We start from the raw sequence: 57,671 nt of genomic DNA, 5'->3' as shown, positions 1-57,671 counted from the left end.
GGCCAATTATCCCGGCGGCACCTTTGCTGTGTCCGTCGAGTTTTTCCAACAGCTGTTCGCGCGTCAGGCCCGCAGGCAGGGCGTCCGGCGTCAGGTCGGTGGCGATCAGCGTGAAGGTGTAGTGATGAACCCCGGCGCTCACCGGCGGGCAAGGTCCGTTGTAATGTCCGTTACCCTGGGTGCTTTTGCCGCCGATAAAACCTTTGCCTTTCGCCAAATCGTTTTCGGCAAAGCCTTTGGCATCCGGCGCAATCCCGTAAGCCACCAGATGATTCACCCCCAGCCCGCCGCGCCCCTCTGGGTCAACCATCGTCAACGCCAAACTCTTGGTGCCTTCGGGCACATTTTCCCAACTTAGCGCCGGGGAAGCATTTTCACCGGTACAGAACTGATTGCCTTTGATATTTCCTGCGAACTTCTGCGCCATCATCTCACCATCTTTGAAGTCGCCAGAGGTAAGGATGAAGATACCCGCCGCATTGGCGAGCGGTAACCACGCAGCGAGCGTGACGGCGAGAGTCGTTTTTAACACTGTTTTACATGCGGGCATGGTGAATCCTTCGGATGGGAATGTGTTTGAAAGCATAGCAGGAGGGGGGAGTTATGCGCATAACAGGCGGGGAGAGGAAAAGTGATGAATTGTTATTGAGGGGGTTTTAATTGCGAATTTTGGGGGGGGAATTCAAGACCGTGGGCTCGCCGCCCACACGGGCCCAAAGTTCAAGGTCGTGCGCTGCCGCCACACCGGCCTTAAGAGGCGCCTATCGCCGCGCCTCTTAAGAATCTCCGGCTCTTTACTGCGCGCTGTCGCTGGCTGAATGGACGTGTTTCAGGTACATCTGTTCTCCACCGCAAAATGTCGCCGCTTAGGCGGTACCTTCGCTGCGGGATTCAAGCCTTAGGTCTTGAACCTCTTGCTCAGCGCCATTTTTGACTGCGGTTTTGTGGCATTTCAACCGTGCCGTTTCAGGGGGCCTTGTCTTGGATTTGGGTTTTGCTCCTTCTCCTCTCAGAGGAGAAGGCAGGGATGAGGAGTGGTTTGACTCAACGCTAAATGTGGCAAACCTCACCCCAGCCCTCTTTTTGAAAAGGAGAGGGAGCAACTGAAAAGGCACGGTGGAGAAGCCAGTAAGTCGCGTTCAGAAGTGACGCCGAGGGAGTGGTTCGAGACCTATGGCTCGAAGCCCGAACTGAGGGAACCGCCTAAGCGGCGGCACTTCGCGACGATCACTAAAGTGCCTGAAACATGTCCATTCCAACGCTGCGCAGCCTCGAACTCACAAAAGAAAAAACGCAGGGTTCCAAGGGAGGCGCGTTTACGCCTCCCTTGGTCGGTGTGGGCCGACGCCCACGACCTTGACCGCTTACAAGCGAAAAAAAAAGGGCGCTTTTCAGCGCCCCCACTTGAGGATTATTAAGGTCAAACCTTAATAACTATTTCTTCAGTTCAGCTCTCAAGTCCTTAACATCCGAACTCGATACGGCTGATGCTGAATTACCCCAGCTGTTGCGGATATAGGTCAGCACGTTGGCGATATCCTGATCGCTCATCACACCATCGAAGGATGGCATTGACGGGGCGGTCGGTGCGGCTTGGGTGGCGACCGGGCGGCTGCCGGCTAGCACGACGCGGATCAGCGACGTGGCGTGATCCTGATTGATCAACGCAGAGTCGGCCAGACGCGGGAACAGACCTTCCTGACCTTGGCCGTTTGGCGTATGGCAGGCTGAACAACGGTCGGCGTAAATCTGCTTCCCGGCGATCATCGCTTTATCATCGGCTTTGATTGGCTCTGGTGCTTTAGAACCGCTGTCGTGGCCGCTGTCTTTCAGATAAACCGCTACCGCTTTCAGGTCGGCGTCGGTCCAGTGCTGGGACGAGTGATCCACTTCTTCAGCCATTGGGCCAGAGGCGATATCGAAACGATTTGCGCCGGTTTTCAGATATTGCATCAGGTCTTCTTCGGTCCACTTACCAATCCCGGTGTGCTGGTTCACGGTGATGTCTGGAGCAACCCAGTTTTCAATCACCGCGCCTTGCAGGAACTGGCTCTCCTTGTCGCCGCCAATCAGGTTCTTCGGCGTGTGGCAGGTGCCGCAGTGGCCTAAACCTTCAACCAGATAAGCCCCACGGTTCCATTCAGCAGACTTATCCATTTTCGGCTTGTATTCACCCTTGGTGAAGTTCAGCCAGTTCCAACCCATCAGGCTGGTACGGACGTTGAAGGGGAAGGGCAGCTGGTTGCTTTCGATTTCGTTATGCACCGGCTGAACCGTCTGCAAATAGGCCCAGATCGCGGCGTTGTCTTCGCGAGTAACCTTGGTGTAAGCCGTGAACGGCATGGCGCCGTACAGGCGTTTGCCGCCGTGGCCGATACCTTCGGACATCGCGCGCTGAAAGTCGTCGAAGCTCCATTTACCAATGCCGGTTTCTGGGTCAGGCGTGATGTTCGCGCCCACCAAGCGGCCGAAAGGCGTTTCAATTGGCACGCCGCCAGCAAAAGGTTTGGCATCTGGGGTGGAAGCCGTGTGACACGCGGCGCAGTCGCCGACGGTGGCCAGATAACGGCCGCGCTCAACCTGCTCGAAAGCGCCATCGCCCGCGGCGTGAGCCAGACCTGACAGGGTTAAGGCTACCAGTCCGAGTGAGAAGCAAGCTAAAGTTTTCATGCAATCATCTCTCCCGGTTTCTTCAGATAGTACTTGCGAATCGCTTCTGCGGCCTTGAACGCCAGTGCGCCAACGGTGCCCGTTGGATTATAGCCTGGGTTCTGCGGGAAGGCGGAAGCGCCGACCACGAACAGGTTCGGCACATCCCACACCTGCAGGTGTTTGTTCACCGAGCTGGTTGCCGGGTCTGCGCCCATTACGAAGCCGCCCACCACGTGAGAGGACTGATACGGCGCGCCGTTCCAGTGGCCTTTCATCGGGTTTTCGACATATTGGCGCGGGTTCATGGCCTTAGCGATTTCGCCGACTTTCCCGGTACAGTACGCGGCCATTTTCAGGTCGTTTTCTGGGAAGTCGAAGGTGACGCGCAGCAGCGGACGGCCTAAACGATCTTCGTAGTTCGGGTCAAGAGACAGATAGTTGGTGCGCGTGGTGTAGCTGCTGGCTTCACAACCAATCGACATGCTGCTCAGGTAGTTGTTTACCGTAGCTTTCTTCCACTCTTTACCCCATTTCGGCGTTCCCGGTGGGACAGGGCGATAGCCGATAGGTGCGCCACCGATTGGCGTGACGCGAATACTGCCACCGCCGAAGAAGCCTAAGCCGCTGTGGTCGAAGTTGTCATTGTTGAAGTCGTCGATACCCATGCCCACGGCACCTGCGCCGATGAACGGGTTGAAGTTCTTGTCATCGAAGAACAGCTGCACGCCGTTGGCGGTTTGGTAGGCATAGTTACGCCCGGTGGTACCGGTCCCGCTGATCGGATCGTATGGCTTACCGATCCCCGACAGCAGCATCAGACGCACGTTTTCAAAGGTAAACGCGGTGACGATCACTAAGTCAGCCGGTTGCTCCCACTCGTCGCCGGAGGAGTCGATATACACCACGCCGGTGACCTGTTTGCCGTCTGGAGATTTCACCACGCGCATCACTTCACAGCTGGTACGGGCTTCGAAATTCTCTTTGCGGATAAGCGCGGGCAGCACGGTGGTGATGGCGCTAGCTTTCGAATAGTTGGCACAGCCGTAGTTGGTACAGAAACCACAGTAGGTGCACGGGCCCATCTTAACGCCCAGCGGGTTGGTGTAGGCTTCGGACACCAGTGAGGATGGCACCGGGAAGGCTTTGTAACCCATGTTGCGCGCGGCTTCGGCGAACAGGGTTGGGCCATACGGCATGTCCATTGGCTTGGTTGGATATTCGATGGAGCGCATACCCTCGTAAGGGTTGCCGCCCTCGTGGTGCTCGCCGTTCACATTGCTGGCTTTGCCGGAAACGCCCGCCAAACGCTCGAAAGAGGAGTAGTGCGGTTCCATCTCTTCCCAGTCGGTGCCCCAGTCTTGTAGCACTAACTCTTCTGGAATGGCCTTCGCGCCGTACTTCTCGGTCAGGTGGCTTTTCAGGCGGAACTCGTCAGGCTGGAAGCGGAAGGTGATGCCCGCCCAGTGGTTGCCCGCGCCGCCGGTGCCGTTACCCGGGTGGAACGAACCCCATTCGCGCATCGGCAGTGCGGTTTGCGATGGGTTGTTACGGATGGTGATGGCGTTTTGCGCTGTCTGCACCATCAGCTCCTGACGGCTGTTGTAGCGCAGCTCATCGGTGACGGTAGCAACGTTAAAATCACGCGCGGTATCACGCCACGGGCCGCGTTCAATAGCGACCACGTTCAGACCTTCGTCGGTCAATTCGCTGGCGATAATCGATCCGGCCCAGCCGAGACCAATCACCACCACGTCAGTTTTGGGTAGTTTCTTTGCCATAATCTGTTCTTTCGCCCCTAGCTTTTCATCTTCCATGCATCTCCACCGGAGATACTCAGCGGTTCCAGATCTAACTTCTGGTTATGTTTGCCGATGTATTCGCGATAGTCGTAACGCGCGCCCGGGAACCCGAGCATTTTCCATGACACCATGTTGCGGTTTCCGCCATAAATCGGGTCGGCGAAGAAACCTTCCATGGTGTTCTTCAGCGCGATATCGAAGAACAGTTTGGAATCGATGCCATTCAAAGCTATTTTTCCGGTTTGCAAGCCACCCAAGATTTCATCCTGTTGGTCGCCGGTCAGATCTTTGAAGGATTTTTTGTGTTCCGTCTGGGTGTATTGCTCTAAAGCGGCCAGACCTAAACGGTAGCGCTGCTGAGGAACCAGAGGTGACTGGTCGCCCTGTTCCGGCGTGCCTTGCTTGAACGGGCCTTGCATATACAGACGGGAGTAGGTGCCGTAGAAACCGGCTAGCTGGCGGTCAATAAACACGGCACAACCGGCATCTTTGCCCCCTACGCTCAACTCATCAGCGGGGATCAGACGGTCAACAATGGCTTCCAGCGCGGCGGCTTCGGCGTCGGTAAAGAACACCCAACCTTCGGTTTCAATCTGCGGGGGAGGACTGGCGTCAAAGGGGCTCCACACGGGCGTTCCTTTGAGCGTAATGGCGTTTGCTGCCTTGGCGACGCCGAGAGCGGCGGACGCGGCGGAAAACGTCAGGATCTGCCGACGCGTAACGCCGGGCAAGGTTTTTTTGCTCATCTATGTTCCCTTGTTTTATAGAATGCGCACTTCTCATCAGACAATCTGTGCTGTCTAACGAGGGGATACGGCGTGCAAATTTGTCATTATGTGTAGATCGTTAATTGTGATCATAGTCACGCGATGCAAAGAAAAATCTGCATTCGGGTGGCGTAACTAAAATCAAATTTACCTAGACAGGATAGATGATTAATCCTTGTAACGAGAACGGTCTTAGATGTTAAAAATGTTATGAAATGTGTAAATTTGGGTAAAGCTGTTATAGGAACCGTGTTTAATTTACACAACTTAAGGGCTACAAAGTGCGGCGAAATTCCTCTGCAGCCCCTGTCATTACTGACGTTGTGGTTTTGCTGACGCAGGGAAGAGTCGTAGCAGAAAATTGCGCATCCGCACGACAAACCTTTCTTGGAAGATCACACAAATTGCCACAGTAAGTAGCAGATAAATCACATAACCGGGCACGCTGAGCTGCACTTTGCCCGCCGCATCAATACAACCTTGCCAATCATTAAAGCAACTCATCGGTGCGCCGCGCAGTAACTGTTCCACTGTGCGGAACAGGCTGAACAGCGGAACGTGCAGGGCGAAAATCGACAAAGAGGCTGCGCCGAGCCGTGGCGACCAGTGTCGCAGCCAGGCGCTTTTCGGATCGTGTGCCAAGGCACTCAGGTAGACCAAACAGACCTGCGAGGGAAGTAATAATCCATTGTGCAGCAGGAAGTACCAGTGCCGACCGTTGCCGTGAGTAAACAGCGCGGTGCCAATCAGGAAGCAGAGCAAAATCCCCAGCGCCAGCAGGGTGCGCGTCGAACGGCCAATCACCAGATTGGCCCTCTGGTGCTGGCGGAAAATGCCATAACCGAGTATCCCCGCCAGAAACTCCGGCAGGCGGAACAGCGGCCCACGCTGCAACAGGCCGGTGAAAGGCATACCGTACTGCTGCTGCCAAATCACCCAAATGGGCGGCAGCAGGTAGAGGGCGCAGATGATCGCCATCCATAGCCATTTATGGCGCAGTGCCAGCAGTTTCGGGCCGAGCCACGGGAAGAACAGGTAGAAAAAAAACAGGGTGGAGAGTGACCAGAGCGGCGCATTGAAAGTCAGGAAGTAGGGGTTCCAGGCTTGCAGCATCAGCAGCTGTAATACGCCGTTAAATGCCAACTGGGCGTTAGTCATATAGTGGCGGAAAAGTTCGGGATTAGTGCCGGCCAGCTCGGAGTTGGTGTCATACACCACAAATCTCAGGCTTGAGCCGGGGCCTTCGGGCGGAATGGCGAGCCACTGCATCAGGCTGACAACCAAAATCGACGACGCCAGCGCCACGATGTGGATCGGATACAGGTTGCAGAAGCGTTTTTTCAGAAAGCTTTTACCCGACTCGCGCATCTGATTGCCGTTAAAATAGACGTGGGTAAGCAGAAAGCCGGAAAGCACAAAGAAGGTGCTGGTGGCGAAGAAACCCATGCTGGTGAGTTCAGCCAAGAAGGGCACTGAACCGCGCTGCGGGTACTGATGAACCGTGTGGTAAATCATCACATAACAGCCGAGCAGGAAGCGCAGCCATTCCAAACCAATAAAACGTTGTTTTGATGCTTTCTGCATCCGTTGTCTCCGCAACAATAAAGCGACAATCCGTCGTTCCCAGACGTCATCAGGGAATGACAGCGTGCTCACGGATCAGGTCAACGAGGTATAACTGACGGGAGGTGAACGAAACTTAAACCAAATGTAAAAAATGTTTCAGAATTTACCTAAAGCGTTACCGAAAGTGGCCTAAAGTGCTCTTGTGCCTTGATAAATGTCCTCTGTGGGTTAAGATCGTTGTTCACTCTTTATTTGTGCAGGACATGACAGACGTCACAGAAGTTTTTCCCAATTTATTGAAGCGAATTGCGCCGCCACTGCGCGCCTCACTGCTTATTCTGTGGGGATCGGCTTTCTATACTGCAAGCGCCAATGCGCTGACGGTAGACGCTTACCAGCGATTTTCTCCCGATGCTGACCTCTCAGCTCCCGCTGGCGATGCCAATTCGATGTTCAATGCCGGTACTCCTGCCCAAGATCCCAACACCTTGCCCAGTCTGGGTAGCGCTTATTACAAGCCCGCCAGCGGCGCGACGGCGGCTGAAACCAAAATCGCCAATACGCTGAAACAGTTTGGCGAGCAGAGCACCTCCAGCGACAGTCAGGACCCATTGCGCGAGCAGGCGGAAAGTTTGGCGCTAACGCAGGCCGCCAAGCTGGTGCAGAAAGAGACCAGCAGCTTGCTCTCGCCGCTTGGCACCGCCAGCATGTCGCTCGACGTCAGCGGGCGAAATCTCGACGGCAGCCGGGGGCAGCTCTTCAGCCCGCTTTACCAAAACGACCATTTGTTGACTTACAGTCAGGTGGGGCTGGTCAGCGCCACGGACTCTACCGTGGGGAACTTCGGGCTGGGGCAGCGCTGGAATGAGGGCAGTTGGATGCTGGGCTATAACGCCTTTGTGGATAACGACTTCGACCATCAGCTAAGCCGTGGCAGCTTGGGCGCCGAGGCGTGGACCGATTACCTGCATTTCTCCACCAACTATTATCATCCGTTTTCCTCTTATAAGGCGGACAGCGGCAGTTCGCCGCAGCTTCGCCGTCAGGCACGCGGCTATGACATCACCACCAAAGGCTATCTGCCGTTTTATCGCCAGATTGGCGCCTCGCTGAGCTTCGAGCAGTATTATGGCAATCAGGTGGACCTGTTCGGCAACGGCACGCGGCAGACCAATCCTTCGGCCATGACCTTTGGAGTGAATTACACGCCGGTGCCTTTGGTGACGGTGAAGGCCGCCCACCAGGCCGGGCAGGATGGCGACAATCAGGACAGCGTCGAGTTGACGCTCAATTACCGTCTTGGGGTGCCGCTCTCCCAGCAGCTTTCTGCCAACAATGTGGCCGAGGCGCACTCGCTGCGCGGCAGCCGGATGGACGTGGTCGAGCGCAATAACATGCCAGTAATGGATTTCAAACAGCGCAAAACGCTGTCGGTTTATCTGGCGACGCCGCCGTGGAATTTACAGCCGGGTGAAACCGTCGAGCTGAAATTGCAGGTCAGGGCACTCAACAGTGTCAGCGCGCTGAGCTGGCAGGGCGACACTCAGGCGCTAAGCCTGACGCCGCCGCACAATAACCGCGACACCGATGGCTGGAGCCTGATTGTGCCGCCGTGGGATAGCTCGCCGGATGCCAGCAACAGCTACCGTCTGTCCGTCACCGTGGTGGACAGCAAAGACCAGCATGTCACATCTAACTGGATCACCCTTAACGTCACGCCGCCGCCGCTGAGTGAAGATATGCAGCAGCAGAAGTTTAATTTTTAATGGGTGATTCACCGGCGTTTAATTAAGCTATTTATAATGGCTTTTTAATCTTGAGAACTTACCCATGCTAAAGCGCGTAGCGATCGGCATCTGCCTACTCAGTTCCTGCTGGACACTGGCCGCATTGGCCAGTGATAGCTTCTATATTAATCCCAACTCTTCTGCCGCCCAGTGGGTGAAAGCTCACCCTGACGACCCTCGCGCCAAAACCATTAACACCGCCATTGCCCAAGTGCCTTCGGCGATGTGGTTTACCGGCACCAGCCAAAGCAACGACCAACTGGCGCAGGCGGTGAGCCGCTATGTGAATGCCGCCAGCCAGGCTCAGCGCATTCCGCTGTTGGTAGCCTATAACCTGCCGGGGCGGGATTGCAGCGGAGGAGCTTCTGCCGGAGGAGCGAGCGATGCTCAGAACTATCGCGGTTGGATCGATAATTTCATCAGCGGCGTCGGCAGCCAACCGGCGATGGTGGTGCTCGAACCCGATGCGCTGGCCGATAGCGACTGCCTGACCCCCGCCAAGCGCCAAGAGCGGCTGGGGCTAATTCACTATGCTTTGCAGCAGTTTCAGCAGCACGCGGTAAAGACCAAGGTGTATCTGGATGCGGGAAATGCAGGCTGGAAGCCCGCAGATGCCATGGCGGACCTGCTTAACGCGGCGGGCATTAATCTGGCGCATGGCTTTGCGTTGAACGTGTCAAACTTCTATCGGCTTGAGCAATCGACGGCTTACGGCGAGGCGATTAACGCCCGTCTGGCGGCTAATTATGGCTACCGTAAATCGATGCTGATAGACACCGGACGCAGCGGCAACGGCTCTGAAAACGGCCAGTGGTGTAACCCGCCGGGGCGCAAAATTGGCAGCTTGCCGGGCAAGATTTCAGCTGACACGATGGCAGTTTGGGTCAAGCAGCCCGGCGATTCCGACGGCGCGTCTTCCCCCAGCGCCGACTGCCACAACGGCCCGGCGGCGGGCGTTTTTAGCCCGGAGCTGGCAGTGCGGCTAATTGAAGGGAAGTGATGGTCAGCAGCGATTTTGGGCGGATGCGGAAAGTCAAAAATAAGGCCATTCAGCTCCTCCCCTCCTGAAAGGGGAAGGAGTAAAAAACCAAAACCAAACAAAAAAAGTTACCGTTAAATCACATTACTTTGCAGCACCCAGACCGCCGCTTCGACGCGGGATTTGAGTTTCATCTTCTTCAATAGGTGCTTCACGTGAACTTTTACCGTGCTTTCGGTGATGTTCAGGCGGCGGGCGATCACCTTATTGGGCAAGCCTTCGGCGATCAGTTTGATGATATCGCGCTCGCGCGGCGTCAAGGATTGAATGTCGCGATCGCCACTCGGGCGACTCTCGCGCAGGCTGGCCGCCAGCACTGGCGTCAGGGCTTCGCTGAGCACCATCTTGCCGCCTGCCGCATTGTGTAGCGCGGCGAGCAGGTCTTCGGGCTCCATATCTTTAAGCAGATAGCCGTCGGCGCCGCGTTTCAGGGCGGTCACCACGTCATCTTCATGATTCGACACGCTAAACACCACGATGCGCCCAGAAAGGTCGGTTTGACGCATTTTATCCAGCGTATCGAGGCCGTTCATGCCGGGCATATTGAGATCTAACAGGATTAAATCCGGGTCGAGCTGTTTTGCCAGTTCAACGCCTTGCTCGCCGTTACTCGCTTCGCCAATCACCTGCAGGGTAGTGTCCAGCGCGATAAGTTGCTTAACGCCGTTGCGCAGCATCGGGTGGTCATCAATCAATAAAATAGTCGAAGGGGTCGCGTCGTTCATACTTGCTCCTGGGGATTAATCGGCAATGCGTCTGGACGGAAGCGGACGGTGACCTGTGTCCCGCCGCTTTCCCGGCTGGTGATCTGGCATTGGCCGTGCAAACTTTTGGCGCGATCTTGCATGATGATCAGGCCGTAATGGTGCTGTCTTTCGATATTTTCTGGGATGCCATGACCGTCGTCGGTCACTTGCATCATAATTTCGTCGTGCTCACAGCTGAGTCTTAGTGAAATTTGCGCAGCATTGGCGTGCTTAAAGGCGTTGTTCAGGGCTTCGCGGGCAATGTGCAGCAGGTGAATCGCCTGATTGGCCGGTACCGATCGCGGCGGTAACTGGTAATCAAAAGCGATAGTGATCCCCATGCGGGCCGAGAACTCATCTACCGCGTGCTGCAAGGCGGCGCGCAGGCCGGGGGTGTTCATCTGTAGGCGGAAAGTGGTCAGCAGTTCGCGCAACTGGCGATAAGCCGTATTCAGTTCGTCGCGCATCTGCTGCACCAGCTGGCCGTTTTCTGCCGTCAACTCGCTCCCTTGCATTTGCAAACAGGCAATTTGGATTTTCAGGCAGGAGAGGGACTGCGCCAGCGAGTCGTGCAGCTCACGGGCAATGGCGGAACGCTCTTCCATCAGCATCAATTGCTGCTGATGTTCAGCCTGTCTTGCCAGCATCAAGGTGCTGGTCAGTTGCTCCAGTAGGGTCGTCACCAGACGCTGCTGGTCGCGCGTTAGCGAGGTGCCCTGTGGAAGCTGCGCCAGCAGAACCCCGTAATTCTCGCGCTCGTCTTGCAAACTCCAGCTGAGAGGTTGCTGGTGGCTATTTTCAGCCGATGCGTTGTTGTCGCTATATAAATGGTGCTGGCTCGCAGCCGGACTGCCGATATCATTAAACAGCTCGGCGCTGTTGTTCTCATACAGCCGCAGCTGCACGGACTGTAGCGGCGTCAGCTTCTGTAACTCCTCCAGCACCGGCACCAAACGCTGCTCCAGCGGGGCGCTGGTATGTAGCTGGCGGCTGACGCGATAGAGAAAATCCAGCACCTGATTCTTCTGCTGTAAATCGGCAGTTTTGTTATCTACCAGCTGCGCCAGGCTGTCCACCGTGCGCTCCAGCGCCTGCGACATACTGTTCAGCGACTGGCCGAGAATATCCATTTCATTGTGCGGGCGGGCCGTCTGGCTTACCTGATAACGCTGGCTAAAATCGCTGGCGCTCACCGCGTTGGCCTGCGCCAGCAGCCGTTTCCACGGCTCCAGCAGCCGACGGCGCAAAAACCAAATCGTCAGCCCCAGCAGCAATAGCGTGACCAGCAGCAGGCCGCGCTGAACCAGTGAAATCAGCGTCAGGTGGTATTCGGTCTTATGCTCCAGCGCGGCCACCAGTTTGTCTAACTGGCCGACATACACCGCCACGTTGGAGGCCACCTGCGCGGGGGTCTGTGCCTGGCGAATCTGGTCTTTCAGCGTGGTCATCCAGTAGCGGCGCAGGGCATCGAATTCTGGCTGGAGATCTTCACTTTGCACTGCGCGGCGCAGATCGAGATTGTCCTGATCTTGCTCCATCTGGCGCAAATAGGCGTTATTGGCCGGGGTCAGAGGCACCGAGGCCAGCAGGCGATAGCTCTGCATACGCAGCGAACCGGCCTTGTTGATGGCATGGGCGTTACCCTGAATGCTCTGCGCCATCCACGCGGCGACGCTCATCCCGCCAATGCCCAACAGGCCGAGCAACAGCATCAGCAGGGCAATTTGGCTGACTAGCGACAGCGGCGTCACAGCGCGTCTAAGCATCTTGTCATTCCTGTCAGTAACGTTAAGGGATAAGGGCATTCGGTTAGTGTGGGCATATTTTTTATTATCCGGCGTGATATCCCTATACTCCTATAGGAGTACCTATTTATTTCCACCGGGATAACGCCTGCTATCAATAGATATGCATAATGACATCAACTCTATGAATTATAGTCAATTATCAATCATGGCGGGGATACCCACAAAGGACGCATGGTGATTTTGAGGCCGAAACTTAACCACCATCTGCTTGATTTGCATCAACATCCCACAGGGGAGCACTACCTAGTGTTGGCAGCATTAATAACAACAATGCTCTGCCAATTCGAGGTTTTCCATGCCCCATACTTCAGCAACACCCGCGTCTAAACCGTCGAGACTCCTTCAGGACTGGCGGCCGGAAGACTCCGCGTTCTGGGAGAAAACCGGCCATAAAGTGGCCAGCCGTAATCTGTGGATCTCTGTTCCTTCGCTCTTGTTAGGGTTCTGCGTCTGGATGTTGTTCAGCCTGGTCGCGGTCAATCTCAACAAGGTGGGTTTTAACTTCACCACCGACCAACTGTTTATGCTGACCGCCATTCCATCGGTGTCCGGTGCCATTCTGCGCGTGCCTTACTCCTTTATGATCCCGCTATTCGGCGGACGTCGCTGGACCGCCATCAGCACGGTATTTTTGATTATCCCATGCGCCTGGCTGGGTTTTGCGGTGCAAGACACCAGCACGTCTTACAATACTTTCCTGATTATCTCTTTGCTGTGTGGTTTCGGCGGCGCGAACTTCGCATCCAGCATGGCAAATATCAGCTTCTTCTACCCGAAAGCCAAGCAGGGCGGCGCGCTGGGGATTAACGGCGGTCTAGGTAATATGGGCGTCAGCGTGATGCAGTTGCTGGCTCCGTTAGCCATTTCCCTTGGGATTTTTGGTGCCTTTAGCCAGCCGCAGACCTTAGCCGACGGCAGCAGCATGTGGCTGCAAAACGCCGCGTGGATCTGGGTGCCTTTCCTGATTATCTGCACCGTCGCCGCGTGGTTCGGCATGAACGATTTGGCGTCGTCGAAAGCCTCGATTCGCCAGCAGTTGCCGGTGTTAAAGCGCGGTCACCTATGGATCATGTGCGTGCTGTATCTGGCGGCGTTCGGCTCATTTATCGGCTTTTCCGCCGGTTTTGCCATGCTGACCAAAACCCAGTTTCCTGAAGTGAATATCATGCACTACGCCTTCTTCGGCCCGTTCTTCGGTGCACTGGCGCGTTCCGGCGGTGGCATGTTGTCCGACCGTTTGGGCGGCGTTCGCGTGACTTTCTGGAACTACGTGGTGATGGCGATTGCCGCCGCCTTGCTGTTCTTAACGCTGCCAAGCGGCGGCGCGGGTGGCAATTTCCCAGCCTTCTTCGGCGTGTTTATGGTGCTGTTCCTGACTGCCGGTCTGGGCAGTGGTTCGACTTATCAGATGATCGCAGTGATCTTCCGCAAACTGACCACCGACCAAGCACTGGCTCGCGGCGAAACGGCAGAATCCGCCCAGCGCGAAGCCATCACCGACACTGCCGCGGCATTAGGCTTTATCTCCTCCATTGGCGCCATTGGCGGCTTCTTCATCCCGAAAGCCTTCGGCACATCCCTCGCCATGACCGGCTCTCCGGCGGGCGCAATGAAAGTGTTCCTGGTGTTTTACGTGGTGTGCGCGGTGATCACATGGGTAGTTTACTGGCGGAATTTGGATAAGGGGTTTGCGACGAAGAAAGCTCGTTGATACTTTTTGAAGGTCAACTTCAAGGTCGTGGGCGTCGGCCCACACCGACCAAGGGAGGCGTAAACGCGCCTCCCTTGGAACCCTGCGTTTTTATTGTTGTGTGATCGAGGCTGCGCAGGGTTGGGATGGACATGTTTCAGCAGCCTTGATGATCGTCGCGAAGTGCCGCCGCTTAGGCGGTTCCCTCGCTGCGGGATTCCAACCCGCGTAAAAAGCCACGCGGTTTTCCACCTCTTGCTCGGCGTCACTTCTGAACGCGACCTACTGGCGCTTACTCCGAGCCGTTTCATTCACAAAAAGCTGAAAATTACTGAAAAGGTACGGTTGAAATGCCTCAAAGCCGCAGTCAAAAATGGCGCTGAGCGAGAGGTTCGAGACCTATGGCTCGAATCCCGTGGCGAAGGCACCGCCTAAGCGGCGACATTTTGCGGTGGATAACTGAAGTCCCTGAAACACGTCCGCCTCACGAGCGAAGCGCGCAGTAAAGAGCCGGGGAGTCTTGAGGGGCGCGGCGATAGGCGCCCCTCAAGGCCGGTGTGGCGGCAGCGCACGGTTTTGACCTTAAAGGCCAGCGTAGGCGGCGAGCCCACGATTTTGACTTTAAAAGCGGCCCAGGGACGCCCCCCGTCCCATCACCGACACCACTTCTCAATCGCTAAAGCAATCGCCTTCGTGCAATTCACCAGATCCTCGACCGATACGCGCTCATTGGGCTGGTGCGACTGCGCCGGGTCGCCGGGGCCGAAGTTGACGGTTGGCGTGTTGCCCATGCCGGTTGGCAGGCCGATGTCGCTGTGCGCGCCGAAGCCGGAGAGCACTGGCGACAGATTGGCTTCTACTACCGCCTCTTGGAAAGTCTGCACGAAAGGGTGATCCGACGGCACTTCGGCGCAGTCGGCGTCCAAAATCCATTCGATATATGCCGGATGGGCGCGCAGGTAAGGGTCGGCTTCGCACACGCGGGCGATGTGTTCTTCGACCTCGCGCTTCACGTGTCCGCCTAAGCCAAACTCATCTTTCTCGTGCGGCAGATACTGCACGTCAATGATGATTTCCCCGTGTCCGGCGGTGGAAGAAGGGTGCTCGCCCACTTTCAACTGGGTGATCATCACCTTGTTAGGCATCTCCATCAGCGGGTGATTCTTCTTCGGATCGTACTGCCAGCGGCGGTTGAGAATGTCGATTCCGTCCATGATCTGGCGACACAGCTCGACGGCGTCCACCGGGCCGGTGCTGTCCCACGAATTTGGCGTCAGCTCAGCGTGACCGCCCACGCCGTTGACGATGATTTTGCCCCACAGAATACCGTGGCAAATTGGCGCGATTTGGTTAGCGCTTGGCTCAGTCATGATCCCCGCGTCGGCGCGGAAACCGCGATCGACCATGGCGAGTGAGCCCATGCCGCCAATCTCTTCATCGACCACCGTGGTGAAGACCACGTCGCCGGACAGCTCGACGCCCAGATCTTTCAAAAACTCCACCGCCATCAGCATGCAGGCGACGCCGCCTTTCATGTCCACCGCGCCGCGCCCGTAGACGAAATCGTCAATCACTTCTGGCAAGAAGGGATCGGTGCGCCAGTGGGAGCGCGCGCCCGGTGGCACCACGTCGATATGCCCGGTCAGCATGATGGATTTGCCGCCGCCGGTGCCTTTTAAGGTGCCGCCAAGGTTGGGGCGACCTTCAAAAGTGCGGCCTTTATTGGCGCCGGGGCGGCCTTTGTATTTCTCATATAATGCCGGACCATCTGGGTCCCACAGGTCAGTCTCCATGCCCAACTGGTGCAGGCGCTGTTGCAGATAGAGCTGGCAATCGCGCTCGCCCGGCCCGGCCTGAGTAGGGTCTGCCATCACGATCGAAGGGAACGACAAAATATCGCACAGCGTCTGGACGATGCGCTGCTTATTGGCGTCGATATGGTCCGCCAGCGCCTGAGTAGAAAAGGTCATTGATTAGCTCCGGGTTTTTGAAAGACGATCGGCCAGCAGCACCGCGATCAGTAACAGACCGACCACGCCCACTTGCCAAACGGTGTTAATTCCAAACTGCAACATGCTGGTTTTAAGCGTGACCAGCAGCAGGACGGCGGCGAATACTCCCGCCACGCCCCCTTTGCCGCCAAATATCGCCACGCCACCCAGCAGGGCTGCGGTTAATGATTCCAGTTCAAGATTGACCCCCGCGTTCGGCCTGCCGCTGCCGAGCCACGACAGGGAAACAAAGCCCGCGCCGCCTGCCAGCATGCCGCACAGGGAGTAGAGTAGAATGCGCGCACGATCGACCGGGATGCCCACCAGTCGCGCCGAATGCTCGTTAAAGCCCATGGCGTAAATCCAGCGCCCCCACGAGGTAAACGACAGCAGCAGGGCGGCAATCAGAAACGCGGGAATAACCAGCGTGAGGAATGGCAGAGGAATGTCGGCCAGCACGCCGCGCCCCCAAGGCAAGACCCACGCCGGAACCCCGGACTGCGCCGCGCCGCCGGTCAGAGACAGCGCCAGACCCGAATAGGCGTAGAAGGTGCCGAGGGTGACAATCAGCGGGTAGATTTTCAGCTTGGCGATCAGCAGGCCGTTAACCGCGCCGAGCAGAAAGCCGCACAGCAGACACACCACCGGCAGCAGCACCGCCGGAACGCCAGCCTGGAGCGCCATCACGCCAGCAATGGCTGAAAGCGACACATTGCCCCCCACCGACAAATCAATCCCCGCGCCGCCTGCCAGCACCACCAAAGCTTGCCCCAGCGACACCAGCGCCAGCAGCGTGGCGAACTGCAAGATGCTGGTTAAGGTTGCGCCAGACAAAATCGACGGTTGCCCAATCAGCAGGGTTAACGCCAGCGCCACCCACAGCCCGCAGAGCAGAGTGAGCACCAGATTTTTACGATAAAGGCGGGAAGCTCCCGCGGTGAGAATCATGCGGTTCCTTCTCCTTTAAGACGGTTTTTACGCAGGTTCATGTTGTGAATGCGCAACCTGCCGCTGAGCACTTCGGCGGTGAGCACCAGCAACAGCAGGCCTCCGGTGACTACGGTTTGCCACAGAGACGGCACGCCAATCAGCAGCAGGCCGTTTTGTAAGATACGTAGCAGGAACACGCCGAGTACCGTGCCCAGCAGGCTACAGTGGCCGCCCATAATGCCGGTTCCGCCCAGCACCACGGCGGCAATGGCTTCCAGCGCCAGCTGGCTGCCGATAGTCATTTCGACGTTGCGATAGGTGCCAACATAGAAGGTAGCCGCCAGCCCGCACAGCAGGCCGCTGATGATGAACGTGGCGAAACGAACGCGGGTGACCGCAATGCCGGAAAGTCGTGCTTTATCTTCCGAATTGCCGATAGCCAGCAGGTGCAAGCCATAAGGCGTGCGGCGCAGCGCCAGCCAGACCAGTCCGTAAGCCAGAGCAATCACCCAGACAGTCACCGGCAGGCCGAGCAGCGGCGCGCTGACTAACTGGGTCAGCGAGTCCGGCAGCCCCGACAGCCACTGGCCGCCGAGCAGGGCAAACACCGCCGTGCGATAGACGCCATACAGCCCCAGCGTGCCGACGATGGCGGGAATGCGACCTGCCACCACCACCAGCGCGCTAATAACGCCAATCAATGCGCCCACCAGCGGGCCGGAAAGGGCGGTCAGGCCGGGAGAAACGCCCGCGTTAAGCAACTGACCAATAACAATTGCCGCCAGCCCCATCACCACGCCGACCGACACGTCCACGCCGCCCATTGCCAGCAGCAGGGTCATGCCCAGCCCAATCAAGAGTAATTCTGTGCTGTTGCGTAGCACGGTCGTCAGGTTATCCAGCGTGGCAAAATAGGGCGATGCCAGACTGAAAATAACGATGGCGACCAGACAAACGCAGGCCAGCGTCAGCTCCCGCCCCGAGAATTTCAGGGCGGGCGTGAAGGATGTTGCCACGGCAGTGTCCCCTAAGTGTTGCGATTCAGTTTTGCGATAAAAATCAGAAGTGGAATTGGTCGACGTTTTGCTTGGTAAACACCGCCGGTGCGCCGAGCAGCAGCACGCCGGTTTTCGCGTCGTAAGCCACTTTCTGATCCAGACCCGGCACGCTGTTTTCGGCACTGAAGGTTTTACCGTCGATCAGCTGTTTGCCCGCCCAGACGGTGAGGTAGCCGAGTTTTTCCGGGTCCCACAGCACGGAGAAGCCAAAGGAGCCGCTTTTCAGGTAGGCGCGCGCGGTGTCCGGGCTGCAATAGCCGGTGCCCACCACTTTGCCAATTTTTCCGGCGGTTTCGATGGCCTGCGCCACGCCCGGACAGGTGGTAGAGGCGACGGCGATAATGCCTTTCAGGTCTGGGTTGGCGGCGATCATGTCGGCAGAAATTTGCGCCGCGCGGCTGGAGGTGCCGCCCGCAAACTGCGGTTTCAGCAGCGTGACATTCGGGTATTTGGCCTTGACGCGCTGCTGCATAAAGCCAATCCACGCGTTGAGGTTTGAGGCAGTGGCTTCGCCGGAAACTATGCCAATCTTGGCGTGGTCGCCGACGCGCTTCACCATCTCGTCAATCACCGTATCGCCCAGCCCCTCGTCCGTGGCCTGCGCCACGTAGACCGCGCGGCCGCTGTCCGGTGCGTCACTATCACTGGTGAAAAGCTTGATATTTTTGGCTTTGGCCTGCTCGACCACCGGCGCGATGCTCGAGGCATCCAGCACGCTGACCGAAATAGCGTTAACGCCCTGAGCAATTAGGTTTTGCACGATTTGCAGCTGGTCCATCGGGTTGGTATCCACCGGCCCCGAGTAGATGAAATCCACGCCAAACGCCTTAGCCGCGCGGTTGCCGCCGTCATGCATCGCTTTGAAATAGGGAATACCGACGATTTGCGGCACAAAGGCCACTTTCGGTTTGTCTTGGGCGAAGGCGCTAAAAGCCGTCGCGCCGAGCAGAGCAGATGCCACCATGGTGCTGATCATTTTTTTCAACATAGAAAGCCCACCTGTCATGAATGTGAGAGATAACTGCTGTGTGTTTTTTGGTTTTGTAATGTGGATCTGGCGTTGTGTTGTTTGGTGATGCAACTTCGTGGATCTGACGTCAGGCCGTTACGGCCTCAAACGCTCGTGCTTCGGGATGCGCGCCGGTGATCAGCGACACAATCTCTTCCGGCGTGGTGTCGGCGCGTCGGCGCTCGGCAATTTTTCTGCCGCGACGGAACACCACCATGCGATCGGCGACTTCAAACACGTCGGCAATGTTGTGGCTGATTAGCACCACCGCGCAGCCGCGCTCCGCCAGTTTGCGGGTGAGGGCCAGCACTTTGCGAGTTTCGGCGACGGCCAGCGCGGCGGTCGGCTCATCCATAATCACCAGCTTGGCGTTGAGGTTCAGCGCGCGGCAGATAGCCACCGCCTGCCGCTGGCCGCCGGAGAGGCTGCCAACCGGCGCTTCCGGGTCAGAAATATGGGCTTCCAGCTCATGCAGCAGCTCGGCCACTTTCGAACGCATGGCCTGCTGGCGCAGAAAAGGAATGCCTAAGAAAGAGTGTTTCAACTCGCGGCCAAGAAAGACGTTTTCCGCGATAGACAGATTTTCGGACAGCGCCAGCTCCTGAAAAATAGTGGCGATGCCGCAGTCCGAGGCGTCTTTCGGTGAATTGAAACTCACTGCTTTGCCATCCACCACCAATTCGCCGCCGCTGGCCGGATGCGCGCCCGCCAGCACTTTGGTGAAGGTGGATTTACCGGCGCCGTTATCACCCAACAGGGCCAATACTTCGCCGGGATAAATCTCCAGATTGACGTCGCGCAGGGCGGTCAAAGCCCCAAAGCGCTTGGTAATGTTAATGGCCTGAACGTAGGGCTGAGCCATGGCGAATCTCCCGTAGAGTCTTGGGCTATCAGGCGTTGTCGAGGTGGGTGAGCCAGCTCAGACAGTTTTTCCACAGCTGGTCATAGCCCGGCCATGCGATGAATTCGCCAGGCACCCAGTGCGGGCCGATGTCCGAGGTCCAGGCGATGGAGCGGCCTTGGCCATAGGTACCGGTGACCAACAGTGGGTGACCGCCTTCGTCGTCCGGCAGGGTAGCCAGCACTTCTGCGCCTTCTTTCAGCACCACTTCGTTAGCGCCGAGCAGCAGCGGCCATGGGCCTTCTATCCCGCGCAGAATGGCGTGATTTTTGTCGCCGGTGATTTTAGCCGAGAAGCCTTCCGGCACCTCAAGGCGGTCGTCGTACGGCAGGCAGGTGACCGGCAGCACGTCTTCTACCGGGGTATTGCGCCAGCGCGCTTTGCCGTCAATGCCTTGGAAAGAGAAGTAGCCGCCGATCATCATCAAGCCGCCGCCTTCTTCGGTCCATTGACGTAATAATTTCAGACGGTTAGGCATAGGTTTGCTGTGCAGCCAGACCGCAGGCGGCAACAACAGGGAGTTAGCGCCAATGTCCGACAAGATAATGGCGTCGTAGGCTTTCAGGCTTTCAAGATCGAAGGGCATTTTTTCCACCACTTCATGAGCCGGTAGATAGGTCAGCTCGAACTCGCTGCCTTTTAGCGCATTAACCAGCGGCTCAGCGCCTAAATGGAAAGTGACGCTACCGAACTGATCAAAACCTTTGTAGTGAGTCGCGGAACTGACCCAGCTTTCACCTAACAACAGCACGCGTTTAGTCATACCCATATTCTCCTGAATGAATTCCCCTGGTGAGGGCCTCTTTAGAACATCTCCGTAGCAAGGTGATAACAAAGTAAACCGGTTTAGTAAAGCGGTTTAGTGGTCAATATGTGAGCTAGGTGGTCAAATATAAGACATTTATATGAATCTTTTGCGAAGCGTCAAAGTGGGCGAAAAAGGCCGCGTGCCGTGCTGCCAGCAGGTGCGATGAGGGGGAGGAAAATGCTACTCTGCATCACCGGCCGCTATCCCCACCATACGGAAGAACTATGACGTTGAAAGTGCTTGATGCCTGGCAGAAGGGCGACTTGATTAATTTGCTGATTGCGATCCCGGCGGGGATCATCGCCGCCCTGGTGACTATTGCTTTTCGCAGCGCCATTTCCGGCATCAACGACCTGATGTTCACCGACGGCACGGATATCACCAAGGCCTTCCTTGAATACCCCAAACTGGTCTGGCCGATTATCACTACGGTGGGTGGGGTGATTGCCGGGTTTATCCTACTGTGGGCGCTGAATGTCGAACGCAAGCACGGCAAGATGCCGGATTATCTCGACGTGATTGACCAACGCCTGCCGGGCATTCCGCTGCGCAGCACCTTGCTGCGCGCGGCGTCTTCACTCGCCAGCATCGCCAGCGGCGGCTCTATCGGGCGCGAAGGGGCGATGGTGCAGCTTTCGGCCCTCAGCGGCAGCCTGCTCGGGCGTTTCTCGCGGTTACGCGCTTTACATCAATCCGACCTGATTGCCATGGCGGCGGCGGGCGGGCTGGCGGCGGTGTATCACGCTCCCTTGGCCGGGGCGCTGTTTGTGGCGGAAATCGCCTTCGGCGTAACGGCGGTGCAGCGGCTCATCCCGCTGTTTATCTCCGCCTCGGTGGCGGTGCTGACCGTGCGTTCAGTGACCGACTACGAGCCGCTGTATCTCTATTCGTCGGCCACCTTTAGCCCGTCTCCCGGCGCGCTGCTGACCGTGCTGGTGATTGGCGTGGCCACCGGCACCCTCGGGCCGCTGTTTATTGGCTCAATTGATAAAGTGCGCCAGTGGATGAAGCCGATTTCCCACCCGGCCCTGCGCCTCGGGCTAGGCGGGCTGGGCGTCGGGCTGGTGGCGATGGTGTCGCCGCTGGTGCTGGGTAACGGATTCGAAGTCATTGATTTGATTCTGAATGACGGCGATTTGCACACCGCGCTGTGGATGGTGCTGCTGCTCAAAATCGTCGCGACGGCGATCACCGTCGGCTCCGGCGCGGTGGGCGGGTTGTTCACGCCTTCATTACTCATTGGCGCAGCCAGCGGGGCGCTGGTCTGTACTTTTCTCCAGTGGCTGGGCTTCGATCCTGGCCCCATTGGGCTATACGCGGCGATTGGCATGAGCGCGCTGCTGGCGGCAACCAGCCATGCGCCGCTGATGTCGATCATGATGGCCTTTGAAATGACTCTCAACAGCTCGCTGCTGTTCCCATTGATGCTGGCGACGGCTATCTCCTACGTGGTGGCGTCGAGGCTCAAGGCGGCGGGAACCTATCCGGTGCTGGCTCGCCACAATGCACGCTTTATGGCGAAAAATGAGTTTGAAAACAGCTCGGTGGCGTCGCTGATCACCCCCTGTTCGCGAATGGTGGTGCACTCGACGCTGGCGGAAGTGGTGGGCGAAGGGCTAAAACAGCGCACGCGATATGTCTATATGGTGGACAGCCAAGAGCGTTTTCTCGGCGTGGTGCCGACCAACGTGCTGGCCAGCGGCATCATCGACGGCAGCCTAAAAGCCGACGAGCCGATTGACAGTTTTATCGAGCAGGAATTCACCACTCTGTACCAAAATGCCAGCTACGAGCAGGCTTGGGCGACCTTCAGCGATTCCCCCCTCGAGCGTCTGCCGGTATTAGAAAACCCCGAAACCCGCCGCCTGCTAGGCGTCATTACCAAAGCGGCGCTATTGAATAAGGCGAAGAATTTTCTTTAACTATCATCCCGCCGCCGCAGCGCCCACCAGCCTGCCAGCAGGGTAAATACCCCGACGATCACCACCAGCAACAGGAAGCCATGGTGGTTATTGGCGAGAGGGATGCCGCCGACGTTCATGCCAAAAAAGCCCGCCACGATGTTGATCGGCAGGGCCAGCACGGTGATCACCGTCAGCACGTAGAGTGTGCGGTTGCTCTGTTCCATCTGCCTTGAGGTGATCTCTTCCTGTAGCAGCCGGATGCGCTCGGTGAGGGCGATCAGGTCATTGAGCACCACGGAAAACTCTTCGGTGAATTGGCGGAAGTTCTGCACCACCTCGGGGGCAATCCACGCGGGTGGGCGATTTAACAGGCGGAAAAGGGCGGTTGGCTCAGGTGCCAGCAGGCGCTGAAAGCGCAGCAGCATGCGGCGCAAACGGCCAAGGTTGGCGCGGTTTTTCTTCACATGGTGGGTCAGCAGGCACTCTTCGATGCGATCGACATACAGATTGGCGCGCCGCACGATGTTTTCCAGCAGATCTTCCTGTTCTTGCAGCAGATAGACCATTAGCTCGGTAGGCGAGCTAATGCTGATGTAGTCCAGCCGTTTATAGAGCAACTCAATCAGCCGCACCGGCTTGTGGCGCGCGGTGACCACCAGCTGTGGGTGACAGCTGACCCACAGGGTGGAGGTTTCATCGACGCTCTCTTCAGGGTTGAAAATCACGTCATTGAGCACCGCCAGCAGGCTGTTTCCCTGTCGCTCAATCCGCGTACTGCGCGAGCCTTCGCGGATCTCTTCAAAGAATAACTCATCAATGGTGAAATGCTTTTTCAGCCACTTTTCCGCCATCGCGTGGGTCAGGTTGACGTGCAGCCAGATAAAGCCTTCGCTGTGGCAAATTTGCTGATACGCCTCTTGCACCTGTTGCGAAGAGACGCGCTCCGGCGGCCTGCCGGGGCGAAAAATAAAGCCATAAATCAGCCCGGTCACTTCATCATTAAAATTGAGTACGGCAGGTCTTTCGCTCGGCATGAAATAGGTTTTCTGCAGGTGGAAAACGGATTGGCCTATTACGCCAGTATTCGGCCTAAATACAATATGCAGACAGCGAGTTTCATATTTCTGTCACAATGCAAAACCGCCAATACCCCCAATTTTCCTGCGTCATGCCTGTGGCAATCAATAACAGTCCGTATTCGTATTAAGTAATTATTAATCAATAGGTTAAGCGATTTTCATGGCTTACCCCTTTGGGAGTATTCATCGCTATGTAAATAGTTGCTTAACGACGCGGGATTGATCGCAATCAAGTAGAGGCACTCTGGGGCTGTTTACCCTCCTGATATTAAAAGCAATGTCGACATTCATAACGACAGCCTGCTTCAGGCGGCTGCACAGGAGAGTCCCGGATGAGCAAATTCCTTGACCGGTTTCGCTATTTTAAGACCCTAGCTGAACCCTTCGCTGACGGCCACGGCCAGACGCTTAACACCAATCGTGATTGGGAAGACGGTTATCGCAGCCGTTGGCAGCACGACAAAGTGGTGCGTTCCACCCACGGCGTGAACTGCACCGGTTCATGTAGCTGGAAAATTTACGTCAAGAACGGTCTGGTCACTTGGGAAACCCAGCAGACCGACTACCCGCGTACTCGCCCTGACTTGCCAAACCACGAACCGCGTGGCTGCCCGCGCGGCGCCAGCTACTCGTGGTATCTCTACAGCGCCAACCGACTGAAATACCCATTAATGCGCAAAAAGCTGATTCAGCTGTGGCGTGAAGCCAAGTTGCAGCACAGCGACCCGGTAGATGCCTGGGGCTCTATTGTCAATCAGCCGGAAAAAGCCAAACAGTATAAAGCGGCGCGCGGGCGCGGTGGTTTTGTGCGCTCCAGCTGGCAGGAAGTGAATGAACTGATTGCCGCGTCAAACGTCTACACCGCCAAAACCTTCGGCCCGGATCGCATTATCGGCTTCTCGCCAATTCCGGCGATGTCGATGGTGTCTTACGCCGCCGGGGCGCGCTATCTGTCGCTGATTGGCGGCGTGTGCCTGAGCTTCTACGACTGGTATTGCGACTTGCCACCGGCTTCGCCGATGACCTGGGGCGAGCAGACCGACGTGCCCGAATCCGCCGACTGGTACAACTCTTCTTATATTATCGCCTGGGGTTCTAACGTCCCGCAGACCCGTACCCCGGACGCCCACTTCTTCACCGAAGTGCGTTACAAAGGCACCAAAACCGTGGCCATTACCCCGGACTATGCTGAAGTCGCCAAGCTGTGCGACCACTGGCTGGCACCAAAACAGGGGACAGACAGCGCGCTGGCGCTAGCCATGGGCCACGTCATTCTTAAATCTTTCCACCTTGATAACCCAAGCCAATATTTCATCGACTACGTGCGCCGCTACACCGACATGCCAATGCTGGTGATGCTCGAGCAGCGTGAAGAGGGCTATTACGCGGCGGGCCGCATGCTGCGCGCTTCTGACTTGGTGGATAATCTGGGTCAAGAAAATAACCCGCAGTGGAAAACCATCGCCATTGATGAAACCAGCGGCGAGCTGGTATCACCTCTCGGCTCGATTGGTTATCGCTGGGGGCAGAAGGGCCAGTGGAATCTTGAAGCGCGCGAAGGCAAGGCGCAGCAGGACGTCAGCCTGACGCTGAGCCTGCTGGACAACCACGACGAAGTGGTCAGCGTCGGTTTCCCATACTTCGGCGGCGCGGTCAGTGAGCATTTCAACAGCGTGGCGCTGGAAGAAGTGTTGCAGCACAAACTGCCGGCGAAACGCCTGCAACTGGCCGACGGCAGCAGCGTGCTGGTGGCCAGCGTCTATGACCTGACTCTGGCAAACTACGGCGTCGAGCGCGGCTTGAACGATGAAAACTGCGCGCAAAGCTTTGACGAAATCAAAGCCTACAGCCCGGGGTGGGCAGAAAAAATCACCGGCGTTTCTCAGCAAAATATCGTGCGTATTGCCCACGAGTTTGCCGAAAATGCCCATAAGACCCATGGCCGTTCGATGATCATCGTCGGTGCCGGTATGAACCACTGGTACCACATGGACATGAACTACCGTGGCCTAATCAACATGCTGATCTTTTGCGGCTGCGTCGGTCAAAGCGGCGGCGGCTGGGCACACTATGTCGGCCAAGAGAAGCTGCGCCCGCAAACCGGCTGGCAGCCGCTGGCCTTTGGTCTGGACTGGCAGCGCCCGCCGCGCCAGATGAACAGCACCTCCTTCTTCTATAACCACTCCAGCCAGTGGCGCTATGAAACCGTCGCGCCGCAGGAGCTGCTTTCCCCATTGGCGGACAAATCCCAGTTCACCGGCAGCATGATTGATTTCAACGTGCGCGCCGAGCGAATGGGCTGGTTGCCTTCTGCGCCACAGCTGAGCGTCAACCCGCTGAATCTGGCGGCCATGGCGAAACAGGCGGGCAAAACCACGCAGGAATTCGCGGTAGAAAGCCTGAAAGATGGCAGTCTGCGCTTTGCCGCAGAGCAGCCGGATAACCCGCAAAACTTCCCGCGTAACCTGTTTGTTTGGCGCTCGAACCTGCTAGGTTCTTCCGGCAAGGGCCACGAGTACATGCTGAAATACCTGCTGGGCACCGAACACGGTATTCAGGGGGAAGATCTCGGCGTGCAGGGCGGCATCATGCCGGAAGAGGTGGAGTGGCAGGCGCAGGGCGGCGAAGGCAAGCTGGACTTAGTGGTGACTCTCGATTTCCGCATGTCCAGCACCTGTCTCTATTCCGACATCGTGCTGCCGACCGCCACCTGGTACGAAAAAGACGACATGAATACCTCGGATATGCATCCGTTTATTCACCCGCTGTCGGCCGCCGTGGACCCCGCTTGGGATTCAAAAAGCGATTGGGAAATCTATAAAGGCATCGCCAAAGAATTCTCCCGGGTCTGCGTGGGGCATTTAGGCGTTGAAAGCGACTTGGTGACCTTGCCAATTCAACACGACTCGGCGGCGGAAATGGCGCAGCCGTTTGGCGTCGAAGATTGGAAAAAAGGCGACTGTGAGCTGATTCCGGGTGTCACCGCGCCGCACTTGATGGTGGTTGAGCGCGACTACCCGAACACTTACGAGCGTTATACCTCCCTCGGCCCGCTGCTCGACAAACTGGGCAACGGCGGCAAAGGCATTAACTGGAATACCGACAGTGAAGTCGAGCTGCTGAAAAAGCTTAACTACACCAAGGCAGATGGCGCAGCCAAAGGCCGTCCGAACATAGACACGGCAATTGACGCGGCGGAAGTGATCCTGACGCTGGCCCCTGAAACCAACGGGCAGGTGGCGGTAAAAGCCTGGGCGGCGCTGAGTGCCAATACCGGCATCGACCACACACACCTGGCGCTGAATAAAGAGGACGAAAAAATTCGTTTCCGCGATATTCAGGCCCAGCCGCGCAAGATCATTTCCAGCCCGACGTGGTCAGGTTTGGAAGATGAACATGTCTCCTATAACGCCTGTTACACCAACGTTCACGAGCTGATCCCGTGGCGCACGCTCTCCGGCCGCCAGCAGATTTATCAGGACCACGCGTGGATGCGCGCCTTCGGCGAAAGCATGCTGGTGTATCGCCCGCCGATTGATACCCGCGCGGCGCAGCCTTTGCTCAACGCCAAGCCAAACGGCAACCCGGAGATGGCGCTGAACTTCCTGACGCCGCACCAGAAATGGGGCATTCACTCCACCTACAGCGACAACCTGCTGATGCTGACCTTAGGGCGCGGCGGGCCGATTGTCTGGTTGAGTGAGGAAGATGCCACCCAACTGGGCATTGAAGATAACGACTGGATTGAAGCTTTCAACGCCAACGGCTCGCTGAGCGCCCGCGCGGTGGTCAGCCAGCGCGTACCGGCGGGAATGACCATGATGTACCACGCGCAGGAGCGCATCGTGAACATTCCGGGTTCCGAAATCAGCCAGCAGCGCGGCGGTATTCACAACTCAGTGACCCGCGTCTGCCCGAAACCAACCCATATGATTGGCGGCTATGCGCAGCTCTCTTACGGCTTCAACTATTACGGCACCGTCGGCTCGAACCGCGATGAGTTCGTGATTGTGCGCAAAATGAACCGTATTGACTGGTTAGACGACGAAGGTAACGACTACGTGCAGGGCGCGGTTGCGCAGGAGAAAGCCAAATGAAAATTCGTTCACAAGTCGGCATGGTGCTGAATCTCGACAAATGCATTGGCTGCCACACCTGTTCCGTGACCTGTAAAAACGTCTGGACCAGCCGTGAAGGTATGGAGTACGCCTGGTTTAATAATGTGGAAACCAAGCCGGGGCTGGGTTATCCGCATGATTGGGAAAACCAGCAGAAATGGAAGGGCGGCTGGATCCGCAAAATTAACGGCAAATTGCAGCCGCGCATGGGTAACAAAGCCAACCTGCTGCACAAAATCTTTGCTAACCCGCATATGCCTGAAATCGATGATTATTACGAACCTTTCGACTTCGACTATCAGCATCTGCACACCGCCAAAGAGGGCAAACACCAGCCCGTGGCGCGCCCGCGCTCGCTACTGACCGGCAAGCGCATGAACAAAATCGTCGGCGGCCCGAACTGGGAAGATGATTTAGGCACTGAGTTCAGCAAACGCTCTGCCGACCAAAACTTCCAAAACATGCAGAAAGAGATGTATGGCGAGTTCGAAAACACCTTTATGGCTTACCTGCCAAGATTGTGCGAACACTGCCTGAACCCGGCCTGCGTGGCGACCTGCCCGAGCGGCGCGATTTATAAACGCGGCGAAGACGGCATTGTGCTGATCGATCAGGATAAATGTCGCGGCTGGCGTATGTGCCTGACCGGCTGTCCGTACAAGAAAATCTACTTCAACTGGAAGAGCGGCAAGTCGGAAAAATGCATTTTCTGCTATCCGCGTATTGAAGCCGGCCAGCCGACCGTCTGCTCTGAAACCTGCGTTGGGCGTATTCGCTACCTCGGCGTGGTGCTGTATGACGCCGACCGTATCGAGCAAGCCGCCTCGGTGGAAAACGAGAAAGACTTGTACGAAAGCCAGATGAGTATCTTCCTCAATCCGAATGACCCTGAAGTGATCGCCCAGGCCGAAAAAGACGGCATTCCGATGTCGGTCATGGACGCGGCGCGTCAGTCCCCGGTGTACAAAATGGCGATGGAGTGGAAGCTGGCGCTGCCGCTGCATCCTGAATATCGCACCCTGCCGATGGTGTGGTACGTGCCGCCGCTGTCGCCAATTCAGTCCGCCGCCGACGCGGGCGCATTGCCGCACACCGGCGTGCTGCCGGATGTCGAAAGCCTGCGTATTCCGGTGCAATATCTGGCGAATTTGCTGACTGCCGGAGACACCGCGCCGGTGCTGCTGGCTTTAAAACGCATGCTGGCGATGCGCCACTTCAAACGCGCCGAATCCGTGGATGGCGTGGTGGATACCAGCGCGCTGGAGCAGGTGGGGTTGAGCCAAGCACAGGCGCAGGAGATGTACCGCTATCTGGCCATTGCCAACTACGAGGACCGTTTCGTGGTGCCTTCCAGCCATCGGGAGCAGGCGCGCGAAGCCTTCCCAGAGGCCAAAGGCTGCGGTTTCAGCTTCGGCGACGGCTGCCACGGCAGCGACACCAAATTCAATCTGTTCAACAGCAAACGTATTGACGCCATTGATGTGAGCGCCAAAACCTCGCGAGGTGATCAATGAACAGTCTACGCATTCTCGGTTTGTTGCTTGATTATCCCGACGATCTGCTGTGGGAGAGTCAGGGCGAGTTGCTGGAGATCATTGGCGAAGCGACTGAGCTAACTGGCGGGCAGCAAGCCGAGCTGGAGGCCTTTATTCGCCAATTCTGCCAGCAAGATCTGCTCGACGCGCAGTCTTCCTACACGGGGCTGTTTGACCGTGGCCGCGCCACTTCGCTGCTGCTGTTCGAGCATGTTCACGGCGAGTCGCGTGATCGCGGGCAGGCGATGGTGGATTTACTGGCGCAGTATCACGCCGCCGGGTTGGATATCGACAGCCGCGAGCTGCCGGACTATCTGCCGCTGTATCTGGAGTATTTATCCACGTTGGCGGCTGATGAAGCCCGTTCAGGCTTGAACGATATTGCGCCGATTCTGGCCCTGCTGGGGGCGCGTTTGCAGGAGCGAAACAGCGCCTATTCCCAGCTGTTCGACCTGTTGCTGGCGCTGTCCGGCAGTGCATTGGCCAGCGAAGACGTGCGCCCAAGCTTGCAGCAAGAGGCGCGGGATGACACGCCCGCGGCGCTGGACGCCGTGTGGGAAGAGGAGCAGATCAAGTTCCTCGGCGAGCAGAGCTGCGCCAGCGGTGAAGAAGCCGCGCACCAGAAGCGTTTTGTCGGTGCGGTGCAACCACAATATCTTGACCTTGATTCCGCCAACGCTGGGGAGGCACGTCCATGAATTTCCTCAATATGTTCTTGTTTGATATCTATCCCTACATCTGCGGCACGGTATTTCTGGTGGGCAGTTGGATGCGTTATGACTACGGCCAATACAGCTGGCGTGCGGGCTCCAGCCAGATTCTGGAGAAGAAGCTGCTGCGCATTGCTTCGCCGCTGTTCCACGTGGGGATTCTCGGCATTATCGCCGGTCACGCCTTCGGGATGCTCACTCCGCACTGGATGTATGAGTCTTTCCTGCCAGTGCCGGTTAAACAGCAAATGGCCATGTGGGCGGGCGGCGCCTGTGGCGTGTTGACGCTGATTGGCGGGCTGATGCTGGTTTATCGTCGTCTAAGCAATGACCGCGTGCGCGCCACCTCGAGCTTTGGCGACATTATGATCATCATTCTGCTGGTGGTGCAGTGTGCGCTGGGCCTCGGGACCATTCCGTTCTCCGCGCAGCACATGGACGGCAGCGAGATGATGAAGCTGGTGGGCTGGGCGCAAGCCGTGGTTACTTTCCACGGTGGGGCATCTGCCCATCTTGACGGCGTGGCGCTGATTTTCCGCATCCACATCGTGCTGGGTATGACGCTGTTCCTGCTGTTCCCATTCTGTCGTCTGGTGCATATCTGGAGCGCGCCGGTGGAGTATCTGACTCGACGCTACCAGCTGGTGCGTAACCGCCGCTGACCGTCAGGGTTGTGGCAATAAACAGAAGGGCGCTATGATGCGCCCTTATTTTTTAATTTGAATGCCACTTCATCAAGGATGCTCACCATGGCTATCGAAAGAAAACAATTCTCCCTGCCGCGCCGCCTGCTGCGTAACAGCCTGATTCTGATCGTCATCGGGATAGTCGCCGTGGTGCACGGTTTAGTGGTCGGCAACCCCGACGCCACCAATGGCGAAATGCCCCCACAATTCGCCCTAGGGATTTGGTTCATCATTTTTGGTGGCGTTTTGGGGCTGATTAGCTGGTTTGTATTGAAGAAGAAGGCGAAGACCGAAGGACCAAAAGCGTAATTTTTGGTTTTGGTTTAACTCCTTCTCCTCTCAGAGGAGAAGGTTGGGATGAGAAGTGGTTTAAAACCGTGCTCACGCGGCAAACCTCACCCCAGCCCTCTCCTTAAAAAGGAGAGGGAGCGAACCCAAATCCCATGAAACGGCTCGGAGTAAGTGCCAGTAGGTCGCGTTCAGAAGTGACGCCGAGCAAGAGGTGGAAAACCGCGAGTCTTTTGCGCGGGTTGGAATCCCGCAGCGAGGGAACCGCCTAAGCGGCGGCAATTCGCGACGATCGCCGCGGCCACTGAAACACGTCCATCCCACCCCTGCGCAGCCTCGATCTCCCAGCAGCAAAAAAACGCAGGATTCCAAAGGGTTTCGTTTAAAACCCTTTGGGCCAGTGTGGGCGGCGAGCCCACGGTTTTGACCTTAAGGCCGGTGTGACGGCAGCGCACGATCTTGACCTTTGGGCCAGTTTGCGTGGCAACGCAAGGTTTTTCCTCAATCTTTCTAAAGATTGAAAAAGTTTCCGATGCTTTCCAAAGCATCAAAACCCCCTCCCGCTGATAACGATATTCATTTACACTGGCGCACTTGCCCGCGCACGGGCCATTCCAATGAGGATGCACGATGCTCCGCCGGTTCTTCTCTTATTACGCGCCTTATAAAAAACTGTTTTACCTCGACTTTGGCTGCGCGATCCTCGGTGGATTGCTGGAGCTGGGGTTTCCTATGGCAATCAAAACCTTTATCGACAAACTGCTGCCAGCCCATGACTTCGTGGTGATCCTGATAGCGACCGTCGGGCTGCTGTGTATTTATTTGATTAACACCGGGCTGATGGCGGTGGTCAACTATTGGGGACACGCGCTGGGCGTGGGGATTGAAACGGATATGCGCCGTCAGGCGTTTAGCCATTTGCAGAAACTCTCTTTCCGCTATTACGACAACACCAAAACCGGCCACATTATTACTCACGTCACCAAAGATTTGGAAGAAGTGGGGGAAGTGGCGCACCACGGCCCGGAAGACCTGTTCATCGCGATCATGACCTTTATCGGCGCCTTTATTTTGATGGCGACGGTGCACTTGCCGTTGGCGCTGATGACCATCGTGATTGTGCCTTTTATGACCTATCTGGTGAGCCGTTACGGTGCGCAAATGACCGAAACCTGGCGTCGCCTGTTTGGTCAGGTGGGTAACTTTAATGCTCGGATTGAAGAGAGCATCGGCGGTATTCGCGTGGTGAAAGCCTTTGCCAACGAAGCCCATGAGAAAACCTTATTTGCCTCCGACAACGAAAACTATCGTGTTACCAAGTTGAAAGCCTATCGCATCATGACCGCCAGCCTGACGCTGAGCTACCTCAGCACGCGGCTTATTCAAATTGTGGTGATGATCGCCGGGACCTGGTACGTGGTTAACGGCCAACTGAGCTACGGCGGTTTTGTCGGCTTCTTATTATTGGTGGAAGTGTTCTTCCGCCCGGTGGCAAAAATCACTTCGGTATTGGAAAGCTACCCGAAAGGCATTGCCGGGTTTAAACGCTTTACCCAGCTGATTGACACCGCGCCGGATATCGTTGACCGCCCGAATGCGCGGGCCGTTGAGCATCTGCACGGCGACATCTGCTATCGCGACGTGGTGTTTGGCTATACGCCCGCCAGTAAGATCCTCAATGGCATCAATCTGCAGATTAAAGCCGGAGAAACGCTGGCCTTTGTCGGGCCATCGGGGGCGGGGAAAACCACGCTGTGCTCGCTGTTGCCGCGATTCTATGAGCTGGATAGCGGCTCAATTACCATTGATGGCATTGATATTCGCGATATGACGCAGGCGTCGCTACGCAACAATATCGGCATTGTGCAGCAGGATGTATTCCTGTTTGGCGGCAGCATTCGCGAGAACATCGCCTATGGCAAACTGAACGCCACTGAGGCAGAAATCCGCGAGGCGGCGCGTCAGGCAAGGCTTGATGAGGTGATTAATGCCTTGCCACTCGGCATGGACACGGTGATTGGCGAGCGGGGCGTTAAACTCTCCGGCGGGCAGAAGCAGCGTCTGTCGATAGCCCGTATCTTCCTGAAGAACCCGCCAATCTTGATTCTGGATGAAGCCACCTCTGCGCTGGACACCGCCACCGAGCAGGCGATTCAGCAATCACTGGCTGACCTGTCCCAAGGCCGTACCACGCTGGTTATCGCCCATCGTCTGGCCACCATTCAAAACGCCGATCGCATTGTGGTGGTAGATAAGGAAGGCATTGTCGAGCAGGGTACCCATGAACAGTTGCTCGCACAGCAGGGCCGCTACGCTCAACTCCACGCCGCACAGTTTAGATAATCCCGCCGTCTTTGTTCAGTACACCGCCGCTTTTCTCTCTCCTGAGGGGAAAGCGGCCATTTTCTCTGCTAACACAAACGACTCACTTAACTGACTTAACGCAGTTGGAATAAAAAACAGCCAAAACGGGCATGTTGATAATAACCAATTTGGGATAATTTGAATCAAGATCTCATTATTGCAATTTAGTGAAAGTTTTAAATTTGACTTATTAATTATCTAATCAAAAAAATTAAACAAATGGAGTGGGTTCATAAAATTAGAATTACCTTTTCTATTTAATGGATATAAAAGAACACTAAAAAATAGTTACCCTGCTATGCACTATAAAAAGGCATTACTACTATTCCGAATGTGTTTTTATTAATGATTGTTAACATCCGGCAACCCCCGCAGAACAGTGATCCCAATAACAGAAAACATACATTCCTAAACACAAATTGCACCAAAACTATGCAATGCACTATTGTGGTGCAATTCTTTATGCAAAAAACGCATATAATCAGTGAGTTACAGACCTCGCATTGAAACATATTGTTACAACTCTTTGCGTTAAATTAACGTTATCGCCCGAACTTTTCCATTTTAACTTTTCGTGCTTAATGCTAAGGTTCGAATCGTTTTACAGACAGAAGCATTTATAAACATTTAAAAAACTCACAGCTCGATATTTAAAAGCGGGCATGAGAAATCCTTTATATAAAATCAAGGAATATAAAATAATGATGAAGCGCAGTGTGCTGGCCGTAGTGGTCTCTTTAATCGTTGCATCCTCAGCTGCTAATGCAGCAGAAGTTTATAATAAAGACGGCAATAAATTAGACCTGTACGGTCGCGTGAACGGCAAACATGCCTTCAGCGATGACAAAGGTTCTGACGGCGACAAAACTTATGTCCGTTTTGGTTTTAAAGGGGAAACTCAAATTAATGACCAACTGACCGGTTACGGCCAGTGGGAATACAACGTTCAGGCTAACCACGCTGAATCAGCAGGCACCGAGGGTACCAAAACTCGTCTGGGCTTCGCGGGTCTGAAAGTTAAAGATTTCGGTTCTTTCGACTACGGTCGTAACTACGGCGTTGTTTACGACGCAATCGCGTTCACCGATATGATGCCTGAGTACGGCGGCGACACCGGTTATACCGATAACTTCATGGTGGGTCGTGCTAACGGTCTGGCAACTTACCGTAACCAAGACTTCTTCGGTCTGGTTGAAGGTCTGAACTTTGCTCTGCAATATCAGGGTAAAAACGAAGGTGACGCTAACCGTCCAGACGGTAAAGCGAATGGCGACGGCTACGGCGCGTCATTGGATTATGAAAACATCGGCGGCACGGGTATCGGCGCAGCATTGGCAGGTTCTTCTTCTGACCGTACCAATGGCCAAGCTAACTCTACCTACGGCAAAGGCGACAAAGCTTCTGCATGGGCTACCGGTCTGAAATATGACGCTAACCAGGTTTACCTGGCAGCGATGTACAACGAAACTCGTAACCAGACTCCAATCAGCGTTCCAGCGACTGGCGCGGTTCCAGCTACTTCTGGTTTTGCTAACAAAACCAAAGGCATCGAGTTCGTTGCACAGTACCAATTCGAAAACGGCCTGCGTCCTTCTGTAGGTTACGTACAGTCTAAAGCTCACGATATCGAAAACGGTATCGGCGATGCAGACATCGTTAAATACTTCGAAGTGGGCGCAACTTACTACTTCAACAAAAACATGTACGTTTATGTTGACTACCTGATCAACCAACTTAACGACGACAACAAGCTGGGCCTGAACACCGACGATATCACTACCGTTGCCCTGACTTACCGTTTCTAAGTTGATTCAAAGCATTATTACCCGTTTCTGTGTCTGAAAATGGTAATGGTAAAAGGCAGAGTTTCATTGGCTCTGCCTTTTTTTCGTCTTGAATTTGCCTCGCTGGCCTTTCGTTCTCATACCTTACACTTCAATCGCTTAACCCATAGCCTGAAGGTATAGCGCTGCACTAAACAAGTATTCGTCACTTCGCAACTCGCATGGAATAGTCGTGTTTTCCTTTATTAGCTTCCCAAGTTAAGGAGCACCAAGTCTATGCAAACCATTCCCAAACCTTATTTACTGTTTTTAGGTGATGTGACCGATCCGCTGGCAGTCAAAACGGCGCGCGGCATCCACCATTGGCGCCCTGAGGTCTGTATCGGCCAACTACGTCTGGCGGAGGACTCCATTTCTCTCGGCTTGGAAGAAATGGATGTGGTTACAGCCAAGCAGCAGGGGGCGAAAACCATGGTGCTGGGCACCGCCAACTCTGGCGGCAAGCTTCCTGGGCATTGGTTAACATCCATTAAAGCGGCGATCCGCGCCGGTTTAAACGTGGCGAACGGCTTGCATCAAGGGTTGAATGATGTTCCTGAGCTGGTGGAGCTTGCCAAACAGTATCAGGTGGAACTGTTTGACGTGCGCCATATGCAACCCGCGTTGGACACCGGGACTGGCAAACGCCGTGGCGGAAAACGTATTTTGACCGTCGGCACCGACTGCTCTGTCGGCAAGATGTACAGCTCGCTGGCGCTGGAAGCAGCGCTGCGCCAGCTGGATATTCAGGCAGATTTTCGCGCCACCGGGCAGACCGGCATCTTAGTCGCCGGAGCCGGAATTGCCATTGATGCGGTGATTGCCGATTTTATCTCCGGCGCGGTAGAAACACTGGCTCCGGCCAATCAAGACAATCATTGGGACATTATCGAGGGGCAGGGATCGCTGTTCCACCCATCGTTTGCCGGGGTAAGCATGGGGCTGATCCACGGCGCACAGGCCGATTTGCTGGTCATGTGTCATGAGCTTGGCCGTCCGCATATGCGCCATTTACCTCATATGCCGCTGCCAAGTTTACGCCAGTGCGTAGAAACCAATCTCGCGGCGGCGCGGTTGACCAGCCCACATGTTCGACTGGCCGGTTTCTCACTCAACACTTCGGCGGTGGATGAGCAACAGGCCAAAGCCGCACTAGCGGAAATTAGCGCCGAGTTTGGCGTGCCGGCGACCGATCCCGTGCGCTTTGGTATGCAAGAGGTGGCGCAGTGGATCAAAGAACAGGGCTGATTTACCGTATCTGAACACAGATGTTGCAGCCAAGTGACAGCCATTTTGCTACCTTCAGTTATCAGTGTTTTTTTGGAGCCACTGGCGCATGCGTCTTCGTCACATTGAAGTTTTTCAAGCCGTTTTACAGGCGGGTAGCGTCAGCGGCGCGGCGCGTTTGCTTAACGTGTCGCAGCCTAACGTTAGCCGCGTGCTCAACCACGCCGAGCAGCAACTGGGCTTTGCGCTGTTTGAGCGCAGCCCGCAGGGGCTGATTGTGACCCCAGAAGGGCGGCGATTAATGCCGGAAATTGACGCCTTATTTAGCCATATCCAGACTATTTCTGCCTTGGCCGAGCAGCTGCGTCAGGGGGAAGGTCAGCACGTGCGCATGGGGTCGGCTCATACCCTCGGGCAGGTGATTATGGCCCCGGTGTTAGCCAATTTCCGCCGTCAGACGCCCGGCGGCAGCGTTGAATTGGTGACTACCCACTTCAACACGCTGAGTCAGGATCTACTGCAATACAAGATGGATTTTGCCCTGACTTTCGCCGAACAGGTGCCCGGCGAGCTGATTGCCGAATCTGTTTATCAGGCCAACATGGTGGCGCTGTTGCCACTCGATAGCCCGCAGGAAGGCCCGGTTTCGCTGAGCTGGCTGTGTGACAACGAGTTATTAATGTTGCAGCAGCAGGACCCTTTGGGGCAGGTGCTAAATCGCGTTTTGCACGAGCATGGCCTGTCGCCGCGTTCGCAGCTGTATATCAAAACCTATTCGGTGATTGCCGATGTGGTGCTGGCCGGAGGTGGCGTCGGCGTGGTGGATACCTTCACCGCCAGCCGCTATCGCGGGCAGCTGAAAATCCTGCCAGTGGTGGAGTATCTGCCTTTCGAGGTGATTTTGCTCAGCCGCAAAGATCAGCCGGCGTCACAGGCTGCGTTGAAACTTCAGCAGCTGATTCGCCACAAGCTGTGGGAGTTGGAAGGGCAACTGCTGAACCCTGCCTGAAACTCAATTTTCCCTCCTTTATAGGGCCCCTTTGTCGATCAACAGATAATAGTCTTCAATGATCTGCTGATATAACTCCACGCTCTCTTCCAGCCGTGAAACCCGACAATACTCGTCAGTCTGGTGAGCCATTGAAGGCTCGCCCGGCCCGAGGATCAGGCAGGGCGGATTGCCCAAGGCGTCAACCAACAGCGCGGCGTCGGTAAAATAGGGCACAATTTTGGCCTCGACCGGCGTGTCATGCAGCGGCTGGCAGTGCTCGAATACGCTCTGCACCCAAGGGTTTTGTCGCTCAGTCAGCACGGCGGGGAGGTCAACTAAGGTCTCTATAGTGACAACGTCACTTAAATGCTGTTGCAAACGCGATTTCAACGTAGAGTGCACCAGCATTGGATCGGTACGCATATCCACATCAAAACTGGCCTTGTCCGGCACCGAATTAATGTTCAATCCGCCCTGAAAAGTGCCGACGTTGAGCGTCGGTTTCTTCATTAATGGGTGCGGCGGGCCGGGGTCGAAATGGCGAATCTTGCCAATAGCGTCAGCCGCCAGATAGATGGCGTTAATCCCCAGCTCCGGCATCGCGCCGTGGGCGGTTTTGCCATGGGTAGCGCAACGCAGCCAGAGTGCGCCCTTGTGGCCGACCATAGGGTAATTGCCCGTGGGTTCGCCGACAATCAGCGCCCCCGGCTGGGCCAGCGTCAGGTTTGAATCATTAATCATGGCGCGCGCGCCGTCGCAGCCCGTCTCTTCGCCGCCGGTTAGGATCAGCATCACGCCGCTGTTCTGCGCAATGACCTCTTGACGATGAATGCAGGCGACAATAAAGGCCGCGATGGCCGCCTTCATATCGCTGCTGCCACGGCCGTAAAGCTTACCGTCAGCGATCTCTCCGGCAAAAGGATCGAACTTCCACCGGGCGTTTCCCAGCGGAACCGTGTCGAGATGGCCGGTAAACGCCAGAGGTTTACCCGCCGCCGAGCCTGCTAAAGTGGCAATCAGGTTGCAGCGCCGTTCACCGAAAGGCTGTAATTTGACCTCGAACCCGGTGTCGCTCAGAAAACTCGCCAGCCAGCTTAGGCATTCTACCTCGTCGCCCGGCGGGTTAATGGTGTTGAAGCCAAGCAGAGCGCGGGTTAGGGCGATAACGTCTTGATCCATTTGGCGCTCCTTAATGCAGATTTTTGCGACTGGTTTAGCGACTGAAAACGCGCTGCGGGTTGCCGATTAACAACGTTTCCAGCTGTTCACCCGTCACGCCGTGGCGACGCAAACGCGGCACGAAATGCTTGAGAATGTAGCCATAGCCGTGGCCGCCAAACTTGGTCAGCATGGTCTTGAGGAAAACGTCCTGCGACAGCAACACTTGCTCGATAAACCCGTCATCAATCAGCTCACGAATCGCCCGCGCGTTGTCTTCGTCGGAGGGCGATTGCGCGCTTTCGTCGGCATAAAAATAGGGCATGCCAATCATGTCGTATTCGAGAAATGCGCCGCGCTCGGCCAGCGTTCGCTGATAGTTCTTATCCGCAAAGCTCGGGTTCATGTGGCACAGCACCACGTGGCGCAGGTTGGCGCCTTCTTCCGCCAGAATATCCAACACTTTGTGGCCGTAACGCTCCCAGCCCGGCAAGTGGATTTGCATCGGCACGCCAGTTTTGGCGCTGGCGCGACCCGCCGCCCGCAAGGATTTCTCCTCATTCGCGGTGAAGGCTGCCGATACGCCAATTTCGCCAATCAGCCCGGCCACCACATCAGGTTTATCGCTGAAGCCGCCGACGTCATAAATAATCTGATCGGTCAGCGCTTCCAGCGAACGGCTTTTCACATAGTCGGGGTGAGACGGCTCAAGGTAGAAGCCGGTACCCATAATAATGTTTAAACCCGTCAGTCTTGAGATGCGTTGCAAAGCTTTCGGGTCGCGGCCAATGCCGATATTGGTCGGGTCAACCACGGTTTCGCCCCCCAGCGCGCGGAACTTCATTAACTCTTCCACGGCGAGGTCAGAATCAAACAGCTGGCAATTATCACGGCTCATCAAAGGGTTAAGCTGCAATTCGCCCAGATTCTCAATTTTCACCGGCATCTCGGCGATGTGCCGCTCGCTACAGCAGCAGGGCGGCACCCACTTGCCCGAGGCGTCGAGCAGGATGTGCTCGTGCATCAGGGTGACGCCCAGTTTCTCCACCGCCAACGGGCCGAGCACGGTCATGGCGAAACCACTCTCCGCGCCCAGCGGGAAAGGGTCGGCATGTCTAAATAAAGAACCTGCGAAACCGTCTTTAGAGGTCATGGCGCTATCCTTTACTACTTCGAACCGGGTTGAAAATGCGGGTGTTCAGCCAGATAGCCAGCAGAATGATTAAGCCAGTGGCGATTTGGGTATAGAACGGCGACATGTGCGACAGGATCAGACCATTTTGGATAACCGCGATGGACAGCGCGCCAAGCAGGGTGCCGATAATGGTGCCGAAGCCGCCAAACAGGCTGGTGCTGCCCAAAACAACGGCTGCGATCACTTGCAATTCAAAGCCTTCGCCCTGATTTGACGAACCACTGCCCAGACGCGCAGTAATGATCATTCCGGCTAAGGCCGCTGCCATCCCGCAAATCACGTAAACCCACATGGTGGTCGATTTGGTATTGACCCCGGCGCGACGCACCCCTTCGGCATTGGCACCAATGGCGGTGACATAGCGACCAAAGCGCATATGGTTGAGCAGCACGTGTCCAAAGACTAACGCCAGCACGCCGATAATGGCGGGCAGCGGCAGGCCAAGAACCCAGGCGCGCCCGAGCAGGGTGAACGGGCTGTCCGCCGGAATCGGGATGGAGTAGCCCTGAGTGATTAACAGCGCCACCCCGCGAATGACCGCCAAGGTTGCCAAGGTGACAATAAACGCTGGGATGCCCTCATAGGCAATGAAGTAGCCATTGATGGCGCCAATCAGGCCGCCAAGCGCCAGCCCGCCAATCAGCACCACGGGCCACGGAAGTCCCCAGTTATTTAAGGCGATTGCGGATAACGCGCCGACCAGCGCCAGCGTCGAACCGACCGACAAATCAATGCCGCCGGTGGTGATCACCAACGTCATAGCGGCCGCGACAATCAGCAGCGGCGCGCTTTGACGGAGGATGTTTAACCAGTTGTATCCACTGAGGAAATTGTCCGTTGCGAAAGAGAACACCACGCAACAGAAAATGAAAAATACCGCAATGCTCACCACGCCTGAATGGTTGTGCAGCATGCGCCGGGTAACCGATTGTTTAATAAGTCGGGGACTGGACATGTTTATGATACTCATGGGCTTACCCTTTTAATTCACCAGACGGCGCTTAGTGGTGCACAGCTTCGCGCGCAGAGTGGGCCTCGAACTTCTCGCCGACAATCAAATTCACAATGTCGGACAAGCTGGTTTCGGAGATTTGCCGGTCGGCAACGTTGGTCCCTTCGTACATCACCATGATACGGTCACAAACCAGGAACAGATCTTGCAGACGGTGTGTAATGAGGATCACGCTGACGCCGCGAGCGCTGACCCGGCGAATCAGCTCGAGCACGGCTTCCACCTCGGCAACCGCCAGCGCGGCCGTGGGTTCGTCCATGATCAACACTTTCGGGTTAAAGGCGGCGGCGCGGGCGATGGCGATGGCCTGACGCTGACCGCCGGACAAATTGCGCACCAGCAGGCGAGTGTCGGGGATGGAGATCCCCAAGCCTTGCAGCATTTCGTGGGCCTCTTCGTGCATCTTTTTCTCGTCGAGGAAGGGGATGCCCAACACGCGAGTTTGAGGTTCGCGGCCCATAAACAGATTGCCCGCCACGTTGACCGTGTCGCACAGCGAGAGATCCTGATAGACCATTTCGATATGGCAGCGGCGCGCGTCAGAAGGGTTAGCGAAATGGACATCCTGACCGTCAATGCGCAGGGTCCCACCGGTCGGCACCACGGCACCGGCCAAAATTTTAGTCAGCGTGGATTTACCCGCGCCGTTATCACCGACCAAACCCAGCACTTCGCCGGGTGCCAAACTCAGGTTTACGCCGCGCAAAGAGCGGATTGAACCATAGGTTTTGGTGATATTTACCATCTCGACCCGGGGTGAACCAGATAAGTTTCTGGACATCTCTTGAGACATAATTGCTCTCCAACTGGTGAGGGGCTTGCGGGTGCCGCGCCATAAACCTGCCGCTGCTGACAATGCCGTCTTCTTGCCTCTTCCGATTTCTCTATCCTTGTAAACCGGTTTACCCAAAAGGCAAAAATAACGGCGATGTCTTTTCCCGCACCCGTAATGGTCAAAAATATTCTGAGTGTGGAACTCTGTGTCGCCGGTTTGAATCTAGCAGAATGTATGCCAGTTAATTTCGCGGGGAAAAGTGATCGGGTTCAAAAAATAAACAGCAGATATGTTAAATTCATTAATAATCAATGTGATGATTAAGTGACAAAAAGGCTAAAATTTTATTATTTGAGAGCTAATTCACATCAGCTGAGCAGGTTTAAGCAAGGGGGGCAGGTTTTTTAGTTGCACAAAAAAGGCGCAAATGCGCCTGATTCGTGCACTAAAACTAATCAATCTACGATTTCGCTGGAGGGGCAACCGAGTCGCGTGAGATCCACTCTACGGGAATTCGCGACACCTGCGACACGTCGGGTTCATCGTTAAACAGCTTGATCAGCGTTTCAACCGCGACGCGCCCCAACTCCCTTGCCGACTGGCGAATAGTGGAGAGGCGCGGAGTGATCAAATCGGAGTAGATGGCGTCATCGAAACCCACCAGAGAGAGTGAAGCCGGAACGGCCAGCCCGCGCTGGCGCATGCCGTCGAGCAGGCCAAGGGCCAAATAGTCACTGGCGGCAAAAATGGCGGTCGGTGGTTGCGACAGGGCCAGCAACTGGTCCAGCGCGGCGCGGCCAAAAGTGCGGCTGTAATCACCGTACAGCACCATGTCGGCGCTGTAGGGCAGGCCTGCGTTGAGTAAAGCTTGACGAAAACCCTGATGGCGCTCGCGCACGCTCATCAATTCATCCGGCCCGCCGACAAAGGCAATGTGCCGATGCCCGGCGGCAATCAGCTTGTTCGCCGCCAACTCGCCGCCGTGAACATTATCCGAAAATACTTTGGGTACCGTGCTGCCGGGCACATCTTCATCCAGCAAAACCACGTGGCGCTGGCCCTTCAACTGCTCGCACAGCTGGCCGTTATCCGGGCGGTTAGTGGTGAAAAGCAGGCCGTCGACCTGGCGCGTATCCAGCCAGCGAATGAACTGACACTCTTTCTCCAGATTGTTGCGGGTGACGCACAACACCAGGCTGTATTTATGCTGGGAAGCGGCTTCCTCGGCGGCATCGGCCAGCTCGGCGAAGAAGGGGTTGGCGATGTCCGGCAGCACTAAACCTATGGTTTCACTGCCGCCCTTGCTCAGCCTGCGGGCCAGGCTGTTGGCGCGGTAATCCAGCGCCTTAATGGCTTCTTCAATCCGCGCGACCGTTGGCTGGGGCAGAGAGATGCTTTTGTTGAGGTAACGCGAGACCGTCGCTTTCGACAAACCGGCGTATTTCGCGACGTCGGACAACACTACCCGTTTTGTTCCCATTAACTTTTCATCCTTCACATAAGGGCTTCAGTTGACACGCTGCTCACAATGCCACGGATCAGATAAAATTTATACTTGACAATTTTTTGACGTCGTTTAATTGTAATTAACAGTTTACCCGCATTACCAGCTTCAGCGAATACTCTCCGTTTGGAACGGTCTGTTTCGTTAAATCGACATTCTGACGTGTGCCTCCCGCCAACATTCTCCTGAGTGTGCATAGTTATATGCTTTCGTTCAGGTTTCAGCTGCTCAACGACTTTCTAAAGTTGTTGCCGCCAGCTTATTGCATTGTCATCACCAAATCTTGAGGATGTCATTATGTTGAACAACACCGGAAAGAAAAAATCACTTTCTCTCTTTAACGCTTTGAAATTAAAAAAAGCGGCCTACACAGCTATCGCTACTCTGACTCTTTCAATGTTCAGTTATTCAGCTTTTGCAGCAGACGCGCCGACCTATGCTCTGGTGCAAATTAACCAACAGGCGCTGTTCTTCAACTTAATGAATAAAGGCGCACAAGAAGAAGCCACCAAGTCTGGGGCAAAATTAGTTATTTTCAACGCCAATGATAATCCGGTTTCACAAAACGATGCGATTGAAACCTATATTCAGCAAGGTGTTAAAGGGATCATGGTGGATGCTATTGATGTAAACGGCATTATGCCGGCCATTAAAGAAGCCGCCGCTAAAAATATTCCTGTTATTGCTATCGATGCCGTATTGCCAGAAGGCCCGCAAAAGGCGCAGGTTGGCGTAGATAATAATAAGGGCGGGGCGCTGATTGGTAATTACTTCACTAAATACGTCAAAGACAATATGGGCGGGAAAGCCAAGCTGGGCATCGTCGGCGCATTGAATTCCGCAATTCAAAACCAGCGCCAAAAAGGGTTTGAAGACACCCTGAAAGGCCACGATGGCATCAGAGTGGTGGGCGTGGTCGATGGTCGAAATATTCAGGATGACGCCCTGACGGCGGCAGAAAACCTGATCACCGGCAACCCGGATATGACCGCGATTTACGCCACCGGCGAGCCTGCGCTGCTGGGCGCGATTGCCGCAGTGGAAAACCAGGGCCGCCAGAAAGATATCAAAGTGTTTGGCTGGGATCTGACTGCGAAAGCCGTCAGCGGCATTGATCAGGGCTATGTGGCGGCGGTATTGCAACAAGACCCTGAGAACATGGGCGCGTCAGCCGTTAAGGCACTGAATACGCTGGTGGTAGATGGCAAAACGGTCGACAAGACTATTCAGGTTCCGGCCACTATCGTGACCAAAGCTAACGTGGATACATTCCGTCCATTATTTAAGCAATAAGCTTAATCAAGTATGAAAAGCAGTGGCAAAAAAAGTCGTTAAAAATAGAAAGAAAAGAGCGGGTTACGTGATTTCAGCGTAACCCGCTAGCCGCTAGGCCAGAGGCGAATTGAGTATTTCCACCAGTTCGGTTTGGCTTGGAAATGCGCTAAAGGTGCCGGTACGGCTGATGGTGATGGCCGCCGCCCGCGCGGCGCGTTGCAGGTCTAGCTGCTGAGGGGAAGGTGCCGAGCGGCGCAGCATTGAGGCCAGCATCACGGCCAAGAAGGTGTCGCCAGCGCCGGTGGTATCCACCACTTTGCACGGCGGCGTGGCGACATGCAGTTGCTGGTCGGCAGTGGCGAAATAGACGCCGTCAGCTCCCAGCGTCACCACTACGGCAGAGGCTCCGGCACGCAGCAGTTCGCTGGCGGCTTCCACCGGCGGCAGCTGAGGCGCGGTGAAATAGCTCGCTTCACCCCGGTTGACCACCAGTAAGTCGACCAGTGGCCATAGCTGGGAGAAGGCCGGTTTGACCGGCGAAGGATTGAAAACGGTCCGCAAGCTTAGGAGACGGGCCAACTGGAAAACGGCGGCGGTTTTCTCTAATGAGAAATTCCCCTGCTGTAATACAACATCACCAGGCTGTGCTTTATTTAATGACTGTTCAATATCCGCTAATGATAATGCATCGGCGGCAGTAGTGGTGGTGATAATAGAATTATCGCCGTCGGCGGTATTTAATATAAGTGAGGTGTCTGTGCGACAGTTTAATGATTCTTCCGGAAATAAAGTTAATAACTCTTGGGCTAATTGTTGGCGACACCATTGGCCCTGATTATCATTTCCGGTTGCGGCAATTAGCACAGTGCTCACCGCGCAACGTGAAAGAATAACCGCCTGATTAGCGCCTTTACCGCCCAGATCTTGATTTATTTTCTGGCCGTGAATCGATGCGCCTTTTTCAGGTATTTCATTTATTACATACGTTTCGTCAACGCCTGTATTACCTACGACGAATACACGCATAATTAATCCCCTAGAAGGTGAATGAAGATGGCATCTATATCAGCAGGAAAACCAAGCGCGATTCAAGAAATATTTTCTCGTTCTAAAGCAATAATGGGTGTAGTGCATTGTGAAGCCTTTCCCGGTTCGCCAAATTATCAGGGTAAATCAATTAATAAAATAATCGACGTGGCGTTAAAAGATGCCGATGCTTATTTAAAGGGCGGCATTCACGGGCTGATTATTGAAAACCACGGTGACATTCCTTTTTCTAAACCAGAAAATATTGGTCATGAAACGGCGGCATTTATGTCGGTGATCACTGACCGAATTAAACAAGAGTTCGGCGTGCCGCTGGGTATTAACGTATTAGCCAACGCCGCCATCCCAGCATTAGCCACGGCGCTGGCCGGCGGCGCAGATTTTATCCGCGTCAACCAGTGGGCCAACGCCTACATTGCCAACGAAGGTTTTATCGAAGGGGCTGCCGCCATTGCGCTGCGCTATCGCTCCCAGCTGCGCGCCGAGCACATCAAAATCTTCGCCGACAGCCATGTTAAACACGGCAGTCACGCCATTGTGGCCGACCGCTCCATACCTGAATTAACCCGCGACGTGGATTTCTTCTTGGCAGACGGCGTAATTGCCACCGGCCAGCGCACCGGCGACAGCGCCACCATGGAGGAAATCGACGAAATCCGCTCCGCCACCGAGCTGCCGCTGCTGGTAGGTTCAGGCGTTACGCCGGACAATATTTGCGCTATTTTACAGCGTACGCAGGGAGTGATTGTGGCCAGTACGCTGAAGTTCGGCGGCGTATGGTGGAATCAGGTTGAACTTGAGCGAGTCAAACACTTCATGTCTATCGCTCGCGCTGAACTGGAGGACTAATATGTCGACCGCAATGGGAAAAAGTCAGAATTCGTTTACCGATTGGCTGCTTGAGGAGCATCAGGAAGTCTGGCACGCCATGCAATACCATCCTTTTGTCACCGGCATTGAAGAGGGCAGTCTGCCTGCTAAGGTATTTAATCAATATCTGGTGTATGAAGGGGATTTCGTGGCCACGGCCATTGGCATATTTTCCTATGCGGTAATTAAAGCGCCGGATATCCGCCATCAGCGCTGGCTGATTGGCGTGCTCGACGCGCTGGCAAATGAGCAAATTGCCTATTTCGAGCGAGTGATGGAAAAACGCCAGGTGACGCCATCGGACTATCAGCGCAGTGCGCCGGACGTCTCGCGCTTTAGTCAGGGGATGCTGCGCACCGCGCAAAACGGCAGTTATGCCGAGATCCTCACCCTGATGTTTGGTGCCGAGTGGATGTACTACCACTGGTGTACGCGCGTCAGCCACTCCGCCATTGCTGACCCGGAAGTGAAAGATTGGGTGGTGATGCATGCCGAGAAAACCTTTGTCGATCAGGCAAGTTGGCTGAAGGCGGAACTGGACAACTGCGCCGCATCGCTGAGCGAGGAGCAGCGCCAGCATCTGTCAGCGCTGTATGGGCAGGTGTTGCAGTGGGAGATTGATTTCCACAGCGCCGCCTTTGATTAACTCTTTGCCCAGGAATAAAAAAGCCTTCCATTTGGAAGGCTTTTATCTTTGTGGCTCAGGCCAAATTACTCTGCCGGCTGCCAGCGCGCCCGACACTCATCACGGCGGAAATTCAGCACCCGGCTGCGATTGGCAATCAGCTGCACATTGTAGCCTTGGAAATAGAGGCAGAAGGTTTTCTGCCACGGGCCGTCAGGCATTTCGACTAATAACCGACCCAGACCAATCGCCTTTAGCTTGCCTTTGGCGCGCAGTGGGCCGATGCCCATCAGCAGATAATCCTCTTCTATATCAAAGGCCGCCTGAGATTGCGGATGGAACCAGCGCCCCTGAACCAGTGATAAGCACTGGGTTGGCGTCGCGGACACAAAGTAGCGCGTCGCGTGACCCATCTCGCCTTGCAGCGTTTTGCCGTCCCAGCGAAGGCGCATGGGCATATGGGCGGAAAGCGAAATCGCTTCGTTTTCATCCGCGCCCTGATAGAGCTTTTCGCTCGCGCCGAGATAATTCGCTACTCCTTGCTTAACCTCAAGCCAATAAGGCTCGGCGATGCTGGCATAAACACCGTCGGGAATGGCCTGACTGCGCGGCGGAAGAGGCGCGCCGAGCAGGGCAGACATCACCTCAAAGGCGGTATCGAAGGCCGGTGTGTCTTCGCGGTTCGACACCATCGCCACGCCGACATCCAGCTGCGGATGGAGTAAAAAGTAAGTTTTGTATCCGGCGTGCGAGCCACCGTGACCATAGACTTTATGCACGCCGACCTGCGTTGAGGAGATGCCCAAACCATAGGCGCTTGGCGTGCCGTCTTGCAAATAGCGCGGCTGAGTCAGTTTCTCCAGCACCTGTTCGCCCGGCCCCTGATTCGCCAGCAGGCTTTGCAGCCAAGTGGTCAGAGATCGCAGGCTGCCGGTAACGCTGCCGGAGGCGGAAAGATGCAGACCCGCGCTGGCGGTTTTCCAGCTGTTGCCGTCGCGCCAATAGCCGGGCGCTAAATCGGCAACCACGTCAAACCAGGTTTCCGGAGCGTGCAGGGCGATATCCAGCGGCGCGGCGACGTGCTCGCGCAGCAGGTCATTAAATTGAATGCCTTTGGCGTTGAGAATGGCTTCCACCAGGCGATAGCCGGTATTGGAGTAGGAAATCTCAGAACCGGCGGGGAAATTCAGCGCGCCGTCTTGGGCAAGGAAGTCCAAAATGGGTTGGGGTTCAGTGGCGCTATAAACCGAAATGCCCAGCAGCGAGAGGGTGTCGCGCACGTCGGGCAAACCGCCGGTCATATCCAGCGCCTGTCCAATAGTGACGTCAGCCATCGGGGTTTTTAATGCGGGCAGATGCTGCCCCAAACGGTCTTGCAGTGATAACCCAGCATGGCTACGAAACAGGGCCAGAGTAGCAAAAATATGCTTGGTTATTGAGGCATAGCGCACCACGTTGTCGAGGGTGAAAGGCTCGCCGCTGCCGAGGTTCGCCAGTCCGCCCGTGGCACTGCCTTTGATTTCATCACGCGTAAACAGGCTGATCGCGCCGCCGGGTTGGCCCGGGGTGTTCCACTGTCCGGTGATTCTTTTCGCCGTTGCCAGCGCCGCGTCCCACTGCAAAGGCGTCGGTGGTTCGCGTAGGGTGAATGTCATTGCTGTTCCCCTTTATCTAATAGTCATGTGTGATAGAGAGAGCGGCATGGCCACTCCGTCCTTGTTACTCACTTCTCCCAGAAGCCAGCCCATTTCAACACCATTTTGCGCCACAATTCTGGCTCAAAGGTGCGTAAAGCTGACCTTGACTTGTGAGCGAGCCGATGGTTTTAATGAGAGATGGGCTTTAGTCGCCATCTTTATGCATCTCATTGAAATCCTAAGATGAAAATGTGCTTAGCCGGTCGTTTTTAGCGCCGATAAATACCGTTATGCTTTTTTCATAATTAACCAGAGTAGACCCTTTTATGAATAACACCGAACGCGGAACGGAAACGCTTATCACCATTTTTGACGGCCACAATGACGTTTTACTGCAATTGTGGGAGCAGCATCGTCAAAACCCCGAGCAGGCTTTCCTCCAAGGCCCGGCCAGCGGCCAGATGGATTTACCTCGCTGTCAGCAGGCCGGTTTTGCAGGTGGTCTGTTCGCCGCGTGGGTGCCATCCCCCCGTTTTGATTCAGCAAGTAGCGTGCCGGATCCGCAAATTGACGCGCGTTTTTTGCTGGAAGGGACTCAAAAACATCCTGATTTTTCCCCAACGCCATCGTTTGAATCGGCCCGCGACACCACCATAGCCATGATGGCTTTCCTGCTGCGCATAGAGCAGCAGTCGCAGGGCGCGGTGAAAATTTGCCGCAGCGCCGCCGATATTCGCGGCGCACTGTCCAGCAAGGCGCTGGCGGTGGTGATGCATATAGAAGGCGCAGAGGGCATCGATCCTGATCTCTACACCCTCGACGTCCTCTACGAAATGGGCCTGCGCACGCTCGGCCCGGTGTGGAGCCGTCCGAATATCTTCGGCCACGGCGTGCCGTTTAAATTCAATACTTCCCCAGATACCGGCCCCGGCCTGACTGACTTAGGCGTGAAACTGGTGCAAGCCTGTAACCGCAAACGTATTTTGATCGATCTGTCGCACCTTAATGAGCAGGGCTTCTGGGATGTGGCGAAACTGTCCGACGCGCCGCTGGTGGCCAGCCACTCTAACGCCTTTGCCCTGTGCGCCCAGTCGCGCAACCTGACGGACAAACAGCTCGCCGCCATTAAAGAAACACAAGGCTTTGTCGGCGTGAACTTCGCCACGCCGTTCCTGCGCGAAGACGGCAAAAATAGCGCGGACACTGGGACCGAGGACTATTTGCGCCATCTGGATTATCTGGTGGAAAAACTAGGTGAGGATCACGTGGGCTTTGGTTCAGACTTCGACGGCGCGCCGATGGCTCCTTTTATGCGTGACGTCAGCGGGCTGCCGGTGTTGATTGAGGCGATGCGTAAATCGGGATACGGCGAGCAGCTGATTGCCAAAATTGCGCATCAGAACTGGATTAACGTGCTGGAAAGAACCTGGGGCGAGTGATGCTCTAAACAGGTTGGAAGGAATGGCTCCTTGGGCAGTTCGCTTCGGGAGCCATTTTTTATGATTAATCTGCGAACAGCGTCTGTTTCAGCGCGCGCTCCACGCCGCGCAACTCGGCTAAACCGCGCAAACGGCCAATGGCTGAATAACCCGGATTGGTCTTTTTGTGCAGGTCGTCGAGCATCTGGTGGCCGTGGTCCGGGCGCATCGGAATAGGGCGCAGATCTCCGGCGCGGCGGCGAGCCTGTTCCTCAGTCAAAATCGCTTTAATAATGGCGACCATATCGACATCACCGTCCAGATGATCCGCCTCGTGGAAGCTGCCCGGCGTGGCTTCGCGCCGCGTGGCGCGCAGATGCACGAAGTTCACGCGGTCGGCGTAAGTGGTCATCATCTTCACTAAATCATTGTCTTCGCGCACCCCGTAAGAGCCGGTACAGAAGCAGAAACCGTTGTGCAGGCTATCCACAGTCTCTTTCAGCCACTGCATATCTTCAATAGTAGAAATAATGCGCGGCAGGCCGAGGATTGGCCGCGGCGGATCATCAGGATGTACCGCCAATTTCAGGCCATGCTGCTCGGCCACCGGCACGATGCTGCGCAGGAAGTGCGCCATGTTTTCACGCAATTTTCCCTTATCAATACCGTCATAGGTGGCCAGCCGCGCGCGGAACTGGTCCAGCGTGTAACCCTCTTCGGCACCCGGCAAACCGGCGATAATATTGGCGGTGAGGGTGGCGATTTCGTCTTCGCTCATGGCGGCAAAATAGTCGCTGGCCTGCTGTTGCTCTTCAGCAGAGTAGTCCTGCTTGGCCCCGGCGCGTTGCAGGATATGCAGCTCGAAGGCGGCAAAGGCGATATGGTCGAAACGCAGCGCGCGCGAGCCGTCCGGCAGCAAATAGCCGAGGTCGGTACGGGTCCAGTCGAGGATCGGCATGAAGTTGTAGCAGACGGTGTCGATGCCGCAGGCCGCCAGATTGCGCAGCGACTGCTGATAGTTGGCAATATACTTTTCAACGTCTCCGCTGCGCGTTTTGATCTCTTCGTGAACCGGGATACTTTCCACCACCGACCACGTCAAGTTTTTCTCTGCCAGCTCTGCCTGACGCTTCTTAATCTCTTCGACGGTCCACACTTCGCCATTAGGGATGTGATGCAGGGCAGTAACCACCCCGGTTGCCCCAGCCTGTCTGACATCGTCCAGCGACACGGGATCTTTCGGGCCGTACCAGCGCCATGTTTGTTCCATGTGAAATTCCTTGTTTGCGACCTAAGTCAGCTTATGTGCGAGGAAGCGTGAAAATGGACAATCTGTGACGCGGGCTGTTTTAGTTTTCTTGACGTCAGGCAGCGTGCCAGTTCACTCTATTAACATTACAGGTCAGGTGGTAGGGTGGTCAGGCCACCTGACCGATATATCATTCAGGATGCTCAGGATCATTAATGTGATCCGGTCGACAGTTTTGCTAACGCCAGTGATTTTTGTCTCAGGCAAGCCAGACTTCGCCGCACCAGCCGGAGAGAACCATGGAATTACCTACGCTAAAAGTAGAAAGGCTGTACCGTCAGATTTCAAACGTGCTGATTGGCTGCATCAAAAATGGCCAGTTTGCGCCGGGTGAGATGATCCCGTCCGAGCGCGATCTGTCGAAGCAGTTTGGCGTGAGCCGCTCGTCGATTCGCGAGGCGTTAATCGCCTTGGAAATCACCGGCTGGATTGAAATTCGCACCGGCAACGGCGTCTACGTCAACAACCCCTTACCCGAGCAGCCTGCGACGCCGAGCGAAGAGGGATTCAGCCTCGAGTCACTACTCAAGGCGCGGCAGATTTTCGAATGCACCACCGCAGAGCTTGCCGCCCTTAATGGCACTGACGAGCAGCGTCGGAAACTCGCCGAGATTAATCAGTCGCTGGTGCAGTTGAACATTAATAACGACAGTTTTCTTGAGGAGGACCGCCGTTTTCATCTGATGATTAGTGAGATGACGGGCAACGAAGTGCTGCGCGATATGATGGAATACCTGTGGGATAAGCGTAGTTCGCGACGTTTCGTGCGTCTTGAGCGCCACTACAGCGAGAGTGATTTCGCCCGCGAGATGAACACTGACCATCAAGGTATTACGGACGCCATTCTGGCGGGGGATGCCGCTGGGGCGAGGGCTGCGATGCAGGCGCACCTTCAGCATGTGTATGATCAATTATTGGAGGGGTGACGCTTTTTGGGAAAAAGCTGGCAAAAAGGTTTTTAAATTCAAATTCAAATTCAAATTCAAGGTCGTGGGCGCCGGCCCACACCGGGCAAAGGGGGCGTAAACGCGCCCCCTTGTGCAATCCCGCGTTTTTCTGTGGTGAGATCGAGGCTTCGCAGGGTTGGGATGGACGTGTTCCAGCGGCCACAGTGTTCGTCGCGAAGTGCCGCCGCTTAGGCGGTTCCCGAATTTCAGGCTTCGAGCCTTTGGTCTCGAACCATTCATTCGGCGTCACTTCTGAACGCGACCTACTGGCATTTACACCGTGCCGTTTCAGTGGGTTTTGCTCCTCCCCCTGAAAAGGGGAGGCTGGGAGGGGGTATTGCAGCAAACTCAGTGAGTTAGATTAGGCTGTGATCTGGTGTAATCATCGCCCATATACCTTCGATCCCCACGAAATCATCCCCTCCAACATTGGCTTCAGCACCCCCTGCAAAACAACCGCTTTATCCTCGAGGTACGGATAGGGCTCAAACTCATCCATGTAATTGCACTGCGCCAGTTCGAGCTGCACCGCGTGCTGGTTGGCCTGCGGTTGGCCGTAGGCGCGGGTGATGTAGCCGCCTTTAAAGCGACCATTTAACACGTGGCTGAAGGTGGATTGCTGCTTGCACAGGGCGTCGAGCATGTCGCTCAACTCTGCGGCACAGCTCGCGCCGCTGTTGGTGCCGATGTTCAAATCGGGCAGCTGGCCTTCGAACAGGCGTGGGATCACCGAGGCGATGGAGTGGGCATCAAACAGCAGCGCGTAGCCGAACTCCTGCTTCATGCGGGCAAGCTCGGACTCAATCTTCTGATGATAAGGCTGCCAGATCTCATCCAGATAGCGCTGACGGGTTGCAGCGTCGGGCTGGCCGTCAGCTTTAAAGGTTGGGCGACCGTCGAACAGCGTATCGGGGAACAGGCCGGTGGTGGCGGTGGTGTACAGCGGCTGATCGTCTGCGGGGCGATTAAGGTCAATCACGAAACGCGAATACTGCCCGACCAAAATATTGGCGCCGAGAGATTGGGCGAAGGCGTAGAGCTGTGGAATATGCCAGTCGGTGTCTGACAGGGGCAGCGCGTCGTCGCTCAAGCCTCTGGCGACTTCAGGCGTGAGCCGGGTTCCGGCGTGGGGAATGCTGATCAGCAAAGGGCTGCGACCCGCGCTGAAGTGATAAGGATCGGCAATGGTTGGCGCGCTATTCAGACTCATGAACGAACATCTCCTCGATAAACCACGGTACAGGGCAGTTGACCACCCAGCCAATAAACTAACTCTGCCGGACGCTCGACCGGCCAGTGCACAAAATCAGCCACTTTTCCCACTTCAAGCGAGCCGTGAGTCTGCTGCAAACCCAGCGCCCGCGCGCCGTGGCAGGTGACGCCGGCCAAAGCTTCTTCAGGCGTCGTGCGGAACAAAGTACAGGCCATATTGAGCATTAAACGCAGGGAAAGCGCGGGAGAGGTGCCGGGGTTGGCGTCGCTGGCAATCGCCATCGGCACGCCGTATTGGCGGAACAGCGCCACCGGCGGAGCTTGGGTTTCGCGCAGCATGTAATAAGCCCCGGGCAGCAGCACGGCGACCGTGCCGGACTCGGCCATGGCTTTGACGTCCTGCTCGGTGGCGTATTCCAGATGATCGGCGGACAGGGCGCCGTATTGTGCGGCCAACTGGCTGCCGTGCAGGGAGGAGAGCTGCTCGGCGTGCAGCTTAACCGGCAGGCCAAGCTTTTGCGCCTCCTCGAAAACGCGCTCAATCTGCTCGGGGGAGAAGGCTAAGTGCTCGCAAAAACCGTCTACGGCGTCCGCCAAACGCTCAGCTGCCACCTGAGGCAGTAAGTTCTGGCAAATGTGGTCGATATACTCGTCGGCGCGACCCTGATACTCAGGCGGCAAAGCGTGGGCGGCAAGGCAGGTGGCTTTAACCTTCACGGGCTGGGTTTCGGCCAGCTCGCGGATCACCCGCAGCATTTTCAGCTCGCTCTCATCACTCAGCCCATAGCCGGATTTGATTTCGATGCAGGTCACCCCTTCGGCTAACAGCGGGGCGAGGCGAAAACGCGCCTGTTCAAACAGGGTTTTCTGGCTGGCGGTGCGGGTGGCATTCACCGTCGATAAAATCCCGCCGCCCTGAGCCGCTATCTCGGCATAGCTCACGCCGTTCAAACGCTGCTCAAACTCGGCGCTGCGATCGCCGCCAAAAACCAGATGTGTGTGGCAGTCCACCAGGCCGGGGGTGACGATGCCGCCCTCGAAGTGGTGGCGGGAAGTGGCGACAAATTTCGGGCTACTTTCCTCAGTGCCGATCCAGACTATTTTTCCATCTTTGACAGCTAACACCCCGTTTTCAATCAGGTTATAGCTTCCATCTCGCATGGTAACTAGCGTCGCGCCGGTCCATAGACTGTCGCAAATCAGCCTGTCTGAAGCAGTGTTCAAAGGAGAAATCGATGACGGCATGTAAGGCTCCTGACAGCGTTTATCTTGTATAGACAACTCTAGTCAACCTAACGTATTCGCCGAAAAGCGACAAGCCATCGCCAGAGGTTTTTAATTTTTTTCGAGGTGTATTCCAAAAATAGGCATTCGTATTAGACGGGAAACCTGTTTATTTATACAGTACCCCGCGAAAAGGGCATTTTATGGAGAGGGGAATGGCAACAGGGAGATTAGCCGTGGCTGGTAAAACGACCAAACAGTTGGTAGCGAGAGCCGGGATAAACCAGACGGGCCGAGGTGACGACGCGATTTCCGCTCCAGGTACGGCGGTGGATCAGCAGGCAAGGCTCATGCTCTTTCAGTTGCAGCAGCTGGCGCTGGGTGTCACTGGCGCTAATAGCTTCGACGCGGTGCTCGCCTGCGGTCAGCGGAGCGATTCGCATCAAATAGGTATAAGGCGTGGCGTTGTTCATCACGTTTTGCAGGTAATCCGGCGCGGCCTGAGGGTTCACATAACGGTCTTCAATCTGTACCGGCACGTCGTTTTCAAAATGGACGATTTGCGAATAAAACAGCGACTCGCCGGGTTTAATCTCCAGCTGCAGCGCCTGTTCGGCATCGGCTTGACGGGTTTCACAGGCCATCACCACGCTGCTGTGACGGTGACCGCGCTGGGCGATTTCATCAGCAATATTATGCACTTCCAGCATCGGCGTGTAGGCCTTGGCTTCGGCCACGAAGGTGCCGACGCCCTGCATGCGCATCAAAAAACCTTCGTTGGTGAGTTCCCGTAAGGCGCGGTTAATGGTCATACGGCTGACGCCAAGCTCGTTTACCAGCTCGCTTTCTGAGGGGACGCGCTGATGGGGCTTCCACACGCCGTCGCGAATTTGCCCGACGATGGCCTGTTTCACGCGTTGATAAATCGGCGCTGGGGTGTCGCTAATGGCGGCGGCCAGCTCGGATAATCGTTGCTGTGAAACACCCTGTTGGGACAACGGTGTGGATTCGGACATATACACTACCTCATTAAGAAAAATCAGCCGGGTACGGGCAGAGCCGCTCACCCACGCCGACAGAGTAAACGAACGCCAAATGCGCGTCATCAATGCGTGATGAAAAACGAAAATATTAAAAAAAACGTTCGACGAAGTTTACAGCGCAATCGGGCATATGTATATGTATAGACAAGTAGCCGGAACGTTTCGCAATTGTTTCTTATAAATTGCATTTGTAGACCTTCAATCTCAAGATTTAGGACTGTCTCTATGCCTGCTTATTTCGCCACACGCGCACTGTTGCCACAGGGTTGGGCGAGTCACGTGCGACTTACCGTTGATGAACTGGGCGTGCTGACCTCGGTAGAGGCCAATGCCCAGCCGGAAGGAGCTTATCGGCTCAACGGGCCGATTGTGCCGGGGATGCCAAACCTGCACTCCCACGCTTTTCAACGGGTCATGGCCGGTCTGGCTGAAGTGGCGGGCAACCCGCAGGACAGTTTCTGGACCTGGCGAGATCTGATGTATCGGCTGGTTGGCCGTTTGACGCCTGAGCAGGTGGGCGTGATTGCCCGCCAGCTGTATATCGAAATGCTCAAAGGCGGTTATACCCAAGTCGCCGAATTCCACTATTTACACAATGATATCAACGGCCAGCCTTATAGCGACATGGGTGAAATGACTGCCCAGCTTAGCGATGCCGCCGAGCAGGCGGGCATTGGTATGACGCTGCTGCCGGTGCTCTACAGCTACTCGGGGTTTGGCGCGCAGCCTGCTCAGACTGGCCAAAGACGCTTTATTCAAGATGCAGAGAGTTACCTCAATCAACAGCAAGTGATTGCTTCGCAGCTGCAAGACAAACCACTGCAAAATCAGGGGCTGTGCTTCCATTCGCTGCGCGCGGTATCTCGTGAACAAATGCAGCAGGTGCTGGCTGCTAGTCCAGAGGATCTGCCGGTGCATATCCACATTGCCGAGCAGCAGAAAGAGGTGAATGACTGTCTGGCCTGGAGCGGGCAACGGCCTATTGCGTGGCTGTTCGACAACATCGACGTGGACCCGCGCTGGTGCCTGATCCACGCTACCCATCCCGACCGTTTCGAGCTGGCGAGCATTGCGGCCAGCGGCGCGGTGATCGGCCTGTGCCCAACCACCGAGGCGAATCTCGGCGACGGCATTTTCCCCGGCGTGGATTATCTGGCGCAAAAAGGGCGCTGGGGCATTGGCTCTGATAGCCATGTGTCTCTCAACCTGGTGGAAGAGCTGCGCTGGCTGGAGTACGGCCAGCGTCTGCGCGACCTGCGCCGCAATCGCCTGACTAGCGCTGAGCATACTTCAGTAGGGGATTTGCTCTACACCCAGGCGCTACGGGGCGGTGCTCAAGCCTGCGGCGCGGCTATCGGTCAGCTTGCCGTGGGTTATCGCGCCGACTGGCTGGTACTAGACGGTGAAGACCCGTACCTCGCGGCGGCGGCAGACAGCGAACTGCTCAATCGGTGGATTTTTGCCGGTAGCGCCGCGCAAATTCGTGACGTTTTTGTGGCGGGCAAAGCCAAAGTGGTCAATGGCCGCCATCCTCAACAGTCTCAGGCCAGCGCGGACTTCCTTGCATTGCTCCAGCAACTGGCAAGGGACGCGGCATGAGCGCATTAACCCGATTCTCCTACGCCAGTCTGCCTGTCAGCCCTTGGCGCAACGGCGGGGGAGAAACCCGTGAAATTATCAGCTGGCCTGAGGGTCAACGCGATTTTGAGTGGCGGGCCAGCATCGCCACCATTGCGGCTGATGGGCCTTTTTCTCTCTTTGCCGGTATTGACCGCTCGATCAACTTATTAAGTGGCGAGGGCGTGCATCTGCACGGTGAGCAGGGTGTCGACCACCCCTTAACTCAGATTGGCGCGCCTTACTCTTTCGCTGGAGAAGTGCCGATCGTCGCCACGCTGCTGGGCGGTGTGACCAAGGATTTCAACATTATGACCCGTCGCGGCAGCTGCGCGGCGCAGGTCAGGGCGCAAAGCCATGACTTTGAGGTCAACTGGCAAACCGCCGGGCTGCTGTACGTTCTGCGCGGAGAGTGGCAGGTGACGCCCTCCATCAAACTGGCCGCGGAAGATGGCTTGTACTGGGCTTTTGAGCCGAACCAAGAAAAACGCCAGCCAGTCCGGGCTTTGCAGCCAGATGCGCAACTG

46 protein-coding genes (2 of these 46 only partly in view) are annotated in these 57,671 nt (G+C 55.9%); 20 read left to right on the top strand and 26 right to left on the bottom strand.

The genetic code is table 11. The features are described 5' to 3' along the window. The 5 genes from ACT3RR_RS11030 to ACT3RR_RS11010 form a co-directional block, all read right to left on the bottom strand. Window positions 1-550: the 5' portion of a YbhB/YbcL family Raf kinase inhibitor-like protein gene (locus tag ACT3RR_RS11030; RefSeq protein WP_496200313.1), read on the bottom strand. Its footprint begins 17 nt before the window's first position; the window shows 550 of its 567 coding nt (coding positions 1-550); its start codon is at window positions 548-550; its stop codon lies beyond the left edge, outside the window. A gap of 884 nt (window positions 551-1,434) precedes the next feature. Further along, a complete protein-coding gene (locus tag ACT3RR_RS11025) occupies window positions 1,435-2,670 on the bottom strand; it encodes a c-type cytochrome (RefSeq protein ID WP_496200312.1) in 1,236 nt (411 codons plus the stop codon). After that, window positions 2,667-4,430, bottom strand: coding sequence for a GMC family oxidoreductase (locus ACT3RR_RS11020; protein WP_396130779.1), 1,764 nt, complete (start codon window positions 4,428-4,430; stop codon window positions 2,667-2,669). Before ACT3RR_RS11020 ends, ACT3RR_RS11025 begins: the two co-directional genes overlap by 4 nt. Before the next feature lie 17 nt (window positions 4,431-4,447). Next, window positions 4,448-5,197 carry a gluconate 2-dehydrogenase subunit 3 family protein gene (locus tag ACT3RR_RS11015; RefSeq protein WP_353501948.1) on the bottom strand — a complete coding sequence of 250 codons (750 nt, stop codon included), beginning with the start codon at window positions 5,195-5,197 and terminating at the stop codon, window positions 4,448-4,450. Between the two features lie 333 nt (window positions 5,198-5,530). Next, entirely contained in the window at window positions 5,531-6,802 is a 1,272-nt protein-coding gene (locus ACT3RR_RS11010; protein WP_496200311.1) for an acyltransferase family protein, read from the bottom strand. Window positions 6,803-7,047: 245 nt separating this feature from the next. Here ACT3RR_RS11010 and ACT3RR_RS11005 point away from each other — a divergent pair, with 245 nt between their 5' ends. Next, window positions 7,048-8,550 (top strand): YchO/YchP family invasin, encoded by a 1,503-nt coding sequence (locus ACT3RR_RS11005; RefSeq protein WP_496200310.1) that lies wholly within the window; start codon window positions 7,048-7,050, stop codon window positions 8,548-8,550. 64 nt (window positions 8,551-8,614) lie between these two features. Beyond that, window positions 8,615-9,571, top strand: coding sequence for a glycoside hydrolase family 6 protein (locus tag ACT3RR_RS11000; RefSeq protein ID WP_496200309.1), 957 nt, complete (start codon window positions 8,615-8,617; stop codon window positions 9,569-9,571). Window positions 9,572-9,684: 113 nt separating this feature from the next. On the opposite strand, the gene narL is transcribed toward ACT3RR_RS11000, so the two are convergent. Together narL and narX are read right to left on the bottom strand one after the other, a co-directional pair. Beyond that, window positions 9,685-10,335, bottom strand: a complete 651-nt coding sequence (gene narL / locus ACT3RR_RS10995) for a two-component system response regulator NarL (protein ID WP_185690010.1) — start codon at window positions 10,333-10,335, stop codon at window positions 9,685-9,687. Next, the gene (narX, locus tag ACT3RR_RS10990) at window positions 10,332-12,122 is read right to left on the bottom strand and encodes a nitrate/nitrite two-component system sensor histidine kinase NarX (protein ID WP_353501952.1); all 1,791 of its coding nucleotides are present in this window, start codon (window positions 12,120-12,122) and stop codon (window positions 10,332-10,334) included. The genes narL and narX overlap by 4 nt, the downstream gene beginning before the upstream one ends. 337 nt (window positions 12,123-12,459) lie before the next feature. Here narX and ACT3RR_RS10985 point away from each other — a divergent pair, with 337 nt between their 5' ends. Then, window positions 12,460-13,875 carry a NarK family nitrate/nitrite MFS transporter gene (locus tag ACT3RR_RS10985; RefSeq protein WP_353501953.1) on the top strand — a complete coding sequence of 472 codons (1,416 nt, stop codon included), beginning with the start codon at window positions 12,460-12,462 and terminating at the stop codon, window positions 13,873-13,875. A 632-nt stretch (window positions 13,876-14,507) separates the two neighbouring features. Here the strand turns inward: ACT3RR_RS10985 and ACT3RR_RS10980 are convergent. The 6 genes from ACT3RR_RS10980 to ACT3RR_RS10955 form a co-directional block, all read right to left on the bottom strand. Further along, window positions 14,508-15,824, bottom strand: a complete 1,317-nt coding sequence (locus tag ACT3RR_RS10980) for a M20 family metallopeptidase (RefSeq protein WP_353501954.1) — start codon at window positions 15,822-15,824, stop codon at window positions 14,508-14,510. Between the two features lie 3 nt (window positions 15,825-15,827). Beyond that, on the bottom strand, window positions 15,828-16,793 hold the full coding sequence (locus ACT3RR_RS10975; RefSeq protein ID WP_485900374.1) for an ABC transporter permease: 966 nt from the start codon (window positions 16,791-16,793) through the stop codon (window positions 15,828-15,830). Beyond that, window positions 16,790-17,791, bottom strand: coding sequence for an ABC transporter permease (locus ACT3RR_RS10970; RefSeq protein ID WP_353501956.1), 1,002 nt, complete (start codon window positions 17,789-17,791; stop codon window positions 16,790-16,792). The genes ACT3RR_RS10975 and ACT3RR_RS10970 overlap by 4 nt, the downstream gene beginning before the upstream one ends. A gap of 43 nt (window positions 17,792-17,834) precedes the next feature. Beyond that, window positions 17,835-18,821 carry an autoinducer 2 ABC transporter substrate-binding protein gene (locus ACT3RR_RS10965; protein ID WP_496200308.1) on the bottom strand — a complete coding sequence of 329 codons (987 nt, stop codon included), beginning with the start codon at window positions 18,819-18,821 and terminating at the stop codon, window positions 17,835-17,837. Between the two features lie 109 nt (window positions 18,822-18,930). Continuing rightward, window positions 18,931-19,704 (bottom strand): ATP-binding cassette domain-containing protein, encoded by a 774-nt coding sequence (locus tag ACT3RR_RS10960; RefSeq protein ID WP_496200307.1) that lies wholly within the window; start codon window positions 19,702-19,704, stop codon window positions 18,931-18,933. Between the two features lie 28 nt (window positions 19,705-19,732). Beyond that, window positions 19,733-20,506, bottom strand: coding sequence for a glutamine amidotransferase (locus tag ACT3RR_RS10955; protein WP_396130935.1), 774 nt, complete (start codon window positions 20,504-20,506; stop codon window positions 19,733-19,735). A gap of 269 nt (window positions 20,507-20,775) precedes the next feature. On the opposite strand from ACT3RR_RS10955, the gene ACT3RR_RS10950 reads away from it, so the two are divergent. Further along, the gene (locus ACT3RR_RS10950) at window positions 20,776-22,473 is read left to right on the top strand and encodes a chloride channel protein (RefSeq protein ID WP_353501959.1); all 1,698 of its coding nucleotides are present in this window, start codon (window positions 20,776-20,778) and stop codon (window positions 22,471-22,473) included. Here ACT3RR_RS10950 and ACT3RR_RS10945 read toward each other — a convergent pair. Further along, a complete protein-coding gene (locus tag ACT3RR_RS10945; RefSeq protein WP_353501960.1) occupies window positions 22,470-23,489 on the bottom strand; it encodes a transporter in 1,020 nt (339 codons plus the stop codon). The two genes, ACT3RR_RS10950 and ACT3RR_RS10945, sit on opposite strands and share 4 nt — an antisense overlap. A gap of 377 nt (window positions 23,490-23,866) precedes the next feature. Between ACT3RR_RS10945 and ACT3RR_RS10940 the strand changes: the two genes are divergently transcribed. From ACT3RR_RS10940 to ACT3RR_RS10920, 5 genes are all read left to right on the top strand, one after another. Further along, on the top strand, window positions 23,867-27,631 hold the full coding sequence (locus tag ACT3RR_RS10940) for a nitrate reductase subunit alpha (protein ID WP_496200306.1): 3,765 nt from the start codon (window positions 23,867-23,869) through the stop codon (window positions 27,629-27,631). Continuing rightward, the gene (gene narH / locus ACT3RR_RS10935; protein WP_353501962.1) at window positions 27,628-29,166 is read left to right on the top strand and encodes a nitrate reductase subunit beta; all 1,539 of its coding nucleotides are present in this window, start codon (window positions 27,628-27,630) and stop codon (window positions 29,164-29,166) included. The genes ACT3RR_RS10940 and narH overlap by 4 nt, the downstream gene beginning before the upstream one ends. Beyond that, entirely contained in the window at window positions 29,163-29,885 is a 723-nt protein-coding gene (gene narJ / locus ACT3RR_RS10930; RefSeq protein WP_496200305.1) for a nitrate reductase molybdenum cofactor assembly chaperone, read from the top strand. Before narH ends, narJ begins: the two co-directional genes overlap by 4 nt. Further along, the gene (gene narI, locus ACT3RR_RS10925) at window positions 29,882-30,559 is read left to right on the top strand and encodes a respiratory nitrate reductase subunit gamma (RefSeq protein WP_185690020.1); all 678 of its coding nucleotides are present in this window, start codon (window positions 29,882-29,884) and stop codon (window positions 30,557-30,559) included. Before narJ ends, narI begins: the two co-directional genes overlap by 4 nt. Before the next feature lie 87 nt (window positions 30,560-30,646). Continuing rightward, window positions 30,647-30,892, top strand: coding sequence for a hypothetical protein (locus ACT3RR_RS10920; RefSeq protein WP_034790233.1), 246 nt, complete (start codon window positions 30,647-30,649; stop codon window positions 30,890-30,892). A 170-nt stretch (window positions 30,893-31,062) separates the two neighbouring features. Here ACT3RR_RS10920 and ACT3RR_RS10915 read toward each other — a convergent pair whose 3' ends face one another. Next, window positions 31,063-31,419 carry a hypothetical protein gene (locus ACT3RR_RS10915; RefSeq protein WP_485900382.1) on the bottom strand — a complete coding sequence of 119 codons (357 nt, stop codon included), beginning with the start codon at window positions 31,417-31,419 and terminating at the stop codon, window positions 31,063-31,065. An 82-nt stretch (window positions 31,420-31,501) separates the two neighbouring features. On the opposite strand from ACT3RR_RS10915, the gene ACT3RR_RS10910 reads away from it, so the two are divergent. The 4 genes from ACT3RR_RS10910 to ACT3RR_RS10895 all read left to right on the top strand — a co-directional run bounded on the left by ACT3RR_RS10910 (window position 31,502) and on the right by ACT3RR_RS10895 (window position 37,294). After that, entirely contained in the window at window positions 31,502-33,214 is a 1,713-nt protein-coding gene (locus tag ACT3RR_RS10910; RefSeq protein ID WP_353501965.1) for an ABC transporter ATP-binding protein, read from the top strand. 722 nt (window positions 33,215-33,936) lie between these two features. Continuing rightward, window positions 33,937-35,040: a porin gene (locus ACT3RR_RS10905; protein ID WP_272901263.1), complete on the top strand. Its 1,104-nt coding sequence runs from the start codon at window positions 33,937-33,939 to the stop codon at window positions 35,038-35,040. 255 nt (window positions 35,041-35,295) lie between these two features. Then, on the top strand, window positions 35,296-36,306 hold the full coding sequence (dgcN, locus tag ACT3RR_RS10900; protein ID WP_496200304.1) for an N-acetyltransferase DgcN: 1,011 nt from the start codon (window positions 35,296-35,298) through the stop codon (window positions 36,304-36,306). Between the two features lie 88 nt (window positions 36,307-36,394). Further along, window positions 36,395-37,294, top strand: coding sequence for a LysR family transcriptional regulator (locus ACT3RR_RS10895; RefSeq protein WP_185690022.1), 900 nt, complete (start codon window positions 36,395-36,397; stop codon window positions 37,292-37,294). An 18-nt stretch (window positions 37,295-37,312) separates the two neighbouring features. Here ACT3RR_RS10895 and ACT3RR_RS10890 read toward each other — a convergent pair whose 3' ends face one another. The 5 genes from ACT3RR_RS10890 to ACT3RR_RS10870 form a co-directional block, all read right to left on the bottom strand. Then, a complete protein-coding gene (locus ACT3RR_RS10890) occupies window positions 37,313-38,455 on the bottom strand; it encodes a M20 family metallopeptidase (protein ID WP_496200303.1) in 1,143 nt (380 codons plus the stop codon). 34 nt (window positions 38,456-38,489) lie between these two features. Beyond that, entirely contained in the window at window positions 38,490-39,587 is a 1,098-nt protein-coding gene (locus tag ACT3RR_RS10885; protein WP_496200302.1) for a phosphotriesterase family protein, read from the bottom strand. 4 nt (window positions 39,588-39,591) lie between these two features. Further along, window positions 39,592-40,590 carry an ABC transporter permease gene (locus ACT3RR_RS10880; RefSeq protein ID WP_353503961.1) on the bottom strand — a complete coding sequence of 333 codons (999 nt, stop codon included), beginning with the start codon at window positions 40,588-40,590 and terminating at the stop codon, window positions 39,592-39,594. Between the two features lie 40 nt (window positions 40,591-40,630). Continuing rightward, on the bottom strand, window positions 40,631-41,386 hold the full coding sequence (locus tag ACT3RR_RS10875; RefSeq protein ID WP_353501969.1) for an ATP-binding cassette domain-containing protein: 756 nt from the start codon (window positions 41,384-41,386) through the stop codon (window positions 40,631-40,633). 490 nt (window positions 41,387-41,876) lie between these two features. After that, window positions 41,877-42,896 carry a LacI family DNA-binding transcriptional regulator gene (locus ACT3RR_RS10870; protein ID WP_496200301.1) on the bottom strand — a complete coding sequence of 340 codons (1,020 nt, stop codon included), beginning with the start codon at window positions 42,894-42,896 and terminating at the stop codon, window positions 41,877-41,879. 321 nt (window positions 42,897-43,217) lie between these two features. On the opposite strand from ACT3RR_RS10870, the gene ACT3RR_RS10865 reads away from it, so the two are divergent. Continuing rightward, window positions 43,218-44,213: an ABC transporter substrate-binding protein gene (locus tag ACT3RR_RS10865; protein WP_496200300.1), complete on the top strand. Its 996-nt coding sequence runs from the start codon at window positions 43,218-43,220 to the stop codon at window positions 44,211-44,213. 93 nt (window positions 44,214-44,306) lie between these two features. Here ACT3RR_RS10865 and ACT3RR_RS10860 read toward each other — a convergent pair whose 3' ends face one another. Then, window positions 44,307-45,221 (bottom strand): ribokinase, encoded by a 915-nt coding sequence (locus ACT3RR_RS10860; RefSeq protein WP_496200299.1) that lies wholly within the window; start codon window positions 45,219-45,221, stop codon window positions 44,307-44,309. A 27-nt stretch (window positions 45,222-45,248) separates the two neighbouring features. Between ACT3RR_RS10860 and ACT3RR_RS10855 the strand changes: the two genes are divergently transcribed. Both ACT3RR_RS10855 and ACT3RR_RS10850 read left to right on the top strand, forming a co-directional pair. Beyond that, window positions 45,249-46,091, top strand: a complete 843-nt coding sequence (locus ACT3RR_RS10855) for a BtpA/SgcQ family protein (RefSeq protein WP_353501972.1) — start codon at window positions 45,249-45,251, stop codon at window positions 46,089-46,091. Between the two features lies 1 nt (window position 46,092). After that, complete coding sequence (locus ACT3RR_RS10850; RefSeq protein WP_496200298.1) at window positions 46,093-46,758, top strand: TenA family protein; 666 nt, start codon at window positions 46,093-46,095, stop codon at window positions 46,756-46,758. Between the two features lie 65 nt (window positions 46,759-46,823). Here the strand turns inward: ACT3RR_RS10850 and ACT3RR_RS10845 are convergent, their stop codons facing one another. After that, a complete protein-coding gene (locus ACT3RR_RS10845) occupies window positions 46,824-48,392 on the bottom strand; it encodes a serine hydrolase domain-containing protein (RefSeq protein ID WP_496200297.1) in 1,569 nt (522 codons plus the stop codon). Window positions 48,393-48,700: 308 nt separating this feature from the next. On the opposite strand from ACT3RR_RS10845, the gene ACT3RR_RS10840 reads away from it, so the two are divergent. Continuing rightward, window positions 48,701-49,813, top strand: a complete 1,113-nt coding sequence (locus tag ACT3RR_RS10840; protein WP_496200296.1) for a dipeptidase — start codon at window positions 48,701-48,703, stop codon at window positions 49,811-49,813. Window positions 49,814-49,877: 64 nt separating this feature from the next. Here the strand turns inward: ACT3RR_RS10840 and uxuA are convergent, their stop codons facing one another. Then, window positions 49,878-51,062 (bottom strand): mannonate dehydratase, encoded by a 1,185-nt coding sequence (gene uxuA, locus ACT3RR_RS10835; RefSeq protein WP_496200295.1) that lies wholly within the window; start codon window positions 51,060-51,062, stop codon window positions 49,878-49,880. A gap of 278 nt (window positions 51,063-51,340) precedes the next feature. Here uxuA and ACT3RR_RS10830 point away from each other — a divergent pair, with 278 nt between their 5' ends. Next, the gene (locus ACT3RR_RS10830) at window positions 51,341-52,027 is read left to right on the top strand and encodes a FadR/GntR family transcriptional regulator (protein WP_496200294.1); all 687 of its coding nucleotides are present in this window, start codon (window positions 51,341-51,343) and stop codon (window positions 52,025-52,027) included. Window positions 52,028-52,430: 403 nt separating this feature from the next. Here the strand turns inward: ACT3RR_RS10830 and hutG are convergent, their stop codons facing one another. The 3 genes from hutG to hutC form a co-directional block, all read right to left on the bottom strand. After that, the gene (hutG, locus tag ACT3RR_RS10825; protein ID WP_496200293.1) at window positions 52,431-53,258 is read right to left on the bottom strand and encodes an N-formylglutamate deformylase; all 828 of its coding nucleotides are present in this window, start codon (window positions 53,256-53,258) and stop codon (window positions 52,431-52,433) included. Next, complete coding sequence (gene hutI, locus ACT3RR_RS10820; RefSeq protein WP_496200292.1) at window positions 53,255-54,505, bottom strand: imidazolonepropionase; 1,251 nt, start codon at window positions 54,503-54,505, stop codon at window positions 53,255-53,257. The genes hutG and hutI overlap by 4 nt, the downstream gene beginning before the upstream one ends. A 209-nt stretch (window positions 54,506-54,714) precedes the next feature. Beyond that, entirely contained in the window at window positions 54,715-55,500 is a 786-nt protein-coding gene (gene hutC / locus ACT3RR_RS10815) for a histidine utilization transcriptional repressor HutC (protein ID WP_034790273.1), read from the bottom strand. Between the two features lie 252 nt (window positions 55,501-55,752). On the opposite strand from hutC, the gene ACT3RR_RS10810 reads away from it, so the two are divergent. Together ACT3RR_RS10810 and ACT3RR_RS10805 are read left to right on the top strand one after the other, a co-directional pair. Next, complete coding sequence (locus tag ACT3RR_RS10810) at window positions 55,753-57,126, top strand: formimidoylglutamate deiminase (RefSeq protein WP_353501980.1); 1,374 nt, start codon at window positions 55,753-55,755, stop codon at window positions 57,124-57,126. Beyond that, window positions 57,123-57,671, top strand: partial view of a HutD/Ves family protein gene (locus tag ACT3RR_RS10805; RefSeq protein ID WP_496200291.1) — the 5' portion only. It continues 24 nt past the right edge of the window; the window shows 549 of its 573 coding nt (coding positions 1-549); its start codon is at window positions 57,123-57,125; its stop codon lies beyond the right edge, outside the window. Before ACT3RR_RS10810 ends, ACT3RR_RS10805 begins: the two co-directional genes overlap by 4 nt.

The organism is Ewingella sp. AOP8-B2-18, from assembly GCF_052376015.1.
Taxonomy (GTDB): domain Bacteria; phylum Pseudomonadota; class Gammaproteobacteria; order Enterobacterales; family Enterobacteriaceae; genus Ewingella; species Ewingella allii.
The sequence above is the reverse complement of the archived record's forward strand: the minus strand, read 5'-3'. Positions and strand labels throughout refer to the sequence as shown.

Coding starts and splice junctions, on each gene's coding strand:
- ACT3RR_RS11025 (WP_496200312.1), bottom strand. CDS start 2,670: ATGAAAACTTTAGCTTGCTTCTCACTCGGACTGGTAGCCTTAACCCTG.
- ACT3RR_RS11020 (WP_396130779.1), bottom strand. CDS start 4,430: ATGGCAAAGAAACTACCCAAAACTGACGTGGTGGTGATTGGTCTCGGC.
- ACT3RR_RS11015 (WP_353501948.1), bottom strand. CDS start 5,197: ATGAGCAAAAAAACCTTGCCCGGCGTTACGCGTCGGCAGATCCTGACG.
- ACT3RR_RS11010 (WP_496200311.1), bottom strand. CDS start 6,802: ATGCAGAAAGCATCAAAACAACGTTTTATTGGTTTGGAATGGCTGCGC.
- ACT3RR_RS11005 (WP_496200310.1), top strand. CDS start 7,048: ATGACAGACGTCACAGAAGTTTTTCCCAATTTATTGAAGCGAATTGCG.
- ACT3RR_RS11000 (WP_496200309.1), top strand. CDS start 8,615: ATGCTAAAGCGCGTAGCGATCGGCATCTGCCTACTCAGTTCCTGCTGG.
- narL (WP_185690010.1), bottom strand. CDS start 10,335: ATGAACGACGCGACCCCTTCGACTATTTTATTGATTGATGACCACCCG.
- narX (WP_353501952.1), bottom strand. CDS start 12,122: ATGCTTAGACGCGCTGTGACGCCGCTGTCGCTAGTCAGCCAAATTGCC.
- ACT3RR_RS10985 (WP_353501953.1), top strand. CDS start 12,460: ATGCCCCATACTTCAGCAACACCCGCGTCTAAACCGTCGAGACTCCTT.
- ACT3RR_RS10980 (WP_353501954.1), bottom strand. CDS start 15,824: ATGACCTTTTCTACTCAGGCGCTGGCGGACCATATCGACGCCAATAAG.
- ACT3RR_RS10975 (WP_485900374.1), bottom strand. CDS start 16,793: ATGATTCTCACCGCGGGAGCTTCCCGCCTTTATCGTAAAAATCTGGTG.
- ACT3RR_RS10965 (WP_496200308.1), bottom strand. CDS start 18,821: ATGTTGAAAAAAATGATCAGCACCATGGTGGCATCTGCTCTGCTCGGC.
- ACT3RR_RS10960 (WP_496200307.1), bottom strand. CDS start 19,704: ATGGCTCAGCCCTACGTTCAGGCCATTAACATTACCAAGCGCTTTGGG.
- ACT3RR_RS10955 (WP_396130935.1), bottom strand. CDS start 20,506: ATGACTAAACGCGTGCTGTTGTTAGGTGAAAGCTGGGTCAGTTCCGCG.
- ACT3RR_RS10950 (WP_353501959.1), top strand. CDS start 20,776: ATGACGTTGAAAGTGCTTGATGCCTGGCAGAAGGGCGACTTGATTAAT.
- ACT3RR_RS10945 (WP_353501960.1), bottom strand. CDS start 23,489: ATGCCGAGCGAAAGACCTGCCGTACTCAATTTTAATGATGAAGTGACC.
- ACT3RR_RS10940 (WP_496200306.1), top strand. CDS start 23,867: ATGAGCAAATTCCTTGACCGGTTTCGCTATTTTAAGACCCTAGCTGAA.
- narH (WP_353501962.1), top strand. CDS start 27,628: ATGAAAATTCGTTCACAAGTCGGCATGGTGCTGAATCTCGACAAATGC.
- narJ (WP_496200305.1), top strand. CDS start 29,163: ATGAACAGTCTACGCATTCTCGGTTTGTTGCTTGATTATCCCGACGAT.
- narI (WP_185690020.1), top strand. CDS start 29,882: ATGAATTTCCTCAATATGTTCTTGTTTGATATCTATCCCTACATCTGC.
- ACT3RR_RS10920 (WP_034790233.1), top strand. CDS start 30,647: ATGGCTATCGAAAGAAAACAATTCTCCCTGCCGCGCCGCCTGCTGCGT.
- ACT3RR_RS10915 (WP_485900382.1), bottom strand. CDS start 31,419: ATGCTTTGGAAAGCATCGGAAACTTTTTCAATCTTTAGAAAGATTGAG.
- ACT3RR_RS10910 (WP_353501965.1), top strand. CDS start 31,502: ATGCTCCGCCGGTTCTTCTCTTATTACGCGCCTTATAAAAAACTGTTT.
- ACT3RR_RS10905 (WP_272901263.1), top strand. CDS start 33,937: ATGATGAAGCGCAGTGTGCTGGCCGTAGTGGTCTCTTTAATCGTTGCA.
- dgcN (WP_496200304.1), top strand. CDS start 35,296: ATGCAAACCATTCCCAAACCTTATTTACTGTTTTTAGGTGATGTGACC.
- ACT3RR_RS10895 (WP_185690022.1), top strand. CDS start 36,395: ATGCGTCTTCGTCACATTGAAGTTTTTCAAGCCGTTTTACAGGCGGGT.
- ACT3RR_RS10890 (WP_496200303.1), bottom strand. CDS start 38,455: ATGGATCAAGACGTTATCGCCCTAACCCGCGCTCTGCTTGGCTTCAAC.
- ACT3RR_RS10885 (WP_496200302.1), bottom strand. CDS start 39,587: ATGACCTCTAAAGACGGTTTCGCAGGTTCTTTATTTAGACATGCCGAC.
- ACT3RR_RS10875 (WP_353501969.1), bottom strand. CDS start 41,386: ATGGTAAATATCACCAAAACCTATGGTTCAATCCGCTCTTTGCGCGGC.
- ACT3RR_RS10870 (WP_496200301.1), bottom strand. CDS start 42,896: ATGGGAACAAAACGGGTAGTGTTGTCCGACGTCGCGAAATACGCCGGT.
- ACT3RR_RS10865 (WP_496200300.1), top strand. CDS start 43,218: ATGTTGAACAACACCGGAAAGAAAAAATCACTTTCTCTCTTTAACGCT.
- ACT3RR_RS10860 (WP_496200299.1), bottom strand. CDS start 45,221: ATGCGTGTATTCGTCGTAGGTAATACAGGCGTTGACGAAACGTATGTA.
- ACT3RR_RS10855 (WP_353501972.1), top strand. CDS start 45,249: ATGGCATCTATATCAGCAGGAAAACCAAGCGCGATTCAAGAAATATTT.
- ACT3RR_RS10850 (WP_496200298.1), top strand. CDS start 46,093: ATGTCGACCGCAATGGGAAAAAGTCAGAATTCGTTTACCGATTGGCTG.
- ACT3RR_RS10845 (WP_496200297.1), bottom strand. CDS start 48,392: ATGACATTCACCCTACGCGAACCACCGACGCCTTTGCAGTGGGACGCG.
- ACT3RR_RS10840 (WP_496200296.1), top strand. CDS start 48,701: ATGAATAACACCGAACGCGGAACGGAAACGCTTATCACCATTTTTGAC.
- uxuA (WP_496200295.1), bottom strand. CDS start 51,062: ATGGAACAAACATGGCGCTGGTACGGCCCGAAAGATCCCGTGTCGCTG.
- ACT3RR_RS10830 (WP_496200294.1), top strand. CDS start 51,341: ATGGAATTACCTACGCTAAAAGTAGAAAGGCTGTACCGTCAGATTTCA.
- hutG (WP_496200293.1), bottom strand. CDS start 53,258: ATGAGTCTGAATAGCGCGCCAACCATTGCCGATCCTTATCACTTCAGC.
- hutI (WP_496200292.1), bottom strand. CDS start 54,505: ATGCCGTCATCGATTTCTCCTTTGAACACTGCTTCAGACAGGCTGATT.
- hutC (WP_034790273.1), bottom strand. CDS start 55,500: ATGTCCGAATCCACACCGTTGTCCCAACAGGGTGTTTCACAGCAACGA.
- ACT3RR_RS10810 (WP_353501980.1), top strand. CDS start 55,753: ATGCCTGCTTATTTCGCCACACGCGCACTGTTGCCACAGGGTTGGGCG.